Source organism: Corynebacterium massiliense DSM 45435, from assembly GCF_028609805.1.
In the GTDB taxonomy this organism is placed as follows: Bacteria; Actinomycetota; Actinomycetes; order Mycobacteriales; family Mycobacteriaceae; genus Corynebacterium; species Corynebacterium massiliense.
Genome location: NZ_CP063189.1, coordinates 570,229 through 627,480, shown reverse-complemented (window position 1 = coordinate 627,480; position 57,252 = coordinate 570,229). Strand labels below are relative to the sequence as shown.

54 protein-coding genes, 1 tRNA gene and 1 other RNA gene (1 of these 56 only partly in view) are annotated in these 57,252 nt (G+C 65.4%); 21 read left to right on the top strand and 35 right to left on the bottom strand.

Going from position 1 to position 57,252, the window contains the following annotated elements; translation table 11 throughout:
* Positions 1-346: 346 nt before the first annotated feature.
* The 11 genes from CMASS_RS03015 to ftsE all read right to left on the bottom strand — a co-directional run bounded on the left by CMASS_RS03015 (position 347) and on the right by ftsE (position 10,489).
* Entirely contained in the window at positions 347-1,102 is a 756-nt protein-coding gene (locus CMASS_RS03015) for an iron ABC transporter ATP-binding protein (protein WP_022863659.1), read from the bottom strand.
* The gene (locus CMASS_RS03010) at positions 1,099-1,980 is read right to left on the bottom strand and encodes an iron chelate uptake ABC transporter family permease subunit (protein ID WP_420536135.1); all 882 of its coding nucleotides are present in this window, start codon (positions 1,978-1,980) and stop codon (positions 1,099-1,101) included. The genes CMASS_RS03015 and CMASS_RS03010 overlap by 4 nt, the downstream gene beginning before the upstream one ends.
* 160 nt (positions 1,981-2,140) lie before the next feature.
* Complete coding sequence (locus CMASS_RS03005; protein ID WP_022863657.1) at positions 2,141-3,124, bottom strand: ABC transporter permease; 984 nt, start codon at positions 3,122-3,124, stop codon at positions 2,141-2,143.
* Between the two features lie 3 nt (positions 3,125-3,127).
* Positions 3,128-4,180: a siderophore ABC transporter substrate-binding protein gene (locus CMASS_RS03000; RefSeq protein ID WP_022863656.1), complete on the bottom strand. Its 1,053-nt coding sequence runs from the start codon at positions 4,178-4,180 to the stop codon at positions 3,128-3,130.
* Between the two features lie 122 nt (positions 4,181-4,302).
* Positions 4,303-5,673 (bottom strand): M20 family metallopeptidase, encoded by a 1,371-nt coding sequence (locus CMASS_RS02995; RefSeq protein WP_022863655.1) that lies wholly within the window; start codon positions 5,671-5,673, stop codon positions 4,303-4,305.
* Positions 5,674-7,323 carry an AbgT family transporter gene (locus CMASS_RS02990; protein WP_022863654.1) on the bottom strand — a complete coding sequence of 550 codons (1,650 nt, stop codon included), beginning with the start codon at positions 7,321-7,323 and terminating at the stop codon, positions 5,674-5,676.
* A 191-nt stretch (positions 7,324-7,514) separates the two neighbouring features.
* Positions 7,515-7,893: a transfer-messenger RNA gene (gene ssrA, locus CMASS_RS02985) on the bottom strand.
* A gap of 93 nt (positions 7,894-7,986) precedes the next feature.
* Positions 7,987-8,364, bottom strand: a complete 378-nt coding sequence (locus tag CMASS_RS02980; protein WP_022863653.1) for a DUF488 domain-containing protein — start codon at positions 8,362-8,364, stop codon at positions 7,987-7,989.
* Between the two features lies 1 nt (position 8,365).
* The gene (gene smpB, locus CMASS_RS02975; protein WP_022863652.1) at positions 8,366-8,875 is read right to left on the bottom strand and encodes an SsrA-binding protein SmpB; all 510 of its coding nucleotides are present in this window, start codon (positions 8,873-8,875) and stop codon (positions 8,366-8,368) included.
* 22 nt (positions 8,876-8,897) lie between these two features.
* Positions 8,898-9,800, bottom strand: coding sequence for a permease-like cell division protein FtsX (ftsX, locus tag CMASS_RS02970; protein ID WP_022863651.1), 903 nt, complete (start codon positions 9,798-9,800; stop codon positions 8,898-8,900).
* Positions 9,800-10,489 (bottom strand): cell division ATP-binding protein FtsE, encoded by a 690-nt coding sequence (gene ftsE, locus CMASS_RS02965; protein ID WP_022863650.1) that lies wholly within the window; start codon positions 10,487-10,489, stop codon positions 9,800-9,802. The genes ftsX and ftsE overlap by 1 nt, the downstream gene beginning before the upstream one ends.
* Before the next feature lie 191 nt (positions 10,490-10,680).
* Here ftsE and CMASS_RS02960 point away from each other — a divergent pair, with 191 nt between their 5' ends.
* On the top strand, positions 10,681-12,339 hold the full coding sequence (locus tag CMASS_RS02960) for an AbgT family transporter (protein ID WP_022863649.1): 1,659 nt from the start codon (positions 10,681-10,683) through the stop codon (positions 12,337-12,339).
* Between the two features lie 23 nt (positions 12,340-12,362).
* Here CMASS_RS02960 and prfB read toward each other — a convergent pair whose 3' ends face one another.
* Positions 12,363-13,460: a peptide chain release factor 2 gene (gene prfB / locus CMASS_RS02955; RefSeq protein WP_022863648.1), complete on the bottom strand. Its 1,098-nt coding sequence runs from the start codon at positions 13,458-13,460 to the stop codon at positions 12,363-12,365.
* Positions 13,461-13,623: 163 nt separating this feature from the next.
* On the opposite strand from prfB, the gene CMASS_RS02950 reads away from it, so the two are divergent.
* Positions 13,624-14,460, top strand: a complete 837-nt coding sequence (locus CMASS_RS02950; RefSeq protein ID WP_022863647.1) for an inositol monophosphatase family protein — start codon at positions 13,624-13,626, stop codon at positions 14,458-14,460.
* Positions 14,453-15,244, top strand: a complete 792-nt coding sequence (hisN, locus tag CMASS_RS02945; protein WP_022863646.1) for a histidinol-phosphatase — start codon at positions 14,453-14,455, stop codon at positions 15,242-15,244. Before CMASS_RS02950 ends, hisN begins: the two co-directional genes overlap by 8 nt.
* Positions 15,245-15,261: 17 nt before the next feature.
* On the opposite strand, the gene pdxS is transcribed toward hisN, so the two are convergent.
* The 6 genes from pdxS to CMASS_RS02915 all read right to left on the bottom strand — a co-directional run bounded on the left by pdxS (position 15,262) and on the right by CMASS_RS02915 (position 21,124).
* Positions 15,262-16,158 (bottom strand): pyridoxal 5'-phosphate synthase lyase subunit PdxS, encoded by an 897-nt coding sequence (gene pdxS / locus CMASS_RS02940; protein WP_022863645.1) that lies wholly within the window; start codon positions 16,156-16,158, stop codon positions 15,262-15,264.
* Between the two features lie 140 nt (positions 16,159-16,298).
* The gene (locus CMASS_RS02935) at positions 16,299-17,081 is read right to left on the bottom strand and encodes an ABC transporter permease (protein WP_022863644.1); all 783 of its coding nucleotides are present in this window, start codon (positions 17,079-17,081) and stop codon (positions 16,299-16,301) included.
* Positions 17,078-17,881: an ABC transporter ATP-binding protein gene (locus CMASS_RS02930; RefSeq protein WP_169460811.1), complete on the bottom strand. Its 804-nt coding sequence runs from the start codon at positions 17,879-17,881 to the stop codon at positions 17,078-17,080. Before CMASS_RS02930 ends, CMASS_RS02935 begins: the two co-directional genes overlap by 4 nt.
* Before the next feature lie 330 nt (positions 17,882-18,211).
* Positions 18,212-19,063 (bottom strand): DUF5808 domain-containing protein, encoded by an 852-nt coding sequence (locus tag CMASS_RS02925; protein WP_022863642.1) that lies wholly within the window; start codon positions 19,061-19,063, stop codon positions 18,212-18,214.
* Between the two features lie 3 nt (positions 19,064-19,066).
* A complete protein-coding gene (locus CMASS_RS02920) occupies positions 19,067-19,405 on the bottom strand; it encodes a PadR family transcriptional regulator (protein ID WP_022863641.1) in 339 nt (112 codons plus the stop codon).
* 156 nt (positions 19,406-19,561) lie between these two features.
* Entirely contained in the window at positions 19,562-21,124 is a 1,563-nt protein-coding gene (locus CMASS_RS02915; protein ID WP_156831823.1) for a S1 family peptidase, read from the bottom strand.
* 166 nt (positions 21,125-21,290) lie between these two features.
* On the opposite strand from CMASS_RS02915, the gene CMASS_RS02910 reads away from it, so the two are divergent.
* The 9 genes from CMASS_RS02910 to CMASS_RS02870 all read left to right on the top strand — a co-directional run bounded on the left by CMASS_RS02910 (position 21,291) and on the right by CMASS_RS02870 (position 28,393).
* Positions 21,291-21,713 carry an NUDIX hydrolase gene (locus CMASS_RS02910; RefSeq protein ID WP_022863639.1) on the top strand — a complete coding sequence of 141 codons (423 nt, stop codon included), beginning with the start codon at positions 21,291-21,293 and terminating at the stop codon, positions 21,711-21,713.
* 118 nt (positions 21,714-21,831) lie between these two features.
* The gene (locus CMASS_RS02905) at positions 21,832-22,686 is read left to right on the top strand and encodes a hypothetical protein (RefSeq protein WP_022863638.1); all 855 of its coding nucleotides are present in this window, start codon (positions 21,832-21,834) and stop codon (positions 22,684-22,686) included.
* A gap of 143 nt (positions 22,687-22,829) precedes the next feature.
* Positions 22,830-23,306: a hypothetical protein gene (locus CMASS_RS02900; RefSeq protein WP_022863637.1), complete on the top strand. Its 477-nt coding sequence runs from the start codon at positions 22,830-22,832 to the stop codon at positions 23,304-23,306.
* A 72-nt stretch (positions 23,307-23,378) separates the two neighbouring features.
* A complete protein-coding gene (locus CMASS_RS02895) occupies positions 23,379-24,548 on the top strand; it encodes an SLC13 family permease (protein WP_022863636.1) in 1,170 nt (389 codons plus the stop codon).
* A 172-nt stretch (positions 24,549-24,720) separates the two neighbouring features.
* Positions 24,721-25,008 carry a DUF7218 family protein gene (locus CMASS_RS02890; protein WP_022863635.1) on the top strand — a complete coding sequence of 96 codons (288 nt, stop codon included), beginning with the start codon at positions 24,721-24,723 and terminating at the stop codon, positions 25,006-25,008.
* Between the two features lie 231 nt (positions 25,009-25,239).
* On the top strand, positions 25,240-25,953 hold the full coding sequence (locus CMASS_RS02885) for an ABC transporter ATP-binding protein (protein WP_022863633.1): 714 nt from the start codon (positions 25,240-25,242) through the stop codon (positions 25,951-25,953).
* Positions 25,950-26,708 (top strand): ABC transporter permease, encoded by a 759-nt coding sequence (locus tag CMASS_RS02880; RefSeq protein ID WP_022863632.1) that lies wholly within the window; start codon positions 25,950-25,952, stop codon positions 26,706-26,708. The genes CMASS_RS02885 and CMASS_RS02880 overlap by 4 nt, the downstream gene beginning before the upstream one ends.
* Positions 26,701-27,777, top strand: coding sequence for a sensor histidine kinase (locus CMASS_RS02875; protein ID WP_022863631.1), 1,077 nt, complete (start codon positions 26,701-26,703; stop codon positions 27,775-27,777). Before CMASS_RS02880 ends, CMASS_RS02875 begins: the two co-directional genes overlap by 8 nt.
* Positions 27,770-28,393 carry a response regulator transcription factor gene (locus CMASS_RS02870; RefSeq protein ID WP_022863630.1) on the top strand — a complete coding sequence of 208 codons (624 nt, stop codon included), beginning with the start codon at positions 27,770-27,772 and terminating at the stop codon, positions 28,391-28,393. Before CMASS_RS02875 ends, CMASS_RS02870 begins: the two co-directional genes overlap by 8 nt.
* Before the next feature lie 106 nt (positions 28,394-28,499).
* Here CMASS_RS02870 and CMASS_RS02865 read toward each other — a convergent pair.
* Positions 28,500-28,576, bottom strand: a tRNA-Met gene (locus tag CMASS_RS02865).
* Between the two features lie 155 nt (positions 28,577-28,731).
* Complete coding sequence (locus CMASS_RS02860) at positions 28,732-31,758, bottom strand: UPF0182 family protein (protein ID WP_022863629.1); 3,027 nt, start codon at positions 31,756-31,758, stop codon at positions 28,732-28,734.
* Positions 31,759-31,879: 121 nt separating this feature from the next.
* Here CMASS_RS02860 and CMASS_RS02855 point away from each other — a divergent pair, with 121 nt between their 5' ends.
* Both CMASS_RS02855 and CMASS_RS02850 read left to right on the top strand, forming a co-directional pair.
* Positions 31,880-32,422 carry a PPA1309 family protein gene (locus tag CMASS_RS02855; RefSeq protein ID WP_022863628.1) on the top strand — a complete coding sequence of 181 codons (543 nt, stop codon included), beginning with the start codon at positions 31,880-31,882 and terminating at the stop codon, positions 32,420-32,422.
* Between the two features lie 46 nt (positions 32,423-32,468).
* Positions 32,469-33,176, top strand: a complete 708-nt coding sequence (locus CMASS_RS02850; RefSeq protein ID WP_022863627.1) for a hypothetical protein — start codon at positions 32,469-32,471, stop codon at positions 33,174-33,176.
* Positions 33,177-33,180: 4 nt separating this feature from the next.
* On the opposite strand, the gene CMASS_RS02845 is transcribed toward CMASS_RS02850, so the two are convergent.
* Positions 33,181-34,230 carry a YlbL family protein gene (locus tag CMASS_RS02845; protein ID WP_156831821.1) on the bottom strand — a complete coding sequence of 350 codons (1,050 nt, stop codon included), beginning with the start codon at positions 34,228-34,230 and terminating at the stop codon, positions 33,181-33,183.
* 106 nt (positions 34,231-34,336) lie between these two features.
* Between CMASS_RS02845 and CMASS_RS02840 the strand changes: the two genes are divergently transcribed.
* Positions 34,337-35,776 carry a zinc-dependent metalloprotease gene (locus CMASS_RS02840; RefSeq protein ID WP_022863625.1) on the top strand — a complete coding sequence of 480 codons (1,440 nt, stop codon included), beginning with the start codon at positions 34,337-34,339 and terminating at the stop codon, positions 35,774-35,776.
* On the opposite strand, the gene CMASS_RS02835 is transcribed toward CMASS_RS02840, so the two are convergent.
* The gene (locus CMASS_RS02835) at positions 35,777-36,262 is read right to left on the bottom strand and encodes a M48 metallopeptidase family protein (RefSeq protein ID WP_027018800.1); all 486 of its coding nucleotides are present in this window, start codon (positions 36,260-36,262) and stop codon (positions 35,777-35,779) included.
* Between the two features lie 144 nt (positions 36,263-36,406).
* Here CMASS_RS02835 and CMASS_RS02830 point away from each other — a divergent pair, with 144 nt between their 5' ends.
* On the top strand, positions 36,407-37,543 hold the full coding sequence (locus CMASS_RS02830) for a hypothetical protein (RefSeq protein WP_156831820.1): 1,137 nt from the start codon (positions 36,407-36,409) through the stop codon (positions 37,541-37,543).
* Here CMASS_RS02830 and CMASS_RS02825 read toward each other — a convergent pair.
* The 7 genes from CMASS_RS02825 to CMASS_RS02795 form a co-directional block, all read right to left on the bottom strand.
* Positions 37,521-39,596, bottom strand: a complete 2,076-nt coding sequence (locus CMASS_RS02825; protein WP_022863622.1) for an ATP-dependent DNA helicase UvrD2 — start codon at positions 39,594-39,596, stop codon at positions 37,521-37,523. The two genes, CMASS_RS02830 and CMASS_RS02825, sit on opposite strands and share 23 nt — an antisense overlap.
* A 42-nt stretch (positions 39,597-39,638) precedes the next feature.
* The gene (locus tag CMASS_RS02820; protein WP_051126874.1) at positions 39,639-40,754 is read right to left on the bottom strand and encodes a potassium channel family protein; all 1,116 of its coding nucleotides are present in this window, start codon (positions 40,752-40,754) and stop codon (positions 39,639-39,641) included.
* Positions 40,755-40,794: 40 nt separating this feature from the next.
* Entirely contained in the window at positions 40,795-44,103 is a 3,309-nt protein-coding gene (locus CMASS_RS02815) for an ATP-dependent helicase (RefSeq protein ID WP_022863620.1), read from the bottom strand.
* Positions 44,096-47,275, bottom strand: a complete 3,180-nt coding sequence (locus CMASS_RS02810) for an ATP-dependent DNA helicase (protein WP_022863619.1) — start codon at positions 47,273-47,275, stop codon at positions 44,096-44,098. Before CMASS_RS02810 ends, CMASS_RS02815 begins: the two co-directional genes overlap by 8 nt.
* A gap of 84 nt (positions 47,276-47,359) precedes the next feature.
* Positions 47,360-48,139, bottom strand: coding sequence for a TIGR02569 family protein (locus tag CMASS_RS02805; protein WP_022863618.1), 780 nt, complete (start codon positions 48,137-48,139; stop codon positions 47,360-47,362).
* Between the two features lie 9 nt (positions 48,140-48,148).
* Positions 48,149-49,171, bottom strand: a complete 1,023-nt coding sequence (locus CMASS_RS02800) for a DUF3152 domain-containing protein (RefSeq protein WP_022863617.1) — start codon at positions 49,169-49,171, stop codon at positions 48,149-48,151.
* A gap of 19 nt (positions 49,172-49,190) precedes the next feature.
* Entirely contained in the window at positions 49,191-49,415 is a 225-nt protein-coding gene (locus CMASS_RS02795; RefSeq protein WP_022863616.1) for a DUF3107 domain-containing protein, read from the bottom strand.
* A 91-nt stretch (positions 49,416-49,506) separates the two neighbouring features.
* Here CMASS_RS02795 and CMASS_RS02790 point away from each other — a divergent pair, with 91 nt between their 5' ends.
* Entirely contained in the window at positions 49,507-50,880 is a 1,374-nt protein-coding gene (locus CMASS_RS02790) for a DEAD/DEAH box helicase (RefSeq protein WP_022863615.1), read from the top strand.
* Entirely contained in the window at positions 50,877-52,151 is a 1,275-nt protein-coding gene (locus CMASS_RS02785; RefSeq protein ID WP_022863614.1) for an Rv3212 family protein, read from the top strand. Before CMASS_RS02790 ends, CMASS_RS02785 begins: the two co-directional genes overlap by 4 nt.
* A 49-nt stretch (positions 52,152-52,200) precedes the next feature.
* Here CMASS_RS02785 and CMASS_RS02780 read toward each other — a convergent pair whose 3' ends face one another.
* On the bottom strand, positions 52,201-52,698 hold the full coding sequence (locus CMASS_RS02780; protein ID WP_022863613.1) for a hypothetical protein: 498 nt from the start codon (positions 52,696-52,698) through the stop codon (positions 52,201-52,203).
* Positions 52,699-53,222: 524 nt separating this feature from the next.
* Here CMASS_RS02780 and CMASS_RS02775 point away from each other — a divergent pair.
* Both CMASS_RS02775 and CMASS_RS10320 read left to right on the top strand, forming a co-directional pair.
* Complete coding sequence (locus tag CMASS_RS02775; protein ID WP_022863612.1) at positions 53,223-53,480, top strand: WhiB family transcriptional regulator; 258 nt, start codon at positions 53,223-53,225, stop codon at positions 53,478-53,480.
* Between the two features lie 75 nt (positions 53,481-53,555).
* Complete coding sequence (locus tag CMASS_RS10320; RefSeq protein WP_420536139.1) at positions 53,556-53,633, top strand: 50S ribosomal protein bL37; 78 nt, start codon at positions 53,556-53,558, stop codon at positions 53,631-53,633.
* A gap of 64 nt (positions 53,634-53,697) precedes the next feature.
* On the opposite strand, the gene CMASS_RS10295 is transcribed toward CMASS_RS10320, so the two are convergent.
* The 5 genes from CMASS_RS10295 to CMASS_RS02755 form a co-directional block, all read right to left on the bottom strand.
* Positions 53,698-54,297 (bottom strand): hypothetical protein, encoded by a 600-nt coding sequence (locus CMASS_RS10295; RefSeq protein WP_337955847.1) that lies wholly within the window; start codon positions 54,295-54,297, stop codon positions 53,698-53,700.
* Positions 54,294-55,097, bottom strand: coding sequence for an SLC13 family permease (locus CMASS_RS10290; RefSeq protein WP_337955846.1), 804 nt, complete (start codon positions 55,095-55,097; stop codon positions 54,294-54,296). The genes CMASS_RS10295 and CMASS_RS10290 overlap by 4 nt, the downstream gene beginning before the upstream one ends.
* A gap of 256 nt (positions 55,098-55,353) precedes the next feature.
* Positions 55,354-55,653: an anti-sigma factor gene (locus CMASS_RS02765; protein ID WP_022863611.1), complete on the bottom strand. Its 300-nt coding sequence runs from the start codon at positions 55,651-55,653 to the stop codon at positions 55,354-55,356.
* A gap of 3 nt (positions 55,654-55,656) precedes the next feature.
* On the bottom strand, positions 55,657-56,292 hold the full coding sequence (locus CMASS_RS02760; RefSeq protein ID WP_022863610.1) for a sigma-70 family RNA polymerase sigma factor: 636 nt from the start codon (positions 56,290-56,292) through the stop codon (positions 55,657-55,659).
* A gap of 33 nt (positions 56,293-56,325) precedes the next feature.
* A complete protein-coding gene (locus tag CMASS_RS02755) occupies positions 56,326-57,036 on the bottom strand; it encodes an SOS response-associated peptidase (RefSeq protein ID WP_022863609.1) in 711 nt (236 codons plus the stop codon).
* Here CMASS_RS02755 and aroA point away from each other — a divergent pair.
* Positions 57,035-57,252 carry the beginning of a 3-phosphoshikimate 1-carboxyvinyltransferase gene (gene aroA / locus CMASS_RS02750; protein ID WP_022863608.1) on the top strand. It continues 1,084 nt past the right edge of the window, so only the first 218 of its 1,302 coding nucleotides appear in the window; its start codon is at positions 57,035-57,037; the stop codon falls past the right edge of the window. The genes CMASS_RS02755 and aroA overlap by 2 nt on opposite strands.

Sequence of the window (57,252 nt, the reverse complement as noted above, 5' to 3'; positions counted from 1 at the left end):
CCTGACACCCAGCAAAAAAATTACCAAACAAACCAACCCCCACAATCAACGAGGAAAAACCAGGGGCTGGCCAAAACAAACATTGGCACACTATTGAGTTCTCACACATCACAACCCACACCCACCCGAACAAACCATCCGAGCGAAATGCAAGCCCGAAGAAGCTTACCACCAACAACAACCGGAAGCAAACCACTTCATCTCAAAATTATTTCACCGTCACCGCCCGTTAACCTCTCGGCTACCTCGCGGCGACTCGTGTTACTTTAGCGGACGATCGGTGAAAGCTCCAAATCGCTTGGCAATCCAAAACGTTGCAGCAGGTCAGACCGCCAAAAGCGCGCAGCTAGTGATAGCACGCAAGCAACCCATGCGGGCCATCGATGACGGTGATCTCGGTATTGAAGATGGGGCTCAGGACATCGTCACTCATGATCTCCTCCGGGCTGCCGAAGGCGACGATCTGCCCGTCCTTCACCGCGCAGATGTAGTCGGCGTAGGGCGCGGCAAAGTTGATGTCGTGCAACACGATGATGATGGTGCGGCCGAGGTCGCGGGCGGCATCGTCAAGCAACCGCATCATGTCCACGGAATGGGCGATGTCCAGGTTGTTCAACGGCTCGTCGAGGAGGACGTAGTCGGTCTCCTGGCACAGGACCATCGCCACGTAGGCGCGCTGGCGTTGCCCGCCGGACAGCTCGTCGAGGTAGCGGTGCTCCAGCTCGTTGAGGTGGAAGAAGTCAATGTAGCGGGAGATGACCTCTTCGTCGTCGACGGTCAACCGGCCGTGCGAGTACGGGAACCGGCCGAATCCGACCAGCTGGCGCACGGTGAGCCGGGTGACGAAGTGGTTTTCCTGCCGCAGCGTGGAGACCACCCGCGCCAGGTCACGGGACTTCGTGGACGACACGTCGAAGCCGGCCACCTCAATCTGGCCTTCGTCCATCCCCATGAGCCGACCGATCATCGTCAATAGCGTCGACTTGCCGGCACCGTTCGGCCCCACGAGGGCGGTGATGCCGCCAGCGGGGATCTCAAGATCCACCGGTCCGATGGACGTCTCAGTGGAGTAGGCCTTCTTTACGCCTCGCAAGGAAATCACAGGCGCCCCTTTCTCAAGATGACAAACAGGAAGACGGACCCGCCGACGAGCTCGATGATGATGGAGACCACGCCTTGGGCGTTAAAGACGTGCTGCATGAGGAAATAGGCGCCGGCGAGCACGACGAAGGCGATGGCCGTGGCCATCGGGAACAGGTAGCGGTGGTCGAAGGTATCGGCGAACTGGTACGCCAACGTGGCCACCAGGAATCCGAGGAAGGTCATCGGCCCCACCAGGGCGGTGGTCACGGCCATCAGGACGGATACCAGCACCAGCGTGTAGATGGCGTGGGCTTTGTGGCTCACCCCCAGGTTCGTGGCGGCGTCGCGGCCGAGCGCTACGACGTTGAGCTTCCGGGAGTTGGCGTAGAGCAGCACCGCGGCCAGAACCATCAGCGGGATGGCGATGGGATAGTACTCGGTCTCCGCGTTGTTGACCGAGCCGAACAGCCGCGCGGTGAGCACGTCGAATTCGGACGGGGTCAGCATGCGCTGCATGAACGTCGACAGGCTCCCGAGCCCGCCGCCGATGACCACGCCGACCAGCAGCATCGCGTGCATGCTGTTCGAGCGGTTGGTCAAAAGCCACGAGTACAACAGCAGCGACAGCCCCACCATGATGACCATCTGCAGCAGGAAGTTCCCCACCGTCCGGGAGGCCGTCAGCCCCGCCGCGCCCAGAAAGAAAATGGTCGAGGTGTTAATGGCGACGTACAGCGACTCGAACCCCATGATGGACGGGGTAATGATGCGGTTGTTCGTCACGGTGTGGAACGCCACGGTGGCGGTGGCCTGACAGACGGCGACGACGACCATGGCGACGAGGGCATCGGAGCGGCGCTTGGCGATGAGCCAAAAGCCCCGCGTCCCGTACTCCATCGGGTTTCCGTACGCGACCAGACCAAACGCCAAGAGCACTCCGAGAGCTAGCAGCGTGAGCAGGATGATCCAATAGCGACGGGCCGCCGCCGGCGACCTGAACGACCCGACTGACCGGGTCGAACGCGGCGAAATAGCTGCGCGGGGGCGGGCTGAGCGTTTAACCACGGTCACGAGACGACCTCACAATCAGGGCGACGAAGACGACGGCGCCGACGAGCCCCAAGATGACGGAGACGGGGATTTCAAACGGCGCGATGATGAGCCGGCCGATAAGGTCGCACACCGCGACCGTGGCGATACCGAGCACGCACACCCACGGCAGGTTGGAGCGGAGATCGTCGCCGCGGAGCATACTGACGATGTTCGGCACGATGAGCCCCAGAAACGGCAGGGACCCGACGACCACGGTGACCACGCCGGTAGCGATGGCGACCAGCCCGGTGCCGATGAGCAGGATGCGGTTGTAGTTCACGCCGACGTTGGTGGCGAACTCCTCGCCCAGGCCGGCGACGGTGAGCTTGTCGGCGTACACGAAGACCGCAGCGAGCACGGCCACCACCACCCACAAAACCTCGTACTGCCCGGAGTACACCGAGGTAAACGACCCCATGAACCAGATGCCCAGCTGCTGCAGGCTGTCAGTCGTAAGGGCCAGGAAGGTCGACACCGCGCTCACCACGGCACCGAGCATGATGCCGATGATCGGCACGATGAGCGAGCTGCGCAGCGCGACCCGCCTCAGGAACAAAAGGAAGATCATCGTGCCGGCGAAAGCGAAGATGACCGCTCCCACCATGCGTTCCAGAACGGTGGAGGTGGGAAACACGATCATCGTGGCCAGCAGGCCCAGCCCCGCCCACTCGGTGGTGCCGGTCGTGGTGGGTTCCACGAAGCGGTTCTGCGTGAGCAGCTGCATGACCAGCCCGCACATGGCCATCGCCGCGCCGGCGAGCACGAGCGCAATGGTGCGCGGGACGCGGGTGATGCCGAACATCTCCCCGCCATCCTCGGCGCCGAATACGTCGTACTGCCCCACCAACAGGGAGGCGGCGAGCAGCGCGGCGACCACCACGACGCCGATGCCGAGCTTCCAGTCCAGCAACCGCCCGCGATTGCTCTTACGACTCTGGGTACGTAGCACGGGTTAGGACTGCGCCTCGAAGGCATCCGCCATGGAGTTGAGGATCTCGGTGTAGGTGATGATGTTTTCGTTGGTGTAGGTGTCCTCCGGGGCGTAGACGATGTCGCCCTTCTGCACCGCGGTCACGTTCTTCAGCGCCGCATTGTTCTCGATGACGTCCTTGGCCGGCTTGAAGTCCGGCTCGCCGGACTTGATGGCGGCGTCACGGTCGAGGACCAGGATGTAGTCCGGGTTGGAATCCGCGATGGCCTCGACGGAGACATCGTCGCCTTCGTGATCATCAGTGGCGTTGTCCACCTTGAGCGCCGGGGTCATGCCGACCAGGTCGAACAGCGGACCCCAGGTGCGGCCCTTGGACGGGGCAACGTAACCCAGCTCGCCGCCGGACGAATTCAGGGCCATGACCTTCTTGTCCTTGTCGTAGGCGTCGCGGGCGCGGTCGAGGGCCTTGTTGAAATCATCGACAAGCTTCTTCGCCTCGGACTCCTTGTCGAAGATCTTGCCCAGCTCCTCGGTCTGGCGGATGAGCTCTGCGGCGAAGTCTTCACCGTCACGCGGGGTGAAGTCGACGACCGGGGTATCGGGCACCAGCTTTTCGATGTCCTCCTGGTACTGGCTGAAGCGCTGGCCGTTGATGACCACGTCCGGCTCGGCGGCGACGAGCGCCTCCAGGTCCGGCTCGCGGTGCATGCCCATATCGCCCTCGACGGTGTCCTTGTTGTAGGTGTCCTCGAGGGTGTCCGGCATGAGCTTCAGCGGCGCGGCGACGAGGTCCACGCCCCAGTCGGCCAGCAGCTCGAAGGCGCGGTTATCGGTGGCCGCGGCGCGCTTCGGCGGGTGCGGGACGGTCTTTTCGCCGTAGTTGTCCGTCACCGTAATTTCGGCGGACTCAGCATCGCCCGCTGCGCTGGTGGCGCTCGCTGCTTCGGACGTGACTTCCGACTGGGCGGAATCGGCGTTCTCACGCGCGCTTTCAGCGGTGTTGGAGCAGGCAGTCAGCGCGATGGAGCACGCGGCCACCGAGGCGACGAGGGCGCGGCGGGTCTTGTTCAACATGATGGTCCTTTACGGGGTCAACGGATGTCATACGGACAGGAAATTGTGCGACGATACACACCTTTAAGTAAACCTAACCCAAGTAAAGGTAGGCTTACAACACTCGGGGGTGACCTGGTGCCCTAGCGCTCCAGATCCGCCACCGCCTGCACTCCCCCGGCGCGCTCGAAGTCCGCGCGTGCCACCGCCAGCAGATCGCCATCCGCCAGCAGATCGCAGACCACCTGCCCCAGCCCCGCTGCGGAGTCCACCACAGCGCGGTGGGCCGCCGGACTTCCCGCCGCCGCGGCGAAGTCCTCGGTGTGCAACGCGACATCGCTCGCCGCCATCTTCACCATCGGGTGCAGCCCCGGCACCAGGTGGGAGACGTTGCCGAAGTCGGTCGACGCCGACAGCGATTCCGGCAGCGTGCCCGCCGGCAGCGGCACCCGGCCGCGCGCCCGCTGCGTCTCGCTGAAGCGATCCACCAGCGCGGAGTTGTTCCGCACGGGCAGCGACATCGGGTGGACGTCCCAGTCCACCTCGACGCCGCAGCCGGACATCAGCGCCGCGCCGTCTAACACGTTGGCCACGCGCTCGGAGAGATCGATAAGCGTCGCCGTCTGGCTGGATCGCACGTAGAGCTCCATCTCCGCGCAGTTCGGGATGACGTTGGGGCTGTCCCCGCCGGAGGTGATGATCGCGTGCAGGCGATCGCTCGGCGGCATCTGCTGCCGCAACAGCCCCAGCCCCTGGTAGGCCAGGCTCACCGCGTCGAGGGCGTTGCGGCCCATGAACGGTTGCGCGCTCGCGTGGGCGGCTACGCCGGTGTAGCGCACGCGGAGAAATCGCCGGTCCACCCAGGTGTGCGCCGGGGAGTCGTAGGCAAAACCGTGCATCATCACCGCGGCATCGACCCCCTGCAGGCAGCCTCCCCGGATGAGGTACTCCTTGCCGGTGTGCCCCTCTTCCGCGGGCGTGCCCAGCAGGACGATGCGGCCCCGGAGCCCGGCTGCCGCGCTTGCCGATGCCGCCGCCCAGAACGCCCCTAGTCCCGCCGCGGCGATGACGTTGTGCCCGCAGCCGTGGCCGATGCCGGGCAGTGCGTCGTACTCGGCCATGACCATCACGGTCGGGTGTGCGTCTGGGTCGAAGTCGGGCGCGGACCACTCGGCCGCAAAGGCCGTTTCCACCCCGTGTACCCCGCGCTGGGTGGGGTAACCGTGGCGCTCCACGGCATCGGCAAGCACGGCCATGGAACGGTGTTCGGCGAACGCGAGCTCCGGGTGGGCGTGGAGATCATCGGCAAGCGCGGTCAGCTCCTCGGTATACGCGTCCACTTCCCTATCCACCGCGCGCCACAGGTCCCGCTGCCCCGGGTAGGCCTCGGCACTAGACGGTGTCGGTTCCGCCTCTTGCACCTTTTTCACCTGCCGCCGCACGGCCCGGCCGGTGATGTCCAGGTACGCGGTGGACGGCTCTGCCGGCTCGCTGATATCCGGATGGTCGGTCATTTATCCCTCCAGGAAGATGTTGTTGCCCGGCCCCAGCGGCAGGTCGAGGAAGAACCAAGCGGCCAGCAGCAGCGCCCACGCCAGGAAGAACGGGATGACGAACGGGATCATCCGGGACATGAGCGTGCCGATGCCCGCGCGCGGTTCGTAGCGCTGCAGCATGCCCAGGATGACGATGAGGTACGGGTTGAGCGGGGTGATGATCTGGGTGGCGGAATCGCCCACGCGGAACGCCGCCTGGATGAACGCCGGCTCGTAGCCGAGCAGGGCGAACATCGGGACGAAGACGGCCGCCATGAGGGTCCACATGGACGAGCCCGACACAATGAGCAGATTCAGAGTCGACGCCACGATGATGAAAGCCAGGATGGCCGGGAACCCGGTCAGCCCCACCACGTCGAGGGCGGCCGCGCCCTTCACCGCGGTCCAGGTGCCGATGCCGGTCCAGGAAAACAGCGCGACGAACTGGCCCAGGATGAACGCCAGGACGAGGAAGGACAGCATCGATTTCAGCGCCGCCATCATCATGTCCACGACGTCCTTGATGCTGGAGATGGTGCCCACGACCACGCCGTAGACGATACCCATGGCGAAAAAGTACAGGCAGACGATGAATACGATGGAGTCCAGCATCGGCGACTCGGGCAAGAACCCGCCCGCCTCGTTCTTCCACGGCGAGTGCGGCCACAGGCCCGCGACCGCGACGAGCGCGGTGACGATGGCCCCGGCTACCAGGGACCACAGCAGGGCGCGGTTTTCGCGCGGGGTGAGGGTGGCGGATAGCTCCTCGGCGGAATTGCTCGTGCTGCCCGGATCGTCCGGATCGTCTGGGTCTTCCGCCTCGTCGACCGGCACGTCCTGCTTCCACAGGCGCGGCTCGATGATCTTGTCCACGATGAACCCGGCGAGCAGGCCCAGCACGATGGACGAGGCGATGTTGAAGTAGTAGTTGGACAGCGCGTTGACGGGCGTGAAGTCACTACCCGGCAGGGTATCCATCACGGCGTTGGTGATGCCGGCGAACAACGCGTCCAGGCTGGTGGGCACCAGCGAGGTCGAATACCCGGCGCCGGCGGAGGCGAAGCCGCCGATAAGCCCGGCCACTGGGTGCCGGCCGGCGGCCTTGAACACCAGCGCTGCCAGCGGCGGGACGACGACGAAGACCGCGTCGCCCATGACCGATGCCGTCACGCCGATAACACCCACCGCGTACGGGAGCACCCACGGCTTGGAACTGCCGAAGGTCTTGCGGATGAGCGCGGAGAGCATGCCCGATTGTTCCGCCACGCCGACGGCGAGCAGGATGGGCAGCACGGGGACCAGCGGCGGGAAGCCGATGTAGTTCTCCCCGAGCGTGGTGGTAAACCACGCCGCGCCCTCGCGGGTGAACAGTCCGTGGATGTGGGTGGTCTCATCGCTTCCCGGGATCTGCACGGTCACGCCGTTCCAGGCCATCAGCGACGAGGCGAGCGCCGTGATGCCGTACAGGATCAGGAAGATGGTAAACGGCTCCGGCAGCTTGTTGCCCACCGTTTCTACCGCGCCGAGGAACTTGTCGATGACCCCGGGCTTGCCGTCCGTGCCGCCGGCATCCTGGGCATCGTGCGTCGGGTTCTGTCTGCGGCGCGCCAGTGTCTGTTCAGTACTCATCGTCGGGTGTGTCTCCCTTCGGTGCCGGTCTGTGCACGTTCAGAGCCACACCCTACTGTGCGTCACATCACTTATAGCGCGACGAGTGCGCTTCGTTACCAGAAGTTAACCGCCGGGGTGCACCCAGTGCCCCTCCCCCCTTGGCATGCAAAAATCCCCAGACCCTCTGGTGAGGGCCTGGGGATTCGGTTGAGTGGAGCCGCCGGGAATCGAACCCGGGTCCTTCGACATCTTGCCAGGGCTTCTCCGTGCGCAGTTCGCACAGAATCTCTACTCGGCCCTCCGGCTCGGGCGAACACGTTCCGGATGATGGGCCCAGTCACCAGTAAGAGTCCCACTCGGCCCTGATGACCCAGCCGAGTGGCAAGTTCCTTCATCGATGCCAGGTCCTAGGCCAGGAACGAAACCTAGGCTGACAGACACGCTTCGCTAGTTAGGCAGCGAGAGCGTAGTCACGCTGAGAGTTCTTCTCTGCGTTTATTGGTTGCTACGACGCTTAACGGTGGTCTCTAGCCTGCACCGGCACGCTTCCCCTGGCGCAACGTTCGAAGTCGAAACCTTGTCGACCCCATGTGAACGCGTAGAGCGAGGATAGTGCATCGAACTCTACGGAGTACATAACACTAGTAGACGGCCGTCTATTCCAGCAAGGCGCTAGCCCGGCTAGGCGCGCAACCACTGCGCCAGCACCGTGGCGTGGTTTACCTCGCGGTCTTTAGCCGCGAACAGCAGCACCACCGGGCCGGAACCGGAGGAGGATTCCACCAGCTCGGTGAGCCTCTCCAGCTCTTCCGAGTCGTTGCTGGACAGTTCATTTCGGTAGCGCTCGGCGAACTCGTCGAAATCCTCGGCGCGGTGGTTCCACCACTTGCGCAGTTCAGGGCTGGGCGCGACGTCTTTGAACCACTCGTCGTACGGCACGTCGTCCTTAGCCACTCCGCGGGGCCACATGCGGTCTACCAAGACGGCGGTCGAGCCGTCCGGGAGCAGCCCCGGGTCCTTGACCACGTCGTGCACTTTGGCGGTTTGCACCTCGGACATTCTATCCGCGCATTCCCTTCATGCGCCGGCCCATCATCTGCGTGACCTCGCGCTCCTCGGTGCGGCGCTTGATGTCCTCGCGCTTGTCGTAGGCCTGCTTGCCCTCGCCCAGCCCGAGCTCGAGCTTGGCGATCCCGTTTTTCAGGTACGCCTTCAGCGGGATCAGGGTCCGGTTACCGTTGCGCACCTGCCCCAGCAGGCGGTCAATTTCGCGGCGGTGCAACAGCAGCTTGCGCGTGCGCTTGGGCGAGTGGTTGGTCCAGTGCCCGTAGGAGTACTCCGGGATGTGGAGGTTGCGCAGGAACACTTCGCCCTTATCGATGGTGGCGAAGGCATCGTTCAGCGAGATCTTGCCGTCGCGCAGTGACTTGATTTCGGTGCCGACGAGCACGATGCCGCACTCGACGGTGTCCAAGATCTTGTAGTCGTGCCGGGCGCGGCGGTTGGTCGCGAGGGTAATCGTCCCGTCCGCGCTCACTGCCTGCTTTTTCTTCTTGCCCTTCTTCGCCATAACCCTTGGGAGTCTACCTCACCTACTTGCGCACATACGCCCGCAGGGTCACCTGGGCGGTCAGCGCCGCGAACACGACGGCAGCCAGCCCCACCAGCGGGAGGGCGAGCCAGAGGACACCAGAGTCCACCGGGGCGATGAGCTGGCTTTGGTACAGGTTGGCCAGCGAGGGGTCGAGGACGAACTTCTTCGCCAGCGCGGTGCCGATGGCCGCGAGCGCCGTGCCGAGCACAACCGCGAAGACGGCCTCCAGCACGAACGGCGCGTGGGTAATCCAGCGCGAGGCGCCGACCATGCGCATGATCGACATCTCCCGGCGGCGGTTGAACGCGGCGATCTGCACCATGTTGGCCACGAGGAAGACCGCGGCGACGGTGAGCACGGCCGCGAGCAGGAATGTAGCGTTGCGCACCGCATCGAGGTTCTCCGTCGCGCCGCGTACCTCGTCGGCCTGGTCGACGACATCGGCAACCTGCGGCTTGTCGCGCACCTTATCGATGGGCGAGGTATCCGCCGGGTTGTGCAGCCGCACGTGCAGCGCGGCCGGTAGCGCGTCGGGACCGGTCTCCTCCACCAGAAGCGGGTCGGTCTCCTTGAACAGCTCGACGAAACGATCGTAGGAGTCCTCGCGCGAGCGGAACTGGACAGAGTCCACGCCCGGGTCGCCCTCGAGCTCCTCCTTGAGCTCCTTACACCCTGGCGACGAGCAGTCCGTGTCGTTGCCGGAGATGTCCTCGTCGAGCTGGATCATGACCTCGACGCGCTCCAAGTAGATGTCCTTGGTGTCGCTGGTGACCTGGGCGACCGAGACGCCGGAGACGATGAGCCCGATGGAGATGGCGGAGGTGATCACCAGCGCGATCGTCATGGTCACGTTGCGGCCATGGCCCTTGATGGCCTCGCGTAGGACGTATCCGAGCTGCATTAGATAGCCTCCCCGTAAATCGCGTTGCGCTCGTCGCGCACCAGCGCGCCGTTATCCAGCTCGAGCACGCGCTGGCGCGCCTGGTTGACCGCGCGCGCATTGTGCGTGGACATGATGACGGTCGTGCCCCGGCGGTTGATCTGATTGAGCAACCGGAGGATGTCGTCCGCGGTGGCGGGGTCGAGGTTGCCCGTGGGCTCATCGGCAAGCATCAGCTTCGGACGGTTCACAAACGCCCGGGCAATGGCCACGCGTTGCTGCTCACCGCCGGACAGCTCCTGCGGCAGACGGTGCGCCTTGGACTCCAGCCCCACCATCTCGAGCACCTCGGGCACCGCCTTGGCGATGCGCTGCTTCTTCTTCCCGATGACCTCGAGCGCGAACGCCACGTTCTGGTAGACGGTCAGCTTGGGCAGGAGCCGGAAGTCCTGGAAGATGTAGCCGATCGACTGCCGCAGCCGGTTGATCTGCTTGCCTTTGAGCGCGTTGACGTGGAAGTCGTCGAAGTAAATGTCGCCAGAAGTGACATTTGTATCGCGCACCATGAGCTGCAGAAAGGTCGACTTACCGGAGCCGGACGGGCCGATAAGGAAGACGAACTCGCCGTCATCGATGGAAAACGAGACGTGGTCGAGCGCGGGCCGCGCGGAGGATTGGTAGACCTTTGAGACGTTCTCAAACGTAATCACGCTCGCAACAATAGCAACATGCCTCCCACGGGCATAGCCTCTCGGTCGGTCTTTACGCCTGCCCCAAGGTGTGTACACCCGCCCGCGCCTCGCCTGCGCCGCCAGCCCGCCGTTCGCTACAGTGACGGGGTCCATTCAGTGGCTTATGTCACTAGTTAACGTTCGTGTTGTCTCACAGAAAAGGCACAACTATGGCCGAGACTCCAAACACCACCGCTCGACCTCTCGACCGCGAGGAGGCATCCGCCGACGCCAGTTCCAACTCCGAGTCCAACTCAGGATCTGGCGGGTTCCTCAGCTGGGTAGAAAAGCTGGGCAATAAGCTCCCCGATCCCTTCTGGCTGTTCGTCATCCTCGCCGGGGTAGTCGCCGTCTCCAGCTGGATTGGCTCCACGATCGGCATGAGCGCGACCGATCCCGCCAGCGGCGATCCAGTCGAGGTGGACAACCTCCTCACCCACGACAACATCTCCAAGATGGTCACCGAGACCGTCACCAACTTCACTTCCTTCCCGCCACTGGGCGTCATCATCACGGTGATGCTGGGTGTCGCCGTAGCCGAGCAGAGCGGGTTTTTATCCGCCGTGGTGCGCGCGATGGTCTCCCGGGTGGGGCCGCGCACGCTGACCTTCGCGGTCGCCATCGCCGGCGTGACCGGCTCGGTGGCCTCCGATGCCATCTACGTCATCCTCATCCCGCTGGGTGCAATGGCGTTTAACGCGCTGGGCCGCTCCCCCATCGTCGGCGCCATGGTCGCCTTCGCCGCCTCGTCAGCCGGCTTCAACGCCTCGCTGGTGTTAAACATCACCGACCTGCTGCTGGCGGGCATTTCCACCTCCGCGGCGAACATCGTGGATCCGGACTACAGCGTCTCGCCGCTGGCAAACGTCTTCTTCGTCATCCCGTCGTCGGTGGTCCTCGCCCTCATCGTCACCGCGGTCACCGAGCTGTACGTGAACAAGAAGGCCACCGAGCTGGTCAACCACGACGAGATCAACTACGAGGAGGTGTCGTTTTCTAACGATGCCGCCTCCAGCGCCGGAGACGAAGATGACGACGACGATGAAGAGGAAGCCCTCGAACTCTCCGACCGCGAGAAGAAGGGCATGTGGTGGGCCGTCGCCGCGCTGGGCATCTTCCTGGCCGTCTACATTGTGCTGCTGTTCTGGCCCGCCTCCCCGCTCGCCAGCGAGGCCGGAGCGATGGAGTCACCGCTCATTGAGCACATCGAGGTGCCCATCGCCCTGGCGTTCCTGCTCGCCGGCGTGGTTTACGGCGTCATCACCCGCAGCATCAGTGAGGCCACCGACGTTCCGGACTTCATGGCGCGCGGACTAAAGACTCTCATCCCCACGCTCGTGCTGTTCTTTGCGGCCTCGCAGTTCCTCGCCTGGTTCGAGTGGTCGAACCTGGGCTCGTGGACCGCTATCCAGGGCTCAAACCTGTTGCAGACGATCAACCTGCCCAAGCCGCTTTTGTTCTTGTTCTTCGTGTGCATCGTCGCGGTGCTCAACCTGTTCATCACGTCCGGGTCCGCGCAGTGGGCGTTAGTCGCGCCCGTCGTAGTGCCGATGATGATGTACGTGGGCACCTCCCCGGAGGTCACCCAGATGCTGTTCCGCTTGGGCGATTCGCCGACGAACATCATCACCCCGATGTCGCCCTACTTCGCCCTCGCCCTGACGTTCCTGCAGCGCTATTACCGCCGCGCCGGCGTGGGCACGCTGATGTCACTGTCCCTGCCGTATGCGATCTGGATGCTCATCGGCTGGTTCGTTTTCTTCCTGGTGTGGTACTTCCTGGGCATCCCGCTGGGGCCCGGCGCGCCCATGGACTACCCAGCCAACTAGCCGGCCCCGGGCGAACCTTCCTTTTAGGATTCGCTCTGGGCCATGCGCCAGCGAATGCCGGCATCGATAAGCCCGTCCAGGTCCCCGTCCAACACCTTGGACGGGTCCCCCACCTCGTAGTCGGTGCGCAGATCTTTGACCATCTGGTACGGGTGCAGCACGTACGAGCGCATCTGATTGCCCCAGGAGGCGTTGCCGCCGGCGCCCAGCGCGTCGAGTTCCGCCTTTTCTTCCTGGCGCTTGCGCTCCAAAAGCTTTGCCTGCAGCACCCGCATGGCCGCCGCCTTGTTTTGAATCTGCGACTTCTCGTTCTGACAGGTCACCACGATGCCGGTAGGCAGGTGGGTCAGCCGCACCGCAGAGTCAGTCGTGTTGACCGACTGCCCGCCCGGACCGGACGAGCGGTAGACATCCACGCGCACATCGTTATCCGGCACCTCAATGGAGTCGCTCTGCTCCACCACGGGCAGCACCTCTACCTCCGCGAACGAGGTCTGGCGCCGCGCCTGGTGGTCGAAGGGGGAAATGCGCACCAAGCGGTGGGCGCCCTGCTCGACGGACAGGGTGCCGTACATGTACTCACCGTGGACGACGAAGGTGGCCGACTTGATGCCGGCCTCTTCCGCGTAGGAGACGTCGTAGACGTCGACCTTGTGGCCGTTCTTTTCCGCCCAGCGGGTGTACATGCGCATGAGCATTTCGGCCCAGTCCGCGGCATCGACGCCGCCGGCGCCCGAGCGGATGTTGATGACGGCCTCGCGGTCGTCGTACTCGCCGGAGAGCATCGTGGTCACCTCTAGGGCACTGATAGCCTCGGCGAGCTCGCCGCGCTCGGCATCGGCCAGGCTGGTGTCCCCCTCTTCCTCCGCGAGCTCGTACATCACCGGCAGGTCCTCGAGCCGCTGGCGCAACTCCCGCACCTTGCGCAGCTTTGCCTGCACGTTGGACAGCTCGGTGGTCACCTGCTGGGCGTGGTCCGGGTCGTCCCACAGGGATGGCTCGGCCGCCTTTTCCTCCAGCTCCCGGGCCCGCGCGTCCATGTCGTCTAAGTCCATGACCTTCTCGATGTTGGACAGGGTCTGCCGCAGGTCCTGGATCCGCGCGTTGGTCTCGGGTTGCATAGCCCCGCATTTTAACCGAGGCCACCCGCGGCCTCCCAAGCTGTCCGAGCGCCGTTGCTTGGCGATGCCCCGCTTTTCGATGCCCCTCCCCAACCGGAGCCTTTCCTGTATCCCGGCCTCCTCCCCTCCCCATGATTCGCGTCCGCCGGATAAAGCGGTCACAATGGTGCGCATGAGTAGGGAGCCGAACCTCGCTGAGATGATCGATGCGTTTGCGAAGACTTTCACCGCCGCGCATCCCGACATCACCGATGCGCACCTGGCGCAGAAGCTCGTGTTCAATGCCGGCCGTCTCGCGTGGCGGAACCGGGAGCAGGGCCTGGAGGTAGACCAGAAGACCTCCGTGTCCGACGTGGTGACCCAGGCTGACCGCGCCATGGAGCACTTCGTGGCCACGGTGCTGGAAAATCTGCGCCCTGACGATGGCATCGTCGGCGAGGAGGGCGCAGCCCGAGAATCGAAGTCCGGCCGCCAGTGGGTCATTGACCCGGTCGACGGGACTTACAACTTCTCCTCCGGCTCCGACTACTGGTGCTCGGCGCTGGCGCTTACCGATGCCCAGGGGGTCAACCTCGGCGCCGTCCACCGCCCCGCCATGGGATACACGTGGTTCGGCGGCCGCGACCACGCCACCACCCTGGACGGCCGCGAGGTAGAAAAACTGACCCCGGCCGGCCCGGAGACGCTTTCGCTGGCGACGTACCTGCACCCCTCCTCCATCGCGGACGACGACGTCCGCGCGGCGTGGCAGAAGGTCGCCGGTCAGTTCGCCACCGTGCGCATGCTCGGGGCGGGCTCTGTCGATCTCGCCTCCGTCGCCTGCGGCACCTGGGGTGCGTGGATGCAGCACTCGGTCGCTGACTGGGACTGGTTCCCGGGCAAGGCGCTCGTGGAGGCCGCCGGCGGCGCGGCCCGCAAGGTCACCGCCGGCGGCGTGGAGTGGTGCATCGCCGGCAACCCGCAAGTCGTCGACCGCATGGAAGAGCTGTTAGATGGCTAGCTACAAAGACGATCTCTGCTACGCCTTAGAGCTGGCCGGCCACGCCGATGCGCTCACCATGCACCGCTTCGAAGCCGCCGACCTGTCGGTAAATAAAAAGCCTGACATGTCGCCGGTGACCGACGCCGACATCGCCTGCGAGAAGTTCATGCGCGACGACATCGCCGCCTACTCCCCCGGCGATGAGATCCTCGGCGAGGAATTCGGTGGCGAGCCCGCCTTCAGCGGCCGCCAGTGGGTCATCGATCCCATCGACGGCACGAAAAACTTTGTGCGCGGCGTTCCGGTGTGGGCCACGCTCATCGCACTGTTAGAGGACGGGGAGCCGGTCGTCGGCGTAGTCTCCGCACCGGCGCTGCGCCGCCGCTGGTACGCCTCCAAGGACGGCGGCGCCTACCGCATCTTTGGCGGTGCGCCGAAGCAACTCGAGGTGTCCCAGGTGGCAAAGCTTGCCGATGCTTCCCTGGCCATCTCCTCGCTCAGCAGCTGGGCGCTGCGCGGCAAGCGCAACGACTTGGTCGAGCTGACCGACAAAACGTGGCGCCTGCGCGGGTACGGCGACTTTTGGAACTACTGCCTCGTGGCCGAGGGCGCGGTCGACATCGCCGCCGAGCCGGAGGTCTCCCCCTGGGACCTGCCGGCCCCATCGCTCATCGTCACCGAGGCCGGCGGCACCTTCACCAACCTGCAGGGCAAGCCCAGCCCGCAGGGCGGGGAGAAGGGCGCGATCGCCACCAACGGCATTCTGCACCGCGACGCGCTGAAGTTCCTCCGAGTGGAATAAAGAGAGCGGGGGGCGCGCTACCAGCCGCGCTCTGCCAGGCGGTGCGGGGCCGGCAGATCCTCGACGTTGATACCGACCATTGCCTCGCCCAGCCCGCGGGATACGCGTGCGATGACGGACGGATCCTCGTAGTTCTTCACGGCCTCCACGATGGCCTTGGCGCGCTTTTCCGGGTTACCGGACTTGAAGATGCCGGAGCCGACGAACACGCCGTCGGAGCCGAGCTGCATGACCATGGCGGCATCGGCAGGCGTGCTCACACCACCCGCAGTCAGGAGCGGCACCGGCAGTGTGCCGTTTTCGGCCACGTAGCGGACGAGCTCGAACGGCGCCTGCAGCTCCTTGGCTGCGACGTAGAGCTCGTCGCCCTGCAGGCCGGTCAGGCGGCGGATCTCCGCGGTAATTGCACGGATGTGGGTGACGGCCTGGGAGACATCGCCAGTGCCGGCCTCGCCCTTGGAGCGGATCATGGCTGCGCCCTCGTTGATGCGGCGCAGCGCCTCGCCGAGGTTCGTCGCGCCGCACACAAACGGGGTGTCAAAGCCCCACTTGTCGATGTGGTTGGCAAAGTCCGCCGGGCTAAGCACCTCGGACTCGTCGACGAAGTCCACGCCGATGGCCTCAAGCACCTGTGCTTCGACGAAGTGGCCAATGCGCGCCTTGGCCATGACCGGGATGTCCACGGCCTCGATGATGCCGTCGATCATGTCCGGATCGGACGCGCGGGAAATGCCACCCTGGGCGCGGATATCCGCGGGCACGCGCTCGAGCGCCATGACCGCACACGCGCCGGCCTCCTCGGCCACCTTCGCCTGCTCCGGAGTCACCACGTCCATGATGACGCCGCCGACGAACTGGTCAGCCAGCCCCTGCTTCGCGCGAATCTCGACGTTCTCGTGTGCGTTCTCGGACATGGAATCCACCTTTCTGCTGGGCGTATTAGGACAGGCAACTCTTTGCCCGCCCCGCTAGCAACGTGTACGAATTTACCGCGCTCGCCCACCAGTTTCGGCATTTTCCGGGCGTTTAATTCGCTGTACGGTTAACGCACAACCTACAGTTCTCGGCGCTTCAGAACCGCCACCGCAGCGGAAAGCAACACAGCGGTAAAGACCAGCGCGCTCAGCAACGGCCACGGGCTCTCCCACGGCTTACCTGCAACCAGTTCTGAGGCCTGCGCGCCAAGCCCCGCCGGAGACCACCGGGCCGCGGGCGGCCAGAGACCGACCACGCTCAAACACAGCACCGCGGCAATGGCGCTGGCAGCCGCCCCCACCGGGGAAAAGGTCATCGCTCCTACCACCGCAGCGATGCTGGCGATGAAAGCGAATCCGGCAAACGAGAGCGCGCTGGCCGCTGCCAACCTCTCCAGGTTTACTTCGCCGTAAAGCAGGCGCGTCACCACTGCATTCGTCGCCGTCGCGCTTGCCAGCAGCGCACCGGCCACTCCGAGCAGTGCCATCATTTTGGAGACTATGAAAGCGCCACGCGTGACACCACGGGTGAGGGTAAACAAGTACGGTCCCTCATGGAATTCGCTGGCGAAAACCGAGCCAGCTACCAAACTGACGGCCAGAGCCACGGTTTGCTGCAAGTCGTTTACCCACTGCGCGTGCGCGCTGACGAATGTCACTGCATCCGGCTGTGACATCGGCACGGGCACCGAGGCCCCACCCTCACCGCCCAGGCTTGGGCTACCAAAAGCGGCAATTAACTCGCCCATGTATTTGGCCAGCAACGGCCCGGTCAGCGCGGTGAACACGAACGCCAGCCCCAACACCCACCCGCGCCAGGTCCGCACGATTTCTTGCACATCTTTAGCTAGCACCACGGTCATGCGACTGCCCTCCCGGTAAGTTCCACAAACGCGTCCTCCAACGAACGCCGGCGCGGTGCCACCCGCTCCACCTGCCACCCTGCAGAGGCGAGATCGCGGCGCAGCTTTTCTGCGTCAACCGACCGCTGCGCAGTTACTTCCTCCCCGTCTGCGCCGCCTGCTGCGACGCGTACATCGAATCCCACAGCAGGCATCTGAGTGAGGTCGGCGACCGTGGACTCTGTTACCAAACTGCCACCGTGGAGGATGCCTACCCGGTCGCAGACGCGGGCGGCATCGTCAAGCAAATGCGTGGAGAAAAGCACGGTTGCCTGTCCTTTGAGCGCGGAAATCATGTCGAGGACGTCGCGTCGCCCCAACGGGTCCAAGGCGGAGGTCGGCTCGTCCAGGATCAGCAGATCAGGGGCACAGATAAGCGCCTGCGCCATGCCCAAACGCTGGCGCATGCCGCGGGAGAAGTCCATTATCTTCTGCGCGGTGCCGGAAAGCTGGGACAGCTCGAGCATGAGATCGACGCGTTCATCCAGCAACTTTCCATTCAACCCGCCGAGCCGCCCGCAGTAGCGCAGGAATTCGTCCGCGCGCGTCCACGGGTGATATTGCGGTACGTCTGGGAGAAACCCCACGGCGCGGGCCTGCGACTGCACGATGCCGGCGTCATGCGCGCTCAATCCGAGGATGATCTTGATAGCGGTAGTCTTCCCGGCCCCGTTGCGGCCCAGGAACCCGTAGACCTCGCCGCGGCGCACCGTCAGATTCAACCCGGCCAGCACCTCTTTGCTGCCGAAAGATTTCCGCAAACCCCGCGTTGTTAAAAGGGCTTCGTTCATCTTTTACCCTCCCCGTAGAGCCGGTCAATAGTCTCCCGCGTTTTAGAGGATCCATGTTCTTTCCGCCCGGTGCCTCCCACCGAATAGCGCCGCCGGCCAGCGGTGAAGAACGCGACTGGACCCGCGATGTTTGCTAGTACGATGACTACCATCCACGTTGTCCTTGAGCAGTGGCGCAGCCGATCGTCTGGGGTGTGGTGCAGCGTCCACAACGCTACGACAGCGAGAATGAGTTGTAGCGCAACCGCGGCGCCGATAATCGCCCACAGAGTGGGGCTTACCGTTCGCAGGCCGGATAGATCAGTGTGTACTCCCATGCCCAGTCACCCCCTGGGCGCGCCATAGCCGGCGTATCCCGCTCAGGCGGGGTGCCACCTCAATAAGCGCCGCTGCCACCACCGCGACGACCCCGCCGATGGAATCGCGCGCCCACGTTCGCCGGGGATCATTCTTCTTCCCCACACGAGCGCACAGGCTGGTTAGACCAGCGCCGCCTAGCAGGGTTCCTACCGCCGATGTGTTTAACAGGTCTTCCCGGTCGCCGCGCTTAGCGGCGTGCGCGGTTATTACAGCCAGCGCGCCGCTGATGCCCAGATTGGCGACCATACCGCCGCGGCTAGGCTGAAAACGTTCGCGCTGTGCGGGCAATTCTTCCCACTGGGACACTAACGTGACAGCTTGAGCCACGGTAAGAACGGCTGGGACCGCAGAGATGACGCGGATCACCGGAGCCGGGATCGAGCTCAGAGTGTCTACATCTTCGTCATCTGGACGTATGAGCCCTAGCCGGACCGCGAGTGCGCCAAAGTTTACGGACCACCCGATTCCCAGAAGGTGCGGTTGTAACACACGGGGATCTTCCGGGTTCCAGATACGATTCCGACCATGCCGCAGAAATAACCCCCACGGCGCAGTATCAGTGTTTTCTTCTTCCGCCGCGCCTGCGACTTCGTGTGCCACCTCCGTCGCATAGTCCTGAGGTAATCCCAATTCTGCTTCGAGATCGACACCGTCCTCCGCCAGTTCTGACAGCAGTGCTTGTTGAACGGAGATCACTTCTTCTACCACTGCCTCGTCGACCCCTGAAGCGGACATCTGGGCAGCAACAGCACCCACGTACGTGTCAACGAGCTCATTATTCTGGTTGGTCATTTCTTATTTCTTTCCCTCCGCGAGTAGTGCACTCATGTCATCAGTAAGTTGCTGGAAATCAGTGAGCAACTGATCACGCAGCTCGTACCCCGCCGCGGTCAGCGAGTAATACTTCCGTGGCGGACCCTTCGGCGATTCCTCCCAGCGGCTGCGCACCACTTCCTTTGCGGTCAGGCGACTTAGAAGCGGGTAGACGGTGCCGGTAGTAGCAACGAGCCCGGGGTATTCGGCGAGGCGTTCCAGCAGGGCCGCCCCGTACAGCTCTTCTCTGTCTAACAAGGTCAAAATGGCCAGCTCTAGCGCTCCCTTGCGAAGCTGGGTCGGCTTTTGCCGCGGTGCCACAACACCTCCCAGTTGGTACTTTGCATTACAAGGTTAAAACTATCCCAACATACCTTGCATTGCAAGGTATTGCGGTTCCACACTTTCTCAAAAAGCGCCGCCGAGACGGGTCTCATCCCCTCCCCCGGCGGCGGCGCCGCCGTAACATTTGCCCGGTTATGCCTTCTGCGTCTGCAGTTTCTTCAGCGTCGCCTGCACGGCGGCAGCGCGATCCGCTTCCTCCTCCGGGGTGAGCTTGGTGAAGTCCCGCTCCTCCGGTAGCTGGAAACCGGCGCCCACGCCGCCCTGCGTGTTGAGCTGGTTGACCACGTCTTCGGCGTTGACCACAAACGTCGGCGAGTGGAAATCGCCCTGCAGCGGGGTGCGGCAGTCGAAGTCACGGATGAGCCCCCCGTTGACCATGCCGACAAGCTTGCCGTCTTTCATCACCGGCGCGCCGGAGTCACCCGGCATCGCGCACAGCTGCGCCAACTGCATGGTGTTTGTGTTAGCGATGGTCGTGCCGGTCGTCTCGTTGCTGGCCACACCCTTCTTGGTGATCTTCTCCCCCGGCTGCGACGGCGCGCCGAAATCATCGATGGTCACACCGTTATAGGAGCGGGTGACCTCCGCGTTGGAACCGAGTTCCACGACGGAGAAATCCAGGGCATCGTTACGCACCGCCACGGTGCCGCTGGGGCCTACCTGCGGCGAGTCCATGGACACGACGTTGTCACCCACGTTGCCGCAGTGGCCGGCGGTCAGGCCCACCTTGCGGCCGGCGGCATCGTTACCCGCGGCGGCCATGGTGCAGATCATGTCGTCACCGACGAAGACCGGGGTGCCCGGCCCGTACAGGGACTTACCCTGCGCCTGGACGATGCCGGACTCCACCGGCGCCTCCGGGGCGTCGAAGTAGGAATCCGGCACGCGGTTGAGCACGTACTCCGCGTCCGGCTTGCCCGCCATGAACTTGGAAAAGCCGTCGTTGCGCCAGCGGTAGTACGGGTCGGCGTTCATCGGGCGGAACTCCGGCTGGGTGGCCTCCCGCGCGAGGAACTTCACCGCGCCCTTTGGGTCCTTCTGTGCGTTGTCCCAGAACCACTGCGCCTGCGCAAGCGGGTCCGGCTGCGCCGGGGCGGCGACGGCCTTACCGGCCGCGGACTTACCGGCGTCCGAGTTATCAGCCTTTGGGTTTGCGGCGGCTGGGTTTGCGGCGGCTGGGTCGTCGGCCTGGTTGGCACCGGCCGGCGCTGCGCCCGCCTGGTCGCTACCGTTCTGCGCACCCGCTGCCGCCTCCGGCGCCTGGCTCGCGTACGGGTCCTGCTCGTCCAGGTCGAGCGTCTCAGTGTTCAGGTTGGCAGACGTATCGCTGGACGCGAACGGCTTCGGAATCTTCGTACCGGTCGCCTCGGCGGCCTCTTCTGCTACGGAACGGGCGATGTCCTGGCTGCTCTCGCGCGCAGACAGTGCCGGGTCGAGGGTGGCCGGTGCGGCATCGTCAGGCCCCACGGCCCCTGGAACCACGTCCTTGACCGCACTATCCACCGAGTCGGTCACCGCCGGATCCACCTCGGGCGTTTGGATCCCCCACTGCGCCAGATCGGAGCGGATGCCATTGACAAACCCAGCGGAATCCACGACCGGACTCGGCACTTCCTGGGCTCCTGCGGCGGGCGCGAACCAGAACGCAGCCCCCGCAAAACCTGATCCGACCAGCACCTTCCCCAGGCGCGACATGCGCGGCATTGAAACCTCTTTCTCTCTCACATCGTGCTGCCAATTCGGCTACTTCAGCCACAGTCAGCAACTAGAGTCTCACGCGAAGCCGCGTTAGCGGGAACGCTTCAGACGATTGTTTCCGAGCCGTTATCGTTCCCACAGACTGCCGGGTACCATCACCGCCATGTCTTCAAAGGCCTCCCCGATTTACGTGTCCGCCGTCGTCTTCCGCAATGCCCGCGGGGAGGTACTGTGCGTGCGCAAGCGCGGCACGGCCGCCTTCATGTTCCCCGGCGGGAAGCCGGAGGAAGGCGAAAGCCCCCAGCAGGCAGCGGTCCGCGAGGTGGCCGAGGAGCTCGGTATGGCAGTCCCCGCGGATTCGCTCGCGCTTATCGATGCCTACCTCGCCCCCGCCGCCAACGAAGCCGGGCGCGACGTCCACGCGACGGTCTTTGCCTCCGACCACCACATTGACCAGGCAGACATCCAGCTGACCGCGGAGATCGAAGAGTACGCGTGGGTGGATCCTTACCCGCACGCAAATAGGTCTGTGGCGTTGGCTCCCCTGCTTACAGAGCACGTCTTCCCGCGCCTTACCCAGCGCTGAGACCTGTGGGGCTTGTGGGCGGTGGGGCTCGGTATGCCTCCTGAATTTTGCGATCCGCGCCACTAAGCTTTCTCCAAGAGAAGCTAACCGTGCGTGTGACGAACCGAAAGGCGTGACAATGGCTAAGTCACAAGACCCCTACAACGGCTCGGGTGATTCTTACTCCCGCTACCCGGAAACGAGCGCGTGGGCCACTCCGAGCAACGGGCAGTCGGGCTTTGCAGAAACCCGCGCGTACCCGTCGGCATCGGCGTCCCAGTCGACCCCGTCTAACGAGCAGGTCTTTCCCACCCAGAGCTATCAGAGCCAGGGGTATTCCAACCAGGGATACTCAAACCAGGGATTCGCCCAGCCACAGCAAGGGAATCCCCAGCAGGGTTACTCCCAGCAGAACTACGGGCAACAGGCGTATTACGAGTCCGGCAGCTACGAGCCCGCATACGAGGACGGTGCCCGAAAGTCCCGCACGCCCGGTTGGCTCTGGGCCCTTATTACCCTGCTGACCCTCGGCATCCTCGCCACGGCTGTCGCGCTTTTCGGGGTAACCCAAGGATGGTTCGGCGGATCCGGGTCTGGTTCCGGTGCCGGTGCCGGATCCGACTCCGAGGAAAATGGCGCCGGCTCTGACGAAATCGTGACCGTCACGTCGACCGCAGATGAAGCGGCCGGCGACGACGCGGATAACAACGAAGGCGCCGGCGCCACTGTGGAGAAGAAGGATCCAGAACCGGAGAAAGAACCGAAGCGTTCCTTCTCCAACGCCTGGGCCGAGCCCGGCACTCCGACCAGTGGCCCGTTTGTCGATTCGGTGCGCGATGCCTACATCTCGAACTACAACGCCACCGGCGACGTCAACGCGACCATCGGGGCCTACAGCCCGGTGACCGGCACGACCTACACGATGCACTGCAGCGACCAGGGCAGCTTCGTGCGGTGCAGCGGCGGCAACCATGCGGTAGTCAACATTTCTTAGGCTGCCCGCCCTCACTCCCGCCTTACCTACCCCCCCTTCGCTTACCGCCCACCCCCTATCAACCCCGGCCGGAATACGCTTTAGCGCTGGTACGGTTGTTGATAAAACAACGCCTCTTAGAGAAAAGGAGTACCTACACAGTCATGGGTATTTTCAAGTCTGCTGCTAAGTCCGGCTTCTCCCTGAAGAAGGACAAGGAAGTGTCCAAGGGCCGCACCAAGCTCGCCTCCACCCTGCTGCGTCTGCCGGTTGGCCTATTCGTGGTGAACTCGGGCATCAACAAGCTCGGCCTCAAGGGCGAGGGGGCCGAGGGCCTGCAGGGCATGGCCGCCACCGGCATCCCGGCCGTCAACGAGCTCGACGCGGATACCTTCGCTAAGGCCATCGCCTACTCCGAGATCGGCATCGGCTCCGCTCTTATCGCCCCGTTCATCCCGAACCGCCTCGCGGGCCTCGTGCTGACCACCTTCGGTTCCGGACTGCTCACCATGTACTTCGGCAACGATGAGAACACCGAAGACGACGGCATCCGCCCGTCCCAGAAGGGCCTCCCGCTGGCTAAGGATTCCTGGCTCGTTGCCATCGGCGCCGCCCTGATGGCGCTGCCGAACCAGAAGTAACACGCGCTTCCACTTACTTTCGTAGCCGTCTCGCCGCTCTCGGCGGGGCGGCTACAGTCGTATTCCGTGCCAATGCCACCACGCTCGACCCGCCTGCTGTCAGCTGTCTTGGTTGCCGGCGGCGTGGCGCTCACAGCCGTCGAGGCGTCTGCCGCCGCCTCCCTCGCCGCCCGCCTCGCGCCCGTTCTCGCATTTGTGGCGGCGCTGTCCGTGGTGGTCAACATCGCGAGCCAACTGGGCGTGTTCCACGTGGTTGCTGGGGGCATCGACAGGCTCACGCCCAGCGCGTGCGGCTCGGCAGTTGCGGCCAGCTGGGTAGTGGTTCTTACCGCCGCCGCGACCATCTTCTTGTCCCTCGATACCGCGGCGCTTTTGGTCACTCCCCTGGCGGTCCTCGTCGCGCGCCGGCATCGTTTGCCCGTGCTCCCCATGGCGCTGGCCGTCGTCTGGGTAGCCAATATCGGATCGCTGCTTCTCCCCGTGTCGAATCTGACCAATCTGCTCGCTGAGGGCGGCGGGTACTTCTCCTCCACCGCCGACTTCTTTACCCAGGCGCACCGAGTGGGCTTTGCCGCGCTCGCCGTTGCGCTCGTCGCTGTAGGTGCGGCGTTTGCGGCCTCCCGCGGGCGGGTGACGAGCGGGGCATCGATGAGTGGCGCGGCGATAAGCGGGGCATCGTCACGCAGCGCCCGCTGGGCGCTCGTCATCTTGGCGGTGCTCATCCCAGCACTTTTCCTGCCGGTCCCCTACTGGGTGCCCGCGGGCGCGGCGGCCGGGTTGATGGCGCTGGTCTGCTGGGCCGGCGGGCCGGATGAACGGCAGGCGCTGCGCTGGTCCCTTATCCCGTGGAACTCGCTGCTGCTGACAGCCGCGATGTCGGTACTGGCGACGTTAGCGATCACCCTGGTAGGAGCGGAGCACCTCCGCGCGCTCATCCCCGCCACCGGGGGCGCGCGGCTCTTCGCGGTCGGCGGGCTCGGCGCGGTGAGCGCAAACGTGCTGAACAACCTGCCGGCATACTTCCTCGTGGAGCCAGCCGCGGAGGATGTACGCGGAGCCCTCGCGCTTTTGGTTGGGGTGAATGCGGGGGCCATCGTCACGCCGTGGGCCTCGCTGGCCACCCTGCTGTGGCACGACCAACTCGCCCGTTCCGGGGTGACGGTGCGCTGGAGCAGCTACGTAATGTACGGGCTTATGCTCGCGCCGTTCGCGGTGGGACTGCCGATAGCCGCATTGCTGTAGCGGGCCCATTCGACTATCTGGGGACCACTCACATCTACCCGGCGCGAGAAAACGGCCATTTTCAGCCGTTTCGGCGCACGTCTGCTCGCAAAATTCCCGGGAGCTCGCGATAGTTGACGCGTCTTGCAGTGTAGCCCCGGTACTGCCGCACCGGTGCGTACACTGTGGGGCCATGGCGAAGGATAAGAATCCCGAAAAGACCCCAGGCGGCAGCTCCGTCAAGGACGGCGAGCTCTACGAGCGCCTGCGCGAGGAGGGCAACTCCAAGTCGAAATCGGCGGCGATAGCGAACGCCGCCGCCAATTCCTCCCGGAAGGAAGTCGGCGAAAAAGGCGGCAGTGCCGAGTCGTACGACGAATGGACCAAAGACGAGCTCTACGAGCGCGCCCAGGAGCTCGACATCGACGGCCGGTCGGAGATGAGCAAGGACGAACTCATCACGGCCCTGCGCGACAACTAACCTCGCGACAGTTAAGTCAAGGAGAACATTCCATGACGCACTCTGCTTCCTCCGACAACCAGTCCACGAAGGTCTTCGAGGCCACCTTCTACACCCCGGGTGCAAAGGGATATACCGACTATCCGTTCACTCCGTAAATCGGAGGTGCTCCCCCGGTCCATGACAATTGTCATGCCGAAGTCGTGACAAGCGGCCCACACCCCAGCGGCGCGTTAGCGGTGTACTAGCCACATGCTTGAAGTACACCACGTAACCAAGAGATTCGGCGCGGTCACCGCGCTCGATGACGTCAGCTTCGATATCGGCGGCGGTGAGGTTGTCGCTCTGCTCGGCCGCAACGGCGCGGGCAAGACCACGCTGACCGACCTTGTGCTCGGTCTGACAGAACCGACCGCGGGCACCGTCACCGTCGCCGACACAAGCCCACGTGAAGCGGTGCGCAGCGCCCGCATTGGCGCGGTGCTGCAAACCGGCGGGCTACTGCCCGACCTCACCGTAAAAGACACGGTCGCACTCCTTGCGGCAACGCACCGCGATCCCCTACCTGTCGGCGAGGTACTCGCGCGCGCCGACCTCACCCGGCTAGCTGGGCGGAAAGTCGGCGCGTGTTCCGGCGGTGAGCAGCAACGGGTGCGCCTAGCCGCCGCGCTGTTAGGCAGGCCCGACTTCCTGATCCTCGACGAGCCCACCACCGGCATGGATCCGGCCTCCCGGCGCGAGTTTTGGGAGTCGATGCGCAAGCAGGCGCGCGACGGGCGCACCATCATGTTCTCCACGCACTACTTGGAAGAAGCCGAGGACTTCGCCGATCGCTTCCTCGTGCTCAAGCAAGGCTCACTCATCGTCGATGAGCCGGCAGACGCGTTCTTAGAGCGCGCCGACAAACTCTCCACGTCACGTTCCCGTTCTGCACTCGAAGAGACCTTCCAGGAGTTGACCAAGTGAATACCGCCGAGTTTTGCCTGCGCAACGTAAAACACGCCCTGACCAATCGCACGGCTCTGTTTTTCCACATCGTCTTCCCGCTGTTTATGTATGTCTTCATCGGGGTCATCCTCTTAAATGAGGACGAAGACGCGGGAGGTTTTAGTGCCCGGGCCTATATCGCGGTCGTCATGGCGCTTTTCGGCGCGCTCATGGCGGCGGTGTCTACCTCCGCGACCATCGTCACCGAGCAGCGCACTGGGTGGGACCGCCAACTGGCTCTGACCCCGCTGCGCCCGTGGCAGCTGGCGCTCTCCCGCGGCGCGGTGACCACCGCTCAAACAGTTCTGCCCGTCGCCGCGGTCTACATCGTCGCCGCATTCACCGGTGCCCACATGACTGCTGGGCAGTGGGTGCTCACCTTCCTCGCGTGCGTTGTCACCGCCCTGCCGTTCGGCTTCTACGGCACCGTTATGGCGCAGCTTATAAAGACCGATAAAGCAACCGGTATCGCTTCGGCGTCGGTTGCGGTCCTCATGTTCGTCGCGGGCGCGTTTACCCCGCTGACCGAAGCGGCGTTGCGCTACGCCCGCTTCACCCCGCTGTACGGCCCGGTGCAGATTGCCCACTACCCGTTGGCAGAAGGGCGCATCGTCACGCAAGAGGCCAGCGTCGTGCACCCGCTGTGGTGGGCGGTGGCAAGTATCGTGGCGTGGACAGCGATTTTCGTCGGCGCCAGCGCGCTTTTGGATAACCGGGAGAAGGGTCGTGTCTAAGGCGAAGTTCCACACCAACCGCGCCGTAACGGCGGCGTTCTGGCTCCCGTTCCTGCTGGGGATCGCAGCGCCCATCGTTGCGGGAAGTAGCTCCCACGCGGAAACGGTCGCGGGCCTTACGCTCGTCGCCATCTTCGGCATCGCGGACATCCTCGCGCTCGGGTACGTCGACTCCGTCGCGCGTGGCGGCGCGGCGACCAGCTGGCTGTTCTGGCTCCTAGTGTTCGGCATCATCGCGGTCGCCATCTACTGCGTTTCGGGGCCCGCCGCGCTCGGCCTTTTGCCCTATTTCGCCGCCCTCATCGGGTCTTCTGCCCCGCCCCGCACGGCCGCGCTGACGATGGGCGGCATCCTCATTTTCTGCGCACTCGTCCCGCTCGTTGACCGCTCGCCGGAGGCGTGGGTCAGCTACGCGACAATGGTGGCGGTGTGCGTGCTGGTAGGCACCGGAGTGGGCAGGCAGCGCGCCCGCGACGAGCGGCAGGAACTGGCCAGCGAACTGGCCTTGGCGCACCAGCGCGAACGCATCTACCGCGACGTCCACGATCTGCTGGGGCATTCGCTAACCGTTATCAACCTGCAGGCCTCCCTCGCCCGCACGCGCGCCGACGAGCCGGAGGTGCGCGAGCAGCTGGACTCCATCGTGGAGACGTCCCGCACCGCGCTTGACGATGTCCGCCGCGCCGTCCGCCAGACCCACGCGCCGTCGTTCGCGGCGGAGCTCGACCGGGCATGCGCCGCACTGTCCACGGCCGGCATCGTCGTCCGCACCGACGTGCGCGACCCCATCGAGTCGCCGCTTCTCGGGTGGGTTTTACGGGAGGCGGTAACTAACGTCATCCGCCATTCCGGGGCCGGGACCTGCACCATCGCAGCCCGCCCGGGGAAGCTGCGCGTGACTGACGATGGCCGCGGCCTTCCCGCCGGCGCCCGCCTGCGCACGATTTCACAGCGTGTCGATGCCGCCGGCGCGGTGCTAGAGGTCGGTCCGGCTGCAGATGACGTTGCGGTGACAGACGGCGCTGCAGCAGGCCGCGGGACGACAGTGGAGGTATTCGAGCGTGACTGACGGGTATTCGCAGACTGGCCCGATCCGGGTACTCCTCGCCGACGACCAAGCACTGGTCCTCGGGGCACTGGCGGCGCTGCTTAACCAGGAGTCGGACATCGAGGTGCTCGCCACGTTCACCGACGCGGCCGAGGTCGCCTCGGCGGTGCGTTCGCTGCGCCCCGATGTGGCGCTGCTCGACATCGAGATGCCCGGCCGCGACGGCATCGACATCACCGCAGAAGTATCCGCCCACTGCCGCGTGCTTATCGTCACCACGTTCGGCCGCCCCGGTTACCTGCGCCGCGCCCTCGACGCCGGCGCGAGCGGCTTCGTGGTCAAAGACACCCCGCCGGACCAGCTTGCCGATGCCATCCGCCGCACCCACGCCGGCCTGCGCGTCGTCGACCCACAAGTCGCGGAAGACTCTCTGTTCACCCCGCCGTCCCCGCTGACCGGCCGCGAGGCAGAGATCGCCCGAGAGGTGCTGGCAGGTCACGGCCCGCGGGACATCGCCAAGCACCTGTACCTCTCGCCCGGCACGGTGCGCAACCACCTCTCGTCCATGATGGCGAAGACAGGCGCGGCCAACCGGTTCGCCGCCGCGCGGGTGGCAGAGGCAAACGGCTGGATTTAGCTCGAGCGCTTGCTAGCCGCCGGAGGCACGTGCCCCGGGTGCGGGCAGGTCTAGCTGGGTACAAAACGAAAAATGTCCCCTTGGCCAAACCAAGGGGACTTGGAAGTGGTAGCGGGGGCCGGATTCGAACCGACGACCTCTGGGTTATGAGCCCAGCGAGCTACCGAACTGCTCCACCCCGCGTCGAGTGAACTCTTATTCACTTGCGCCTTACCGGGAGGTGAACTCTCCGTTGCGGCGACAAGAAGAAACTATAGTCATGACAACGCGCCAACCCAAATCCGCTGGATAGCGGCAGGATTGGCGCGTTTAGAAGGGGTAGGTCGAAGGGGTTAAAGCTAGTCGTTGTCCCCTTCGGCCTTCTGGTACTTCTCCACGGCCTTATCTAGCTCGTCGAGTGCGCGGCCGTACTCCTCGTGGGAGCCGTTGCGGGCGCTTTCGAGGCCCTTCAAGGCGTCGTTGATGCTCTTGACCGCGTCGGACTCGCTGCCACCGCCGGCCGGCGAGGACTTCTTGTCGTCCTTTTTGTCCTTGGCATCGGCATCGTCGGAGTCCTTGGCGGAGTCATCGCCTTCGATCTCCTTGATGTCCTGGGCGGCGTTGGCGTCGATACCGACCTGCTCGAGCGCCTCACTGATAGTCGGGGCGTAGCCCACCCGTCCCTTGTAGGAAACCAGCACGCGCAGCAACTTCGGGAAGGCGGATTCCTGGTTGGAGCGCTGCGAGTAGATCGGCTCCAAGTAAAGGATCTCGCCGTTGACCGGAAGGGTGAGCAGGTTGCCGTTGTGCAGGGTGTTGGTGCCCTCCCACAAGGTACGGTCACGGGCGACCTGGTCGGAGGACATCATGGCGTCCTGCGCCTGCTTCGGGCCCTGGGTCTGCGTGTTCGTCGGCAGCACCCGAACAGTGATCTGGCCGTAGTGCTCCGGATCGGAGGTCACCGACATGTGCGCGGAGAGGAACTCGCGGTTCAGGCCGCGGAACGGGGTGATGAGCTGGAAGGAGGGCTTCCCGCTGTTCGGGTCGGCCGCCATGACGTAGTACGGCGGCTGGTTGAGCTCCTTTTGGCCTTCCGGCGCGGTCGGATCGTTCGGCACGGACCAGAACGCGTCGTTGTTGAAGAACACGCCCGGATCGTCCACGTGGTAGCGCGCCAGCAGGTTGCGCTGGACCTTGAACAAGTCCTCCGGGTAGCGCAGGTGCTTGTTCAGCTCATCGCTGATGTCTTCCTTCGGCTTCACCACGCCCGGGAATACGCCCTCCCAGGCCTTGAGAACCGGGTCTTCCTCGTCGAACTCGTAGAGCTCCACGGTGCCGTCGTAGGCATCGACGGTCGCCTTGACCGAGTTGCGGATGTAGCCCACCTGGTCGTTGACCAGACGCTGCGTCGTGCCGTCCGGGTTGAGCGTGTCCTGGGTGGTCTCCGTGAGGTTCTGGCGCTGCGCGTACGGCAGGGCGTTCAAGGTGGTGTAGCCGTCGACGATCCACTTGATACGGCCATCGACAACCGCGGGATACGTCGCGGAATCGGTGGTCAGCCACGGAGCGACCTTCTCCACGCGCTCGCGCGGGTCGCGGTCGTAGAGCACCTTCGAGTCGGAACCGACGCGGTCCGACAGCAGGAAGTTCAGCTCCTGGTACTTCGCCGCGTACATCGCGCGGTCGAAGTAGTTGCCAATGGAGACGCCGCCGGCACCGGTGTAGGTGTAGGTCGAGTTGTCCGAGTCGTACTCCACCGGGCCGGAACCGGAATCGCCGACGATGACGTAGTCGAGGCCGTCATCGGCAGACGCGATGACCGGTCCGTAGTAGGTGCGCGGCTGGTCGACCTTGATGCCCAGCTCCTTCTCCGCGTCGTGGGACTCACCCTCGCCCTCGGAGGCCTTGCCGGCCTGCGTCTGCAGGTCCGCCACGGTAAAGACCGGGTAGCCGCCACGGGTCGAACCGGCGTCGCGGGCGACCTCGTCGACCTTGTTCGCCTCGGCCGCGATGAAGCCGTTGCCGTGGGTGTAGACGGTGTGGCGGTTGATCCAGTTCTTCTGGTTTTCCCGCAGAGCGTTCGGGTCGAGCTCGCGGGCCGCCACGACGTAGTCACGCAGCTGGCCGTCGGTCTCGTAGCGGTCCATCGCCAGCGTGTCCGGGAAGCCGTAGAAGTTGCGCAGCTGTTGCATCTGGCGGAACGTCGGCGCGAGGATCTCCGGGTCGAGCAGGCGCAGGTTCGAAATCGTCGCGTCGTCGTTGCCGGCGGCCGCGGTGGATTCGCCCTTGCCCTTCTCGTCGCTGCCCTTTTCGTCGTTGCCCTTGTCGTCCTTATCTGCCTTGGCGTCCTTGGAGCCTTCCGCGCCCCAGTTCTCCTCGTAGTTGACCTTGTCGTCGGTCAGGCCGAAGGCGTAGCGGGTGGAGTCGATGTTGCGGCGGATGGATTCCGCTTCCTTGGAGCTGCGGTTCGGCTGGACCGAGAACTGCTCCATGAGCAGCGGCCAGGCCGTGCCGATGACGATGGCCGACAGCAGCATGAGAACCACCGCCAGGCCCGGGATGCGCAGATCCTTGATCACCACGGCGGAGAAGAACGCGATGGCCACGACGATGCCGATGACCATCAAAATGATCTTCGCCGGCAGGTACGCGTGGATGTCGGTGTAGGAACCACCGGTGAAGATGTTGTTCTGGTTGAACAACAGCTGGTAGCGCTCCAGCCAGTAGCCGGCCACCTTGAACAGCATCCACAGGCCCGCGATGACGGCGAGTCGGACGCGCGCGGGCCGGGAAATGGCACCGCGCACGCCGGCGGCGCGACTGCCGATGCGAATGCCGCCCAGCATGTAGTGGCCGAAAAGGACAACCAAGAACGAGACGAGCGCCAGCGCTGTCAGCGAGTTGACCACCAGCTGCCAGACCGGCAGGCGGAAGGCGTAAAAGCCCAGGTCCTTGTGGAACTGCGGGTCGGATTCCCCGAAGTTGCCGCCGTTGATGAACAGCAGGATGGAGCGCCAGTTCGACTGCAGAATGAACCCGCCGGCCAGGCCGATGAGCAGCGGGACGATGTTGCGGAACAGCCCCAGCACCTTTTCGATGGACTGACGGTACTGGAACACCGGTGAATTAATATCGCCTGCCGCGATATCGTCGGAGCGGCTGCGCCACACCATCAACCCGGCCAGCCACACTGCGGCGGCGGCGACGATAAAGCCCAGGGCAAAAAGCGCGATGCGCGCGACGACGGTGGTGGTAAACACACCGCGGAAGTCGATTGCCCCGAACCACCTCCAATCGGTGTAGAAGCCCACCAGCATGGGGCCGAAGAACAGGGCGAGCGCTATGATGCCCAACACCCACGCGAGAATGCGGGGAGGACGCTTCATAGGGGCCGCGGGTCGGGACAAACCGGATACCAACGCCAGCTCCAATCACTTATCGTGCGTGCGGATATAAAACTGTACGATTTTTAAGCCTAAAGAAGTCTCCCCCGGATAACGAATAAGGATGTCCATGAGTTCCTCCGACAATCCACAGCGAGAGTTAAACCGCGCGATGCGCGAGGCCGTCGATTTCGTCCACGCCGAAGGCTGGGACGCCGGTCCGACGCTCTTCGCCCTAGTGCCGTCCACCTTGGTGCAGGACCAACTGGCGCAGCTGGACGCGACTGACGATGCCCCGCTGACCCTCGTCGTCCAGGACAACCTCCCGGAAGGCATCGAACCCGGCTCGGAGGAGCTGGTGGACTACGTCTCCCGCGTGGCTTGGCCGCACGAGGTAGCCGGCGTGGTGCTCGCCCAGGAGATCATGTTCAAAGACGTCTCCGCGGATTCCCCCGAGCCGCGCCCGGCGCGACTGTTTTCCGGCGCGCTGCGCGAGGAGGGCGTCGAGCTGACCTTGCTGCAGCTGCGCCCGACGGAGGAAGAGTTGGAGGCCGCCGGCCCGTTCGCTCAGGACGACATCCAGCTGCGCGGCGGCCCGAACGTCGCGCCAGGGGTCATCGCCGCGCTGCGCTACAGCCTGGGCCAGGATCCGGACGAGCTGGACTAAACTCGGCAGCCAACTGATTTTGATGGTTATTGGAGGAATCGACCTCGTGTGCACTCGCCACATTGGCATCGGCAAGCTCGTCTCGGCGAAGGATTCGGCCTCGGCAGTGGCTAAGACAATCCGCGCCGGCGTTCTCAGCCTCACCGCGGCCACGCTCGTTGCCGGCTGCAGTTCCGCCGACGACGCCGCCGACGCGGGTGACGATGCCGCGGGAAGTAACGCGCCCGCCCCCACCGAGACCGCCGCTACCGCGACCACCACTGCCCCGCCGAGCGGGGAAGACAAGGCGTCAGAATCGCCATCGCCGACGTCGAGCGCGGCGGAATCTTCCCAGGCGTCTGCGGCGGCATCGTCCTCCGCGCGCGCCGGCGACATGCCCGAAGACGTCGCGGAGGCGTACGCGGCCTTCCACACGCTGGCTCCGAAGTCTCTGTTCGAGGACTTCGAATCGTGCGAGGCCGGCGGCATGCAGGGCTCCTACAACTGCACCGGCCCCAAGGCGGGCCAGTGGCAGCTGTCCGATTCGACGGCCAAGGCCGCCCAGTCGACGCAGGTGCTTACGGAGCTGCGCAGCTCCAAGGTGGTCGAGGACAAAGGCAGCCGCGTCGTCGGTTGGTCCACGCTCGGCTCGACCGCGATCATCACGCTGGTGGACAACGACGAGGGTCTGGTGATGCAGCAGATGACCTCGCTGGATCAGGAAGACCCGGAAAAGCGCCTGGAAGAGCTAGGCCTGGTCAAGGCCGACAAGTAGCGGACTATTCGCACAGCTGCGGCGTCTCGCCGCGGCCGAAGTCGTCCATGGCCTTGACGGCATCGTCAATGTTTCCCACCGCCGCGATGGTCATGTCGCCGTGCTTGCCGCGCAGGGCCTCGGCGCAGTTGTCCCGCGGGGCCAAGAAGAGCTCTGCGCCCGCCTCGGAGGCCGCCTCCACCTTGTGCTGGATGCCGCCGATGGGGCCGACGGTGCCGTCCTCGGCGATGGTGCCGGTGCCGGCGACGAACTTGCCGGCGTTGAGCTCGCCGGGCGAGAGCTTGTCGATGACCGCGAGCGAGAACATCATCCCCGCAGACGGACCGCCGATGTCTTGCAAGTTGTACTTCACGTCGATGTCATCGGCAGGCACGGCCTTCATCAACACGCCAAGCAACGGGGTCTTCTCCCGGCCGTGCGCATCGGGGTGTTCGCCCAACTCCACCTTCTCGTGCCGGGGTTTGCCGTCGCGCTCGACGGTCAGATCCACGGTGTCGCCGGGCTTTTTCGCGCGCACCGCGTCCTGAACCTCGGCGGGTTCGGACACCTTCTTCCCGTCGACTTCCGTGATGATGTCGTCAGCCTGCAGCACGCCGTCCGCGTTTGTATTTTCCATGGTGCCGCCGACTGCCACGCGCATCGGCAAGTGCAAGTACCGCAACGCCGTGGCCGTTGCCGCCGACTCGGACTGGTCGAAGGCCTGCTGGTTCGCCTCCTTGACCTCCTCGTCGTTCATGGTCGGCGGGATGACGGTATCGAGCGGGACGATGGTGTCATCGGTAAACATCCACCGGCCCAGCGCCTGCACGAGTGTCATGTGCGAGCGCACCGAAACCGTCGTCATGTTGAGGTTGCCTGCCGTGTCATCGACCTCGGGTGCGTGGACTTCCACGACGTCGGTGCCGTCGACATCGCCCAGCGTGTTCACGGTCGGCCCGGGACCTTCCGCGGCATACGGCACGGTGAGATCGATGTCCGTGCCGGGCACCTTATCCACCGTGAGCAGTCCTCCCAGAAGGACAACGGGGAGAGCGCCCCAGACTAGGGTTCGCATGCGCCTGTTCGATGGTGAAGTCACGGCGACTTACCCTACCGTGTTCGCTCTCAGCGTTCGGTAGCGCCGTAGTGTTGCCCCCGTCGGTGCCGGTAGATTGGTGCGCATGAGTAACGGATTCGGTTTTAGCTTTCCCACCAACGATGGCGACGATGACGATGACAAGAACCGGCGGGACGACAACAACCCGTTCAGCGCGTTCGGGTTCGGTGTCGGCGGCAACGACTCCGGTTCGGGCTCCGGTGCTGCCGGAGCGGGCGGTTTAGGCGACCTGCTCAACCAGTTCGGGCAGATGCTGTCCGGCATGGGCTCTTCGATGAACTCCGAGGGTGCCTCGCCGGTCAATTACGACATGGCCCAGCGCATCGCCAGCCAGGAGATTAAGGGCGCGAAGAAGGTCACCGCGGAAGAAAAGCACGCGGTGGAAGAGTCGGTCCGCTTGGCCGACCTGTGGTTGGATGCCGCCACGGATCTGCCGGCCTCGTCGGGCAAGGTCGAGGCCTGGAACGCCGAGGACTGGCTACGCGACACCATGCCGGCGTGGAAGCGCCTGGTGACCCCGGTGGCGAAGAACATGAGCCAGGCTCAGATGGATTCCCTGCCGGAAGAGGCCCGGGAGATGATGGGCCCACTGTCGAACATGATGAACCAGATGTCCGGCATGAACTACGGCATGCAGCTCGGCCACTCCCTGGGCGATTTGGCCAAGCAGATCCTCTCCGGCACCGACTTCGGCCTGCCGGTCGCGCCCGCCGGGGTTGTCGCGGTCCTGCCGCCGAACGTGCAGGCAGCCGCTCAGGATCTGGAAATCTCCACCAGCGACGTGCTGGTGTACATCGCCGCCCGCGAGGCCGCCCGGCAGCGCCTGTTTAAGCACGTCCCGTGGCTGGTGGAGCGCCTGTTTTCCTCCGTCGAGGAATACGCGATGGGCTTGGAGATCGACACCTCGCACATCGAGGAGGCCACCCGCGAGCTCAACCTGGAGTCCGGCGACCCGCAGGCCATCCAGGAGGCGATGGAAAAGTTGCAGGGCATGGATCTCTCGCCGCGGATCACCTCCCGCAACGCCAACGCCACCGCCCGCGTGGAAACCCTGATCGCGCTGGTGGAAGGCTGGGTCGAGCACGTGGTCACCGAGGCCATGGGCGAGCGCATCCCCGCCACCAGCGCACTCAACGAGGCGTGGGCACGCCGCCGCGCCACCGGCGGCTCGGCCGAGCAGGCCTTCTCCAAGGTCGTCGGCATCGAGCTCGGCGCCCCGAAGGTCTCCGCTGCGACCGAGCTGTGGCGCCGCGCCACCAACGCCGTGGGCACCGAAAAGCGCGACTCCGTCTGGGATCACCCGGACTTCCTGCCCACCGCCGAGCACCTGGACAACCCGGCGGCGTTCATCGACTCCCTGCTTGACGATGCCCCGTCGGACGACTTCGACGCCGAGTTCGCCAAGCTGGAAGAGGAGCTGCGCAACAGCGGCGCCGACAAGGGCGACGCCGAGTCCGACGGCGACGATAAAGGCGGCGATGACACCGATTCCGAGAAGGAGTAATCAGCCGAAGCGCTGATACGCCTCGATGTAGCCCTTCGCCCGCTCGGCGAGGGGCACCGTATCTGCCCACCGCCAGAACTCCGCGCCGTGGCCTGCCCCGCCGACGAACGTGTGCACCAGCTCGTGCACAATCACCGAATCCACCACGTAGTCGGGCACGCGCTTAAGGCGGTCACTAAGGCGAATGTCTCCCGTGCCCACGGTGCAGCTTCCCCACCGGGTGCCCTGGTTAGCCACCCAGCGGATGCTGCCCACCTTCGCGCGCCCCTCTAGGTATTTCTCGTTGAGAACGGCCGCCCGCGCCGCCAAGTCGGCGTCACTGCGCGCGCTCGAGGTGTGCTTCTTTTCCGCCCGGGCGAGCATGTCCGCTACCGCATCGGCCTCTTGCCGCTTGTTCATCCACGCCGGGATGCGCACTTCTAAAACGCCGTCGACGATGCGCCCCTGCACGGACTTGCGCCGGCGCCGCGAGCGGATGACCCGCACGTCTAGCTGCGGCGTATCGCCCGCCCGATCGTTGCGGTCCGCGTGGGATGAGATTGTTTCTTCGCCGCTAGCCACGACACGGCACCTTACCTGTGATTGGATAAGACGCGAACACACACATTCTCGGGGGCGGGGAGAAGCACTATGCCGGTGGACTCTGGCACGTCTGGCAGAAAGCGGACAAGCACGGCGAAGGCGCGACGGAAGACACAGGAGCGCCGCGTCAGTTCGCGGCCGAGCATCCCCCGGCGGCTGACCGGCACGCCCCGCGCGGACGTGTTGCGGTTAAGTCCCGGCGCCGGGATTTACCTGCGGGGCGACAACGCGGTGCAGTTCGGACTCGACGCCACCCGCGCCGGCGTGGTGCTCACCGAGCGCCCCATCGATCTGGCGGTGGCGCTGTCGCCTGCGCGGTGCGGGACGACCCGGGCGGAGCTCATCGAGCGTCTCGCGCTGGCGGATTACTCCCCCACCGCCGCCGCGGGCATCGTGGAGGACCTCGTCTCTTTCGGCGTGCTCACCCCGTGCTCCACCCACGGCCGCGTCGCCGTGCTGGGAAATACGGCGCTGGCCAGCGACATCGCCAACCTGCTCACTGCCAGCGGCTTCCTGGTGCGCCGGGTGATAACCGCGGGCAACCCGGCCAAGCAGCTCACCGCCGTCCCGCCGGCGATGCTGCCCGTCCTGGTGGACCAGTGGGCGTATTCGCACGCCCTCGCCCCGGTGCTTACCGATCATTTCCCCGCCTCTGTGACCGTCGCGAGTCTCGATGCCCGCGGGCTCGTCGGCCCCGTGCGCGTCGACGGGAAAGGCCCGTGCCCGGTGTGCATGGACTTGCTGCGCTCCGAGGAAGACCCCTATTGGGCGTTCGTGGCCGCCCAGACCACGCTGGAATGGGTGTCCGCGCCCGAGGCGTCTCCGGCGACGTCTGCTGCGCCATCTGGCCCTGCGCTTTGCGATGACCGCCTGTCCGGAGCCATGCCGCCGGACCCGGCCGTGCGGGCGGCGACCGCGGCGGCAGCGGTCGCCGCGGTCCGCGCGGTGCACGGGATCCAGCCACCGCCGGGCGAAACCGCCGCTCCCCCGACGCCGGGGGCGGTCACCGAGATCAACCTTTTCGGCCCCGCGCCCCAGCGCGTCGTGTTGCCGCACCGCATGTGCCCGGTGTGCAACACCGCGTCCCGGCAGCTGAAAACTAAGAAGTCCCAGCGCAAGAACAAGGCGCAGAGACGGAAGGCCGCGACTAACTCGGCAGACTCTAGCTGCGCAGCCCTCGAATGACCTCGAGGAGCTCCGCGCCGTAGCGCTCTAGCTTCTGCGGGCCCACGCCGGAGACGCTCAACAGCTCGCTGTCATCGGCAGGCATGGCCTCGGCGATAGCCATAAGGGTCGCGTCGGTGAAGATGACGAAGGCGGGCACCTTCTGGTCCCGGGCTGTCTGCGAGCGCCATTGCCGCAGCGCGGCGAAGACGTCCTCGTCTACGTCCGACTCGCAGAACTCGTGGCGGCCGAGGACCTTCTCCCCCGGGGTGGCCAGCGGGTTACCGCACACGCGGCAGCGCCGCGGGCGGCGGGTGCGCGACGAGGTCTTGCTGTGAGAGTCTTCCAGCTCGGGCACGATGCCGTCCAGGAACCGGGTGCGCTCCCGCGACGCCTTGGATCCTGCCGAGCGCGCCAGCGGCCACGACAGCGCCAGGTGCTCCCGGGCGCGGGTGATGCCGACGTAAAACAGGCGGCGCTCCTCCTCGATGGCCGCGTCCCCGGCCTTAATGGCGTGGTTAATGGGCAGCATCTTCTCGGTAAGCCCCACGAGGAAGACCGCGTCCCACTCCAGGCCCTTGGCCGCGTGGAAGGTGGCCAGCGTGACGCCTTCCATCGTGGGGTTTTGCTTCGCGTCCGCGCGGCGGCGCAGCTCCCCGATCACCCCGGGAAGCTCGGTGCCAGGGTGGTCGTCCACGATCTGCTGGATGAGATCCACCAGGGCGGTCAGCGACTGCCAGCGTTCGCGCGCCTGCGCGCCCTCCGGTTCTTTCGCAGAAAGCCCCAGCGGCGCGAACGCGGCGCGCGCGACCCGCACCGGGTCGTTGGGCAGGTCGTCGCGGCGGGTGGCGCGGATGAGCTCGCGAATGGCGTCGCGGATCTCGCGGCGCTGGAAAAAGCCCTCGCCGCCGCGGACCTGGTAGATAACGCCGGCATCGGCAAGCGCCTGCTCGAAGCGCTCGGACTGGGCGTTGATGCGGTACAAGATGGCGATCTCGGAGGCGGGAACGCCCTGGTTGAGCAGGCTGAGCACCTTGCCGGCGACTTCGTTCGCCTCGGATTCTTCCGACTCGTAGGCGTCAAACGTCGGCTCCGGGCCGGCGGGCCGGATGCCCTCCAGTTCCAGGCGGGTGCCGGCCGCACGGTCCTCGGCTTGGGCGATGACCCGGTTGGCCAGGTCCGTGACCTGCGGCGTGGAGCGGTAGTCGCGCTGCAGCTTGACCACCGTGGCGTCGTCGTAGGTGCGGGAGAAATCCAGCAGGTATTTCGGCGAGGCGCCGGTAAACGAGTAGATGGTCTGGTTGGCGTCGCCCACCACGGTGAGATCGTCGCGCTCGCCCAGCCACGCATTGAGTACCCGCTGCTGCAGCGGGGTGACGTCCTGGTACTCGTCCACGACGAAGGTGCGGTACTGGTTGCGGAACTCGTCGGCGACCGCCGGGGCGTTTTCCAAAGCCCCGGCGAGGTGGAGCAACAGGTCGTCGAAGTCTAAAAGCATGCCGTCCGGCAGGGCCTTCGACGACTCGTAGCGGCGGTACGCCTCGGCCACCTTGCGGGGATCGGCAGGGGCTTCGCGGCGGGACTTGGCGATGGCCTCCGGGTAGCCGTCGGCGCCGATGAGCGAGGCCTTCGCCCACTCGATCTCCCCCATGACGTCGCGGATTAAGTCCTTGGTGGAGTCCAGCTGCGCGCCGCGCACCGCGCGGGCGACAAGGGAGAACTTGTTGTCGATGAGCTTCCACGGCAAGTCGCCTGCGACCTGCGGCCAGAAGTACTTCAGCTGCCGGCGCGCGGCGGCGTGGAAGGTGCGCGCCTGCACTCCCCCGATGCCCATGTGGGCCAGGCGGTCGCGCATCTCCCCGGCGGCGCGGGAGGTAAAGGTCACCGCGAGCACGCGGTTCGGGCTGACGAAGCCGTTGTCCACCAGGTGGGCGATGCGGTAGGTAATCGTGCGGGTCTTGCCGGTGCCCGCGCCCGCCAGGATGCACACTGGGCCGCGCGGGGCGGTCGCGGCGACGCGCTGATCCTCGTCGAGTTCGCCCAGATCCAACGTGAACTTCGGTGAATCCGCCACGCGGTGGCCCTCCCCCTTTGCTTTGTCTGGTTTCTCTTGTTCTTACTTGTCTTCGTCGCCGGAGACCTCGGCCGGCTTTTCCTGATCGTGCTTGATGTAGAGCAGGCGATCGCCCGGCTTGAGCGATGAGGCATTGGCGGTATCGACGCGGTGGACCTCGTCGTCGCGCAACACCGCCAGCACGATGTCGGCCAGGTGGCGCGGGTTGCTGCCCACCTCGAATTCGCGCACGGGGCGCTCGGCGACGGAGAAGCCGGCGTCGGGGCTAAGCAGGTCCTCCATCATTTCCACCACCGTCGGGGTCACGGTGGCCAGGCCCAGCATGCGGCCGGCGGTCTCCGCAGACGTCACCACGGAATTGGCGCCGGACTGCTGGAGCAGGTGGCGGTTTTCGGACTCGCGGACCGAGGCGACGATGTTTGCGCGCGGCGCGAGCTCGCGCACCGACAGCGTGACCAGCACCGCGGTGTCGTCGGTGGACGGGGTGACCACGACGGACTTCGCGTGTGGCACGCCGGCGATCTTCAGCACGTCCGTCTTGGTGCCCGAGCCGTAGATAGACACCAGGCCTTTGTGCTCGGCGTTGGCGAGGGCCTGCCGGTTGGTGTCGATGACGACGATCTGGTTGGCCGGTACGTCATCGGCAAGCAATGCAGCCACGGCGCCGGCGCCCTTGGTGCCGTAGCCGACAACGACGGTGTGGTTGTGCAACTGCTTTCTCCACTTCTGAATCTGGTAGGTACGGCGGGTGCGATCCGTGAGAACGGACAGGGTCGCACCGACCAACAACGCCAGGAAGACCAGGCGGGTCGGTGTGATGAAGATGAGGTTGACCAGCCGGGCCTCCTCCGTGACGGGGACGATGTCGCCGTAGCCCACCGTGGTGAGGGTGACGCCACTGTAGTACGCGGCGTCGAGGAGGCTTAAGTGCTCGACGTTGTAGCCGCCCTGGTCCACGTACACGAGGATGGTGACGAAGACGAGCAGGCCCGCCGCCCACATCAGGCGCTGGGCGAGCAGCTTCCACGGGCTGGCGCGGAAATCCCGCGGGAGGTGGATGACATCGAGGAGCAAAAAGTCCGGCTGGTTGGACAGCTCCACTCCGGGCTTCAAACGCTCCCGCAGGCGCCTTTTCGCCCGCTTATGCTGACGCGGCACTCGATCGTGTCCTTTCCCTACGACGGCGGCCGGAATAACTCTAATACTCTACGCGGCGCACCGCCTGCCGGAGAACGCCCGCGAGTTCGTCAGCCCCACCCAGGTGGCGCGGCTCGAAGTCGAAGCCGTCGGTCACGTAGTGGAACAGGGCTTTGACCTGGGGGGATTCTTCCCCGGCGCGCTGGCGGATGCGCCGCCAAGCTTCGCGGTAGACCGCCAGCTGCTGCTCGGCGGCGCGCATGTCTTCGCCCTGTGGCGGCCGGCCGGTCTTCCAGTCCACCACCACCCAGGTGCCGTCTGGGTCCCGAAAGACCGCGTCCATACGCCCGCGCACCACGGCACCATCCACCGTGATCTCGAAGGGGGCCTCCACCTCGACCGGCGTGCGCTGCGCCCACTGGCTGGCCTGGAAAGAGTCCTTGAGCGCCGCCAGGTCTTCCAGACCGAGCTCCTCGTCCAGGCCCGGAAGTTCCTCCTCGCTCAGCAACGCGCTGCCGCCGAAGTACTCCTCCAGCCAGGAGTGGAAGGCGGTGCCGCGCTTAGCGTAGGCGTTCGGTTTGAACGGCACGGGCCGGCGCTGGCGGCGGGCAAACTGCGTCGGGTCGCCGCGCAGCGCCACCACGTCGGAGGCGGTCAGTTCCGTGGGCACGGCGACCTCCACCTCCGGGGCCATGAGCCCGCGGTGCTCCTCGATGAGCGCGGATGCTTCGGTCTCCCACTGCTGGAACCGCTCCCCGGCGACCTGGTCGGGCAGGCTGTCGAGTGCGGCGCGCACCTTGTCCGCGGCCGCGAGCGCCGCTGCATCGGGCGCAAGGTACGGGAATGCGCCGCTCTCCGGGCTGGTCGCGGCGTCGCCCTGTTCATCCTGATCGTCCGAGTCCTGTGGGTCGTTCGGGTCGTTCCAGCACACGACGTGGTCCGGGAACTTCTCGGCGAGCTGATGCAGGAACTCGTACGGCCCCTTCTTCGCCTTGCCGTTCGAACCGTCCGTCCCGCCGCCGGTGACGGTCAGCGTGGACTCGGTGCGCGTCAGCGCGACGTAGAACAGGCGCGCGGCCTCCAGTTCGTTGGCGTGCTTGCTCTCTTGCTTCTTCGCCTCGCCCGCCCTGTCAAAGTGCGTGCGGGTCGGCTCCTTGTCCCCCGCGAAGGCCTCGGCGTCGAGGTAGTCGTCCGCGCTGGGTAGCTCGGTCGAGCGCGTGACGTACGAGTTCGCCTTGCCGGAATAGGTCTGGGAATCGGCGTGCAGCACGCTGACGTGCTCCCACTCCAGGCCCTTGGCCTTGTGCGTAGTCATGATGAGCACGCGGTCGTCGGCGGCTGGTACCTCCCCGGGCTGGAGGCCGTCCTCGCGCTCACGCGCCATTGCGCAGTAGTCGAGCCACGCGGCCAGGCCGCTTCCGGGGAAGGTCGCGACCACGTCGGCGAACTGATCGAGGTGTGCCGTTCCGGCTGCCCCGCCGCGCGCGAGCGCCTCCGTGCGGACATTGAATGCGCGCTCGATATCGGCGAAAAGATCGATGAGTGGCTTGGACAGTGAGTACGAGCGCAGCGCGCGCAGCGTACTGGACAGCTCCTCCAGGCGCTGCAGCCCTTCCGCGGTGTAGCGGTCACGCTCGCCCAGGTCAGCCACCGCATCCGTGAGCCCCACCGCCTGTTCAGGCGCCTCCGGGGTGCGCTCGGCGACCTCCCGGCGCAGCCAGCCCAGGATGGTGCCGTCGTCTGCAGCAGAAAGATTCTGGTCCGCGGGTTCTTCGCCGCCGACATCTTCGCCCGCCAACCGGCCGGCGAGGTTGCGGGCGCGCTCGCCCAAGGCGGTGATATCGCGCATGCCGATGCCGCACATCGGCCCGGACAGCACGCGCAGCGCGGCACTGTTGTCCTGCGGGCGGATGAGCATGGTCGCCACCGCGAGCAAGTCCTGGATTTCCGGCTCCGATAAAAGCCCGCCCAGGCCGACGATCTCGTACGGGACGTCAAGCTCGTCGAGGTAGTGGGCGATTTCTACCGAGTGGCTGTTTTTCCGGACCAAGATGGCGGCGCTCAATTCCTTGCCGGCCTCGCGGCTGGCGAGGTACTTGTCGCGCATGTGCTCGGCCACGAAACGGCATTCGGCCTCGGACGTGGCGAAGTACCCGAGCTGAACGTCGCCGGCCTCCGCATCCGAGCGCGGCTGCAGCGGGCCGACGAGCCGGCTCGCGTTGCCGTCGGCCAGGACCACGTCCGCGACGGTGTTCGCCATATCGAGCACCAGGCGCGGGTTGCGCCACGAGGTGGTCAGCTCCTTCTTCGGCGCTGGCGAGCCATCGGCAGCCGGGAAATCGGTGGCGAAACTCGAGAGGTTCTCCTCGCTGGCGCCGCGCCACCCGTAGATGGACTGCATGGGATCGCCCACCGCCGTGACGGTGGTGGGCTCGTCCCCTTCGGCCGCTCCCTCGGCATGCCCGAACAGGGTGCGCAGGAACACGCGCTGCGCATGGGAGGTGTCCTGGTATTCGTCGAGCATGACCACCTTGTAGCGGTTGCGCAGCTGCTTGCCGATGCCCGGGTGCTCCACCACCAGCCGCGCCGCCACGGCCATCTGCTCGCCGAACGTGGTGACCTGCTTGTCGCGGTAGGTGCGGGCAAGTTCCACCACCAGCGGGAGGTAGTTGATGCGCCCGCGCTGCGCGTCCATTTTGGTCAGCAGCTTCTTCGAGTACTCCGTCTTTTTCGTTGCCGGCGGCAGTTCCTCTGCGGCGCGGAGGAACTCGGTGGACAAGTCGCGGACCGTGTCCACGTCGTAGAGACGGTTGGTCATGTTCCCCGCCAGCGCGAGGATGTCTTCGGTGACGCTGGCCACCTGCTTGTCCACGCCGACCTTACCGGTGTAGTTGCTCACCAGCTCGTGGGCGATGGCGTATTCCTCCGCGGCGGTAATAAGGCGCGCGAACGGTTCGACAGGGGCCAGCAGCCCGAACTCGCGGACAAGCTCGCCGACGAAAGAGTCGTACGTCATTGCCTTCGGGGCGATGGTGGTCAGCGCCTCGCCGATTTCCCCGCGGGGTTCAATCAACCCGGAGCCGCGCAGGTCGATGAGGTTGCGGCGGATGCGCTGCTCGAGCTGCCCGGCTGCTTTGCGGGTGAAGGTCAGCCCCAACACCTCGTCGGGTTTCACCATCCCGTTCGCGACCAAATAGACCACGCGGCTGGCCATCGTTTCCGTCTTGCCGGCTCCGGCGCCGGCGGTGACTAGAAGTGGCCCAGAACCGGCGGAGATAACGCCCGCCTGCTCCGGGGTGGGCTGGTGTTTTCCCAGTGCCTTGGCTATTTCTTCCGGCGTATGAGATGAGGCGAAGTGTGCGTTAGCCATGGTGGTAAGTCAGCCGTCCTTCCGGTTGGATCGGGCACAGGTGCCGCACGGGGCAGTCGGGGCACTTATCGTTTTCGCGGGCGGTGACCGTGGCGCCGGTCATCTCCCCTACCAGCGGAGGCAGAAGGTAGGAAAAGCGGGCCAGCGCCTCTGGCTCCAGCGCCGCCTGGTCGCAGGCTTTCTCTTTCTTGTCGTAGGTCAACGGGTAGTACAGCTGGGCGCCTTCAATCTTTTCCCCGTTTCCTTCCCTGTCGGTCTCCACGCGCCAGGCGCCGTCGGCACCGCGCGTGAGCTGGCCACCGGCCAGCACCAGCTGGTAGGCGCTAAGCTGCGGGTGCTCCTGGACTTCTTTGCCGCTCGGCGGGTGCTTGCCGGTCTTTAAGTCCACGACGCGCAGGCCGCCGTCGGGGAGGCGCTGCAGCCTGTCGATGGACCCGTACACGGTGGCCTCACCGGTGTCCGCGGTGATACGAACCCGCGCCTTCACCTCCGTGCCCACCAGCTCTTCCGTGTTGGCCGCGTGCCAGGTCGCGATGGTGTCGAGCAGGGACGTAAAGTCCGCCATCTCCTGCTCACGGCGCCATGCGGGCTCGGTGATGCAGGCGGCAAACGCCTCGGTAACGAGCTCTTTGGCGGCGGTGACATCGAAGCTGTCGGCCGCCGGGTCACCTGCCGCGCGGGCAAGCTGGACCCGGCCGAGTGCCTCCATAAAGGCGTGGGCCAAGTTGCCCTTCGCCAGCGCGAGGGTGGGCTGGTCGTCCTCCACGAACCGCTTGAGGGTCGCCTGCAGCGGGCAGCGCAGAAAGTCCTCGATCTTCGACGGCGACAAGGTGGGCTCCCTGCCGTCTACCGCTGGGTCGTATTGCGGTGCATTGCCGGCGGCGGTGCCGCGCGTGGCCCACCACTGGTCGGGGTGTGCTCCCGGCACGCCTGCCTGCGCCAGCCGGGCGAGCTGACGCGCGGCCTGCTGGCGCGCGTCCGGGGTTTCGTCCTCATCGCACAACACGCGGCGCAGGCGCGAGACGAAACCGGGGACGGACAGCACGGATACCTGCAGCGGGTCGATAACAGGCGGCAGGTCACCTTCCGGGGCGGTGTTAGCCGCAACGGAATCAGGCGAGACGGTGTCAGCGCCAGCGGAAACCACCCCGGACTCTTCCAGCGATGCCCCCGGCGCTGCCACCAGCTCCCGGATGAACCGCGACGGCTCCTGCACCTCGTCGGCGTCCGGGGCGTCGACCGCCACGACCGTCAGGCGGCTGCGGTGCCGCGTCGTGGCCACGTGGAACAGGCGCCGTTCTTCCGCAAGACGGTCGGCGAGGTGGCTGACCGGATCGTCTGGATCGATGTCATGGTCGATGAGATCCACCAGCTCGGCTTGGTCGAACAGGGAGCCGGTCTCCCCGAAGGACGGCCAGTCGCCTTCCTGCGCGCCGGCAACCACGACGGTGTCCCACTCGTTGCCCACCGCCCCGTGCGCGGTGAGAACCGGGACCGCTTGCGGCATCGCGGCGCGCCTATCGCGCACCCCGGTGGGCAATTCCTGTTCCTCGATGTGGGCGATGAACGTAGCCAGGGTGCCGTTGGGGCGCCGCTCGGTGAAGTCACCCGCGGCATCGAAAAGCGCCATCATCGCGTCCAAGTCGCGGTCGGCCTGCGAGCCGGTCGCACCACCGCGCAGGGCCGCGCTTTGGAGGCGAGTATCTAGCCCGGTGGCCTGCCAGACCGCCCACAAAACCTGCTCAACGCTCGCGCCCGCCGCAAGTTCCTGCCTGCCGGCCGCGAGCACAGCGGTGACGCGATCGAGCACGCGCGCCTCGCTGTCCGTGAGCACGCCCGCTACCGCCTCGCGCAGCGCTTCGTCCGCCTCGCCCTCCACGAATAAGCGCAGCGTATCGATGCCCCGGACACTCGGCACCGCCCGCCGCAAGCCGCGGATGAGGCGGCGCAAGGTGACGGGATCCGCCCCGCCCACCGGCCCGGTGATGAGGTCCTCGAGCTCGCCGTTGGATAACTTCGCCTCCAGGGCCCGCAGGCCCAAGAGCAGGGCGGCGACGAGCCGTTGCTCGGCGAGCACAACGTCGGTGGGGTTGATGTGCACCGGCACGCCCGCGGCCAGCAGCGCGCGCGACATCTGCCCGATGTCCCCGGTCGAGCGCACGATGACGGCAATATCGCGCCACTCCACCCCGTCTTCGAGGTGGCGGCGGCGCGCCGTGTCGGCCACGACGTCGCGCTCCGCCGCCGTGGTCGGAGTGCACACGACGCGCGCGGGCTCGCCCGTGCGACGCGCGGTGGTGAGATGAAGGGACTGGTCGGCCTGGAAGCCGTTGAGGAACTGCGTGCTCGCGCCGCGAAACCCGAAGACGGCTTGGTCCGGATCACCCGCCACGACGGCCAGCTCCGCGCTGTCCATCAGCCGCTCCACCAGCCGCCCGGAGGTCGGATCGAGCAGCTGCGCGTCATCGACCACAATGGTGTGCCACGCGTGCTCGGCGGTCAGTTGCGGGCGCAGCAGCACCTGGAAGACCAACTCCGGGGCCGAGTAGGAATGCACCCCGGCGAGCTCCAGCGTTTGCTCGTATTCGCGCAGGAAATCGCCGGCCGCACTCCACATCGGCCGGCGGAATTTCTCGCCCGCCTTTCGCAGATCGTCCGGGCCGTACCCACGTTCGATAGCGCGCAACAAAAAGTCGCGCAGCTGGCGCGCGAACCCGACGTATTCGAGGGCGGGCCGCACCTCTGCCGGCCAGCTGCCGGCACCGCTCTCGGCGTGGCCGACAAGCAGCTCGCGGATAACACTGTCCTGTTCCGCGCCAGTGATGAGCCGCAGGTCGGTCTCCGCCGCCCGCTCATCGCTACGCAAGAGCGCGAAGGCCAGCGAGTGGACGGAATGGACCATCGAGGACTTCGCGGCATAGTCATCCAGCCGCTGGGAAATCTCCCGGCGCACCCGCGCGCCCGCCTCCTTCGACGCGGTAACAACCAGGACACCGGAGGGATCGGCGCCGTCACGCAGCTTGCGGACCACGGTGTCCACGACCACGCTGGACACGCCCGATCCAGCCGCCCCCGTGACCTTCCACCGGCCCGTGCTGGGCAACGGGAAGTCCCACTCGCGCTCCGGATCGGGCGCGGGGCGCTCCACCAGCCGCACGCGCGGGGTGGGCACCGCATCGAAAATAGATCTGTCAGGTTGGGTCTGGGCCTGGGCTGGAGCTTGACCGTGATGTTGGGCCTGCGACGCGCACATGCGTCACATTATGGCAGACACCCGCGACACCAACAGCTCTTCCACATCTTCAATATACGAACGCGTGTTCGCACGCGATCGCGGGTGGAAATCGTTCACGTACCGGCGGTATGCCACCGCCCGCAGCAACAGCTGATCCAGGTTCGGGATGTGCGCGAACCTGTCACAAATCCGGTCGTCCACCGCCCCGGCAATGAGCCCGTCCACGATGACCAATGCGCTGGTAAACCCGCGCGGGCGGGGCGCTGCGGTGGGAACGAAGTCGACGATGGTCGGCGGGTTGGCCCCCGCGTAGATGGTGGTGCCCAGCAGGTCGGCGTGCCCCACCACCAGCGGCGACTCCGCATCGGCGTCCAAATCGCGGTAGGTTTCCCCGGTCTCTTCCCACGCGGCGGCCTCGGCGCGGGCGAAGATATCCGTGCGTGCCGATGCCGTCCCGGCGTGCGGCACCGTGAGTTCCCCGGCGGCATCGTCAAGCCGCAGCCCCAGCTGGGCCGTCTCGTCGACGCGGCGGGCCACATCGCCCGCGACAAACTGGGTGGCCTTCCATCCCGCCACGGTGTAGCGCCCGTCGGTCGAGAGCACCGGGCGCGCCACGCGCGCGCCGTCGACCTGCAGTTTCTCACGCACCTTGGCCGACCAAGAGGTGAGCTGCCCGGCGCGGGCGAAGACCACATCCCCGACGCGCGGCCCGTTGTCCCACGCCGGCCCCAGCTGCACCGCCTCATCGGGCGCAGATGTCGCGTGGAAGGCCTCTAAAACTTTCTCCGGCGGCTGCGGCATGGCGTGTGCTTACCCCTTCTTCGTGTCCATCGACCCCGCCTCAACCGGGCCGGGGCGGTGCGGATCGTCGCTGACGTGCGGGCGCGGATACGGCCACGGGTTGGTCATGCACACCGCGCCGTCATCCGGGTACGTCTCCGGCTCGCTGTCGGCGTTGAGGTCCGAGTTATTCAGCGAGATGGTCTGCTGCATCATGATCGGCGCCAGCTCGCGGTCGCCTCCGCACGCCTGGTGGGCGTTGTACCCAATGGCGTGGCCGAACTCGTGGTTGACCACGTACTGGCGGTAGCTGCCCAGATCGCCTTCGAAGGGCGTGGCGCCGCGCACCCAGCGCGCCTCGTTTAAGAAGACGACCGACTCGCCGGTGATCGTGGTGTGGCACGAAGTCTCGGTCTCGATCTGCTCGCCGCACATGCGTCCGGTCGTGCCAAACGAGCTCAGCCGGAAGCGGGTGTCCGGGTTGTCGTCTGGGGCGACGTGCACGAATTTGTAGCGGTCGTCGGCGGTCCAGCCGCGCGGGTCGTGCAAGGTGGCATCGATAAGCGCGGCAACCGCGTCGTCGCCGCCGTACCCCGCGGTATCCACACCGTTTTCAATCTCCACGGAGTAACGCACGGTCTTTTCCGTACCTTTGCCCACCTCGAGGCCCGGCTTGCCGGCGGGACGGTAGGTCTCGTCGCCGTGCTCGGAGTAGTCCCCTCCCGGCGGCAACTGACCGCGGGCGACCTCCAACGATTCCGCATCGGCGGGATCGGGGCCGGTTTCCGTACCGTGGTCGTCCTCCTGCGCCGACGACCCCGGACCTTCCGCGGAAGACTGCCCGTTGTTGCGGGCGTTATCGGCCGGTTCCCCACGCACCACATCAACCAGCACCCAGGCGGTGAGAACCACCAGCAGCGGGATCGCGATGACGCGCCACCACCCGTACTCGCGGGCGAATCGCTGCAGGCCGGAGGTATTCGCCGCCGGACGGCGCTGCCCCCGGCGGTGCGGTGGGCCGCCGGCGGCAGAACGGTGTGCCGAGTGAGTCATGGGGATTGAGGTTACCTACCTACGCTCCGATGAAACCCACAGCCTGGGTCTTGACGGCGCCGATCTCGACGTAGATAACGCGGTCGGTGCGCACCAGGTACTTCCGGCCCTTGGCGTCCTCGAGTTCCAGCAGTTCCCCGCTGGCCAGCGCGGAGTTCACCTTCTGGGTCAGCTCTTCCTGGGAGCCTTCTGCCTTGATGGTCAGCTCACGGGAGTTATCGGCGAAACCGAACTTGATGTCCATGAAACTTCCTCCACTCGTCTTGAAGTCTGTGCACCAGCTACGGGTGCGCCTAGTTCTCCCACACTATAACCCTGCCCGTTACTATCGAAGTGTGACTGCTCAGCACGATTCGCCCGCGTCCCGCACCCCCAGCCTGCCGCCGACGTTTCGGGAGCTCGGCGTTGCCGCGGAGCTTTGCGATGCCCTGGTGGAACACGGCATGGAACGCACCTTCGCCATCCAAGAGCTCACCCTGCCGCTCGCGCTAGCCGGCCGCGACATCATCGGCCAAGCCCGCACCGGCATGGGCAAAACGCTGGGCTTCGGCGTCCCGGTTTTAGACCGCGTCTTTGACGATGCGGCACTCCCCGAGCTGGACGGCACCCCGCACGCCCTCATCATTGCGCCGACCCGCGAGCTGGCCAGCCAGGTCGGCGAGGACCTGCGCGCGGCCGCGGTGCACACCCCGGTGACGGTCTTTACTGTCTACGGCGGGCGGCCCTACGAGGAGCAGATCGAGGCACTGAACAAGGGCGTCGACGTTGTCGTGGGCACCCCGGGGCGGCTTTTGGACCTGCACCAGCAGGGCTATCTCGATCTTTCGCAGATTGCCGCGCTGGTCCTCGACGAGGCCGACGAGATGCTCGACCTGGGCTTTCTGCCGGACATCGAGAAGCTTTTGAAGATTCTCGAGGCCACCCCACACCAGACGATGTTGTTTTCGGCCACCATGCCCGCGGACATCGTCTCGCTCGCCCGCCGGTTTATGAACCGGCCGGTCAACATCAGCGCGGAGGCCGACGCCCCGGCAACGATCGGGACGATTGAAAAGGTGACCTTCCAGGCGCACAAGATGGATAAAGAATCCGTCATCGTCCGCATCCTGCAGGCACGCGGGCGCGGCCGCACCATCATCTTCACCCGCACCAAGCGTTCCGCGGCACAGCTGGCCGCCGACTTGGCCCAGGCCGGGTTCGTGGTCGGCGCGGTCCACGGCGATATGGGGCAAGGCGCCCGCGAGAAGTCCCTCGGCGCCTTCCGCTCGGGGCAGGTAGAAATCCTGGTGGCGACCGACGTGGCCGCCCGCGGCATCGACGTCGATGACGTCACCCACGTCATCAACTACCAGGTCCCGGACGATCCGCAGACGTATGTCCACCGCATCGGCCGCACGGGCCGCGCCGGCCGCACCGGCACCGCGGTCACGCTGGTGGGCTACGACGAAGTGCCCAAGTGGCAGCTCATCAACGATGAGCTCGGCCTCGATATCCCCGAGCCGCCGCAGTGGTTTAGCACCTCGCCAGAGCTGTACGAGGCGCTGTCCATCCCCGCCGACGCCGCCGCGACCGTGGGTGAGCCACGCGCCGTTATCGGCGCCTCACCGCGGAAGGCCTCCGAGCGCGGTGGCGAGCCCCGTGCGCGCGGCTCCCGCAGGCATGGCTCCCGCGCGAAATCCCAGTCCCGCTCGCGGAGGCGCACCCGATGAATGCTCCCGTGCTGCGCCGCACCAAAAAAGACTGGTGGGCAGTCGGCGCCATTTCCGCAGTCAGTGCCGTCGCCCTCCTGGGTGCATACTTCACCTCGGACATCCGTGCCGCCACGCTCACCCCGGACAACCCGCCGGGTAGCGATGCAGCCGCGGCACCGCTGTCGCAGGTGCCCGAATCGCTTGTCCACGACGCGGAGTTTCCCGCCCCTCCCGGAGAAAACCCGCGCCCCGTCGTCGACGGCCTGGTCATCTCCGCGGAGGGGGCGACGCTGACCGCCTTCTACCCCACCGGCGAGGCAGCGTGGCACTACACGCGTGACGATGCCGACCTGTGCTCGCTGGGAACGGCATGGGGCAAGGTCGTGGCTACCTACCGCACCGGCGTGGGCTGCGGCGACGTGGTCGCCATCGAGGCGGCGACTGGAAAGCACTCCGCTACCCGCAGCGCCCTGAACGCCGATGCGGTCGGCCCCATTTCCTCCAACGACCGGGTGGGCACCGTCGCGCCGGAACGCGTGGAGCTGTGGCGCTCGGACATGGTGCGCACCATCGAATACGGCGAGGTCGAGGCGGTCCAAGAGCCCGATCAGCAGCCGCACCCTGAGTGCACCATTACCTCCGCGCTCACGCGCACGTCCCTGCTCGCACTGACGGAGACGTGCCCGAGCGGTCCTGACGGCACGGAGACCACCGACTGGCTGCGGCTGATGGACACCACCCCGGAGGACGCGCGCGAACCCGAGGTCAGCGGGGATTTTGAACTGCCTACTGGCAGCCGCTTGGTCTCCATCGGGCAGGAATCCGCGTCCGTTTACGCACCCGGCACAGACGATCACGCCGCCGGTGAGTTCATCGCGGTGGATAAAAACGGCACCGAGACGGGACGCGACAAGGCCCCGTCGGCGGCGGAAGCGCCCGCGCTTGCCGATGCCACCCCGGACCCCCACCCCGTCTTCACCCCCGCCACGGCCGACCTTCCGCACCACATGTCGTGGTTCGACGGCACCCGGCTGCACCTTTTCAACCCGTCAGATCAGCGCCATGTGCGGGCCATCGACAATGCCGTGGGCACGGGCGTGGCCGTGGACGGCCGTCTGCTGGTCCCCACTGCGGCCGGCATCGCCGTCCTCGATTGGGAGACCGGCGAGACGCTGCGAGACATCCCGGTCGACCGCGGCGGGTACGCGGGGCCGATATCGCTGAACGTGGCGGGCGATCACGTCATAGAAAAACGCGGCACGCAGCTGGTGAGCCTGCGTACCGCGTAGACTGTGCATGCCCACACGGCCGTTGGCCGCGTAGGCATGCACCGGGGAATTAGAAGCGCGCGGCAAACCACTTCGTGGAGGCCGGCGCGAACATCAACAGGTACAGCGCGGCGAGCGTGGTGACCAACGTGACGATGCCCAGGGCCACCGCCCCGCCCGACATCATCTGGAACGAGCACGCCGCGAGGATGATTTCGATAAGCACGACCGCGCCGCGACCCCACTTGTGCCCGCGGGACATCGCTATGGACGCCGCAATAACGAAGCCGAAGACGATAAAGATGAACACCGCGCTGCCCACGCCCACCCAGCGGGCGGCGGCGCCGGTGGATTCCAGCGAAGAGTCGCCGCCCATGAAGTCCTGGGCGGCGAGGAAGATACCGAAGCAGATCACCGCGATCGATTGCACGATGGCAATCGCGGCGGCCCACCGCACCGTTTTCGGTGCTGCGCCGCCGGCGGGTGCGTCACCGTGCGGTTCGGCTGGCTGGTTCGTGCGGGCTCGCTGGTTTGCGTGTGCTCGGCTGGACGGTCCACTGTTGCGCATATTCACGCCCAGTAGTCTACGTCCGGCCGGAAGTTAACCTGAACCGGCACCAGCCCGTGAGTCGCCCATGAGCCACCTGACAGATAGTGACTGCCCTCACCCTAAGTGTGATTTGACGCTCGTGCCGGAGGAATACTCATCAGGTTTTTGCCATAGTTGCACGTCATCACGATTTTTCACTCTGTCATTTCGCGCAGTTAGCGTCCGATCCGACCACCCACGGGCGCGTTATTTTCGTGACCTTGGTAACAAAACGCGGAAAACCCCTAGCGGGCGTTTTGTAAACATGCCATTATTCTCGGGTAGCACAAACAAAGAACTGGTTAACCGGTTCTTAACCTCAGGCAAAACTGAGGTAAATATCGGGTGACGCCATGGCGGCGAGAGTGCATCCCATCCACACGGATAGCACCGCGCAGACCGGCTCCCCGGTAGTCCATTTCTGAAAGAAAAAGCAACGCCGATCTGTGATCGACGTTGTGGGCCACACTCTGCTGTCTAAAATTTGTTAGGAGATATCAATCATGGATTGGCGCCACGAAGCTGTTTGCCGCGACGAAGACCCCGAGCTGTTCTTCCCGGTCGGTAACTCCGGCCCTGCCCTGACCCAGATCGCTAAGGCCAAGCTGGTCTGCAACCGCTGCCCCGTTTCTTCCCAGTGCCTGCAGTGGGCACTCGAGTCCGGCCAGGATGCCGGTGTGTGGGGCGGCATGTCCGAAGAGGAGCGCCGCGCCCTCAAGCGCATGCACAAGCGCAACCGCCGCGCCCGCGTCTCCGCCTAAGACCAATTTCGTGCTGCGGCGGACCTACCGCTACAGTTGAATGAGCTATTAACCTCGCAACAAAGGAGTACCACTATGAGTAGTAAGCGTGCTCGCAAGCGTAAGGACCGCCGCAAGAACAAGGCTAACCACCGTAAGCGTCCGAACGCCTAACAAGCAGCAGTGGAGGCCCCGACCGAATTTTCGGTCGGGGCCTCCATTACGTTTTAGGCACGTTTTAGGCCAAGGTCCCGACCACCCACGCTGCAGCCACGAGCACGATGGAGAAGAACCACGCGATGGGCACGGCCTTCTTCAAATAGGTGCCCATATTGGCCCCTTCAGCCAGCCCAAGCGCGAGCCACAGTGCCGGCGAAAACGGCGAGACAAAAGTCCCCACCACGTTGCCGATAATGAGAGCGCACGCCGCGCCCATACCGGAAACGCCGAACGCCCCCGCCGTCTGCTGCACGATGGGCAGCACGGAGAAGTAGTACGCATCGGTGGACGTGAGCAGGTCCAACGGGACACCAAAGAAGCCGATGATGATGTGCAGGTAAGGCCCAAGCGCGTCAGGCAAGACATTCACCAGTTGCAGGGCGATTGCCTCCAACATCCCCGTGCCATTGAGAACGCCGAGGAACATGGCCGCGGCCAAAATCACGCCCGCCATGGATAGCGCGTTCGGTGCATGGCGGCGCAGCGACTCCGCCTGCGAGAATGCATCTGGGAAGTTGATAAGCAGCGCCAGCGTGGTAGCGATGAGGAACGTCGGAGCCGGTGGCAAAAGCCCAGACAACAAAGTGGCAAGGACTACGAGCACGAGAATCGCGTTCAAACAACGCCACGCCCGCGGCGGTAGGTGTATGCCGCCTTGTCGCGCTCCTCTTTCTGACGGGCGGCGAACTCCGTGGCGAGCCGATCAACGTCGACGCCTGAGCCGGCCTCGGGGTTAGCGGCGGCATCGTCACGCACGCCCGCTCCCCCTGCATTTACGGCGACTCGGGCACGTAATTTCCGCTGCTCTCGCATGCCCAGCAGCGCAGCAGCAATAAGCACGAGGATGACTGCGGCCGCCTGAATGGGAAGCAACTTCACCCAGATCTGGTTCGGATCCTCTGCCACCACAGCCCCAGCGCGCCCCAACGGTCCGCCCCACGGGACCATGTTCATAACGGAGGCAGCCAGCGCCACGATGGTGATGAGCACGTACCGCGAGATTCCGATCTCCTTATACAACGGCAGAAGGGCCGGAATTGTGAGCAAGAAAGTGGTCGACCCAGATCCGTCTAGGTGCGCCACCACGCCAATGGCCGCGGTGCCCGTCGTCACGGCCACTACGTTTCCCTTTGTGAGCCGCATCAGCCAGGTGATGATCGGGGTAAACAGCCCCACGTCCTGGAGAATGCCGAAAAAGATGATCGCGAAGATGAACATCACCACGACGTTCATCACGGACTCTAGCCCCTCCCCGAAAAAGTCCCCGACGTCGCCGAAGCCGTGCCCCGTAAGTAAGGCCGCCGCAATGGGCACGAGGGTCATAGGAACAATCGGGTTGACCTTCCCGCGGATCAGGATGCCGACCGTGAGAAGGATTGTGCAAAGGCCGACAACGGTCAGCCCAACAGGGGACGTCATGACAGCTTGAGCTCCTCGAACGATGTTTAGGTTTCTCAAACTGTAACACCCGACACATCAGATGTTTCTATATGACCCTAACCACATGTGAGGTGGCCCTGGACCGCCACCCGTCTCTCCCTGCGCAAGTCCCCGTGGGCAGAGCGCGCGAAACGAGCCATTTTCGTCCGGAAAACTCGAAAATCGGCGGGAAAAATCCCTAAAACTCGCGCTAGTGGAACTCGCGCTGGTGGGACGCGCGGGGCGTGTCTGGAAGTTAGGACCAGCGGTACTCGGTGTACGAGGTGCTCGTGCTGGTCTCGGTGCTGCGGATCTGCACGGTGATCTTGCGGCGCAGCCGCTCGGGAGCTTCGACGGAGTGGCAGCACTCCCGCATCATGGAGCGCACAATCTCTTCCACCCGGAGGCGGTCCAGGCAATGCGAGCAGGCGGCGAGGCGGACGCGGATCTCGCGCTGTCGCTGCGCTGACTGGGGCGTATCTAGAAGCTCACGTAAAAGCGCTTCTACTTCGCGCGAGCTACACCCGGTGCACTCGTTGTCCTCTTCGTAGCTCATGTTCTAGTCCTCCATATCCGGGTGGTCTAAACCGATTCCGCGATCGCGAGCCACATCCTTCAACGCCTTCCGGAGCAATTTTCTTCCCCTATGCAGCCGGCTCATGACAGTCCCCAGCGGAGTGTCCATGATTTCCGCGATTTCCTTATAGGCCAGCTGCTCCACGTCGGCGTAGTAAACCACCATTCGGTAGTCCTCCGGCAGCTCCGCCATCGCCTGGGTGATCTTCGTGTCCGGCATCGCCTTCAGCGCCTCAACCTCCGCCGACTCCAGGCCAGTCGAGTCGTGCGCGGAGGTGGTATACAGCTGCGAGTCCGTCAGATCCTCGGCGGAGGATTCCTGCGGGCGGCGCTTCTGCTTGCGGTACGAATTGATGTACGTATTCGTCATGATCCGGTACAGCCAGGCCTTCAAATTGGTGCCCTGTTTGAAGGAGTGGAAGTTCTTGTAGGCCTTGAGGTAGGTCTCCTGCACCAGGTCCTCAGCGTCCTGCGGGTTGCGGGTCATGCGCAGCGCGCCGCCGTAGAGCTGGTCGAGCAAAGGAAGCGCCTGGGCCTCGAAGGCACGGGCGGGGTCGTCCACCGTGTCAGCCTCGCTAGTGTCAGCCTCGCCGGCCGCGTTCCCAGAACTTCTAGCCATGAATGTGCTCCTTTGGTCCCATCGGCGTTCCCCTCATTGTAGGTTGCGGGGCGCGTTGCCCCGATCGGTCAGATCCCCCAACAGTTCGCGGTAGTCATTGCGGGTGTTGCCCACCGCCTTGTCCACGGCATACAGGTGGAACGATTCGCGCAGTTCCGCAGGTGCCGGGTGCAGCAGCTCCGCGGCCTCCTCCGGCGAGCCATCGGTCCACTGCCGCATCTCTTCCGGTGCGAGAAACCGCGGCAGCCTATCGTGCAGCCAGTCCATGGGCTCGGCGGCAGCGGTGGTGACGATGGTGGCAGACAACTGGTCCATGCCCGTCGCCCACAGGCCGGCTGCCCACATCGTTTTCCCCTCCCCCAGGGTGACAAAGTACGGCTGCTTGCCGCCGTCTTCGGGCTTCCACTCGTAGTAGCCGTCCATGGGGATAAGGCAGCGGCCCGAGTTATGCGCCGCCTTGAACGCGTCGCGGAAGGACGGCTTCTTCGCCACGGTCTCGGCGCGGGCGTTGAACAAGGGCGGGCCGTCGAGGTCCTTCTTCCAGTGCGGCAAGAGCCCCCACCGGGCAGGGTCGAGCTGTGCGAGCCCCTCTTTGAGCCGCACGATCGGGATGACTTGCGTCGGGGCGATGTTGTAGCGCGCCGGCGGGAGATTGCGCGGGGCATGGGCCTCTTCCACCCCGGGGAGGGCTCCCATGTGGTCCAGCAGATCGTCGGTTGCGAAGAGCACGAATCGTCCACACATGGTCTCTATTATGGGCGGTATGTCTGAATCCTGGTCCGCTCCTCGTGCCACCAGCCCGATTACCTGGGCGCAGCACCTGCCCGGCTCGAAGTCGATCACCAACCGCGCGTTCATCATCACCGCGCTCGCTGATTCCCCGTCCGTCCTGCGCCGGCCGCTGGCCTCGCGGGACACCGACCTGATGGCGGCGGCGCTCAAGGCGATGGGCGTGGGCAT

Coding starts and splice junctions, on each gene's coding strand:
- CMASS_RS03010 (WP_420536135.1), bottom strand. CDS start 1,980: ATGGAGTACGGGACGCGGGGCTTTTGGCTCATCGCCAAGCGCCGCTCC.
- CMASS_RS03000 (WP_022863656.1), bottom strand. CDS start 4,180: ATGTTGAACAAGACCCGCCGCGCCCTCGTCGCCTCGGTGGCCGCGTGC.
- CMASS_RS02995 (WP_022863655.1), bottom strand. CDS start 5,673: ATGACCGACCATCCGGATATCAGCGAGCCGGCAGAGCCGTCCACCGCG.
- CMASS_RS02990 (WP_022863654.1), bottom strand. CDS start 7,323: ATGAGTACTGAACAGACACTGGCGCGCCGCAGACAGAACCCGACGCAC.
- CMASS_RS02980 (WP_022863653.1), bottom strand. CDS start 8,364: ATGTCCGAGGTGCAAACCGCCAAAGTGCACGACGTGGTCAAGGACCCG.
- smpB (WP_022863652.1), bottom strand. CDS start 8,875: ATGGCGAAGAAGGGCAAGAAGAAAAAGCAGGCAGTGAGCGCGGACGGG.
- ftsX (WP_022863651.1), bottom strand. CDS start 9,800: ATGCAGCTCGGATACGTCCTACGCGAGGCCATCAAGGGCCATGGCCGC.
- CMASS_RS02960 (WP_022863649.1), top strand. CDS start 10,681: ATGGCCGAGACTCCAAACACCACCGCTCGACCTCTCGACCGCGAGGAG.
- prfB (WP_022863648.1), bottom strand. CDS start 13,460: ATGCAACCCGAGACCAACGCGCGGATCCAGGACCTGCGGCAGACCCTG.
- CMASS_RS02950 (WP_022863647.1), top strand. CDS start 13,624: ATGGTGCGCATGAGTAGGGAGCCGAACCTCGCTGAGATGATCGATGCG.
- hisN (WP_022863646.1), top strand. CDS start 14,453: ATGGCTAGCTACAAAGACGATCTCTGCTACGCCTTAGAGCTGGCCGGC.
- pdxS (WP_022863645.1), bottom strand. CDS start 16,158: ATGTCCGAGAACGCACACGAGAACGTCGAGATTCGCGCGAAGCAGGGG.
- CMASS_RS02935 (WP_022863644.1), bottom strand. CDS start 17,081: ATGACCGTGGTGCTAGCTAAAGATGTGCAAGAAATCGTGCGGACCTGG.
- CMASS_RS02925 (WP_022863642.1), bottom strand. CDS start 19,063: ATGACCAACCAGAATAATGAGCTCGTTGACACGTACGTGGGTGCTGTT.
- CMASS_RS02915 (WP_156831823.1), bottom strand. CDS start 21,124: ATGTCGCGCCTGGGGAAGGTGCTGGTCGGATCAGGTTTTGCGGGGGCT.
- CMASS_RS02910 (WP_022863639.1), top strand. CDS start 21,291: ATGTCTTCAAAGGCCTCCCCGATTTACGTGTCCGCCGTCGTCTTCCGC.
- CMASS_RS02905 (WP_022863638.1), top strand. CDS start 21,832: ATGGCTAAGTCACAAGACCCCTACAACGGCTCGGGTGATTCTTACTCC.
- CMASS_RS02900 (WP_022863637.1), top strand. CDS start 22,830: ATGGGTATTTTCAAGTCTGCTGCTAAGTCCGGCTTCTCCCTGAAGAAG.
- CMASS_RS02895 (WP_022863636.1), top strand. CDS start 23,379: ATGCCACCACGCTCGACCCGCCTGCTGTCAGCTGTCTTGGTTGCCGGC.
- CMASS_RS02890 (WP_022863635.1), top strand. CDS start 24,721: ATGGCGAAGGATAAGAATCCCGAAAAGACCCCAGGCGGCAGCTCCGTC.
- CMASS_RS02885 (WP_022863633.1), top strand. CDS start 25,240: ATGCTTGAAGTACACCACGTAACCAAGAGATTCGGCGCGGTCACCGCG.
- CMASS_RS02860 (WP_022863629.1), bottom strand. CDS start 31,758: ATGAAGCGTCCTCCCCGCATTCTCGCGTGGGTGTTGGGCATCATAGCG.
- CMASS_RS02855 (WP_022863628.1), top strand. CDS start 31,880: ATGTCCATGAGTTCCTCCGACAATCCACAGCGAGAGTTAAACCGCGCG.
- CMASS_RS02845 (WP_156831821.1), bottom strand. CDS start 34,230: ATGCGAACCCTAGTCTGGGGCGCTCTCCCCGTTGTCCTTCTGGGAGGA.
- CMASS_RS02840 (WP_022863625.1), top strand. CDS start 34,337: ATGAGTAACGGATTCGGTTTTAGCTTTCCCACCAACGATGGCGACGAT.
- CMASS_RS02830 (WP_156831820.1), top strand. CDS start 36,407: ATGCCGGTGGACTCTGGCACGTCTGGCAGAAAGCGGACAAGCACGGCG.
- CMASS_RS02815 (WP_022863620.1), bottom strand. CDS start 44,103: ATGGCTAACGCACACTTCGCCTCATCTCATACGCCGGAAGAAATAGCC.
- CMASS_RS02805 (WP_022863618.1), bottom strand. CDS start 48,139: ATGCCGCAGCCGCCGGAGAAAGTTTTAGAGGCCTTCCACGCGACATCT.
- CMASS_RS02800 (WP_022863617.1), bottom strand. CDS start 49,171: ATGACTCACTCGGCACACCGTTCTGCCGCCGGCGGCCCACCGCACCGC.
- CMASS_RS02795 (WP_022863616.1), bottom strand. CDS start 49,415: ATGGACATCAAGTTCGGTTTCGCCGATAACTCCCGTGAGCTGACCATC.
- CMASS_RS02785 (WP_022863614.1), top strand. CDS start 50,877: ATGAATGCTCCCGTGCTGCGCCGCACCAAAAAAGACTGGTGGGCAGTC.
- CMASS_RS02780 (WP_022863613.1), bottom strand. CDS start 52,698: ATGCGCAACAGTGGACCGTCCAGCCGAGCACACGCAAACCAGCGAGCC.
- CMASS_RS02775 (WP_022863612.1), top strand. CDS start 53,223: ATGGATTGGCGCCACGAAGCTGTTTGCCGCGACGAAGACCCCGAGCTG.
- CMASS_RS10320 (WP_420536139.1), top strand. CDS start 53,556: ATGAGTAGTAAGCGTGCTCGCAAGCGTAAGGACCGCCGCAAGAACAAG.
- CMASS_RS10290 (WP_337955846.1), bottom strand. CDS start 55,097: ATGACGTCCCCTGTTGGGCTGACCGTTGTCGGCCTTTGCACAATCCTT.
- CMASS_RS02765 (WP_022863611.1), bottom strand. CDS start 55,653: ATGAGCTACGAAGAGGACAACGAGTGCACCGGGTGTAGCTCGCGCGAA.
- CMASS_RS02760 (WP_022863610.1), bottom strand. CDS start 56,292: ATGGCTAGAAGTTCTGGGAACGCGGCCGGCGAGGCTGACACTAGCGAG.
- CMASS_RS02755 (WP_022863609.1), bottom strand. CDS start 57,036: ATGTGTGGACGATTCGTGCTCTTCGCAACCGACGATCTGCTGGACCAC.